Genomic DNA, 57,671 nt, shown 5'->3' with positions numbered 1-57,671 from the left:
ATCCTGCGGCATCAGCATCGACACCCTGACAATGGGCTCGCGGATTTCTTCCGTGGCCGCCACTTCCGGCATCTGCGACGGGCTTTCCACGTACAGAGTCCTGTTATCGCTGGTCAGGACTTCATAGACCACAGACGGCGCCGTGGTGATGATGTCCATGTCGAATTCGCGCTCAAGCCGCTCCTGCACAATTTCCATGTGCAGCAGCCCCAAGAAACCGCAGCGGAACCCAAAGCCCAGTGCTTGCGAGACTTCCGGCTCGAACATGAGCGAAGCATCGTTAAGCTTGAGCTTTTCCAGCGCATCGCGCAGTTGGTCGTATTCGCTGCTTTCTACCGGATACACCCCGGCAAACACCTGCGGCTTCACTTCTTTGAAGCCAGGCAGTGCTTTTTCGGCCTTGCGCCCCGCCAGTGTGATGGTGTCGCCCACCTTGGCGTCTTCCAATTCTTTGATGCCGGCGATAACGAAACCGACCTCGCCTGCCGACAAGGCTTCGCGCGGTACCGATTTGGGCGTAAACACGCCGATGTGTTCGCACAAGTGAGTGGCACCCGTTGCCATGAGCTGGATTTTGTCCTTAGGACGCAGCACACCGTTGACGATGCGCACCAGCATCACCACGCCTACATAGTTATCGAACCAGGAGTCGATGATCAACGCCTGCAAAGGCGCTTCAGGGTCACCTTCGGGAGCCGGCACGTTGGCGATGATACTTTCGAGAATATCGTCGATGCCCTCACCGGTTTTGGCGCTGGCACGAATGGCGTCAGTGGCGTCGATGCCAATGACATCCTCGATTTCCTGCGCGGCAGCATCGGGGTCGGCGGAAGGCAAGTCCATTTTGTTAAGGACGGGAATCACTTCAACGCCAAGGTCGATGGCGGTATAACAGTTGGCAACCGTCTGGGCTTCCACGCCCTGCGAGGCGTCAACAACCAGCAAAGCGCCTTCACAGGCGGAAAGCGAACGGCTCACTTCATAAGAGAAATCGACGTGGCCGGGCGTATCGATAAGGTTGAGCGCGTAGATCTTGCCATCGCGCGCTTTGTAGCTGAGCGACGCAGTCTGGGCCTTGATCGTAATGCCGCGTTCCTTTTCGATATCCATGGAATCCAGCACCTGAGAAGACATTTCACGGTCTTCCAAGCCGCCGCAGCGTTGAATCAGGCGGTCAGCCAGGGTGGACTTGCCATGGTCGATATGAGCAATGATGGAAAAATTACGGATGTGATCCATATACCCGGGAACGTGGGGCCCGCACATCACGTGCGAACCGGATGAAGCAGAAAGCCAGAACAAGCGCTTTCTGCGAAAAAAAAGGGAGGTCGCCCAGGGCGCCCCCCTTCGCAACACGGCATTTTAGCCGCTTAGCATTTTAACCGTTTATTTACGTGGAGTTATGGTAACCCACTGGGACTGATCGCCCCGCATGACCAGCACGGCAGCCGGGCGGGATTTATCCAGCTTGCTTACGACAGACGCGTATTGCGCCGGGCTGGAGATATCGGTGTCGTTAATGGTGAGCACGATATCGCCTCGGGACAAGCCTGCTTCCGCAGCCGGGCCTTCCACCTCGGTTACTTCCACACCGCCTTCAAACTGATACTGAGCGCGCGCCGCAGCCGATACCTCACCCACCGTCAGGCCCAGGGCGTCGGCGGGAACAGCTTCCTGCTTGTCGCTGGGGCGGGCTTGGTCTTCATCGGTGCTGGGCATTTCACCCACCATCACTTTAACCGTAACCGTTTTACCTTTGCGCCATAACTCCATGGAAGCACGCGTACCCGGCTTGGTATCGCCCACCAAGCGTGGAAGGTCGGACATGTGGTTAATGTCGCGGCCATCGAAACGCGTGATGACGTCGCCGGAACGCACACCCGCCTTATCGGCCGGGCCGCCCCGCTCGACATTGCTCACCATGGCGCCCATGGCCTTGGGCAGCCCGATCGCTTTGGCAACCTCTTCGGAAACCGTGCCGATCTGTACACCAATGCGACCACGCGTCACCTTGCCGTGATCCTTCAGCTGCTCGACCACACGCATGGCTTCGTCAATGGGGATGGCCAGTGAAATACCCATGAAGCCACCGCTGCGGGATACGATCTGGGAATTCACGCCAACCACACGGCCGGAAAGATCGATCAGCGGGCCGCCGGAGTTACCGGGGTTGACTGCCACATCGGTCTGAATAAAGGGCAAATAGTCGCCGGTTTCACGATTCAGCGCGCTGACAATACCCGCAGTCACTGTGGACTCCAGGCCAAAAGGAGAGCCGATAGCCAACACCCACTGCCCTTTGCGCAGTGAACTGGACTCACCAATGGGCAGGGGCTTCAGCCCCTTGGCGTCGATTTTGAGCAAGGCCAGATCAGTGCGGGCATCGGTTCCGACCACTTTGGCGCGGTGCTCTTTGCCATCGGTCAGGGTGACGAAAATATCGCTGGACCCTGAAATAACGTGGTTATTGGTAAGAATAAAGCCGTCTGCACTAATGATGAAGCCTGAACCCACACCACGCGGCACAGTGCGTTCCTGCTCAGCGGGCTGGCTATCACGCTCGCTGCGCGGATGACCCGGCAGATTGGGCATGAAATCAGGGCCGAAGAACCACCGGAACATTTCGTAAGGGTCATTGCCGCTGGGGCCCATGCGGTTACGCACGCGCACGGTTTCAGTGGTACGGATATTCACCACCGACGCTTCGGTTTGTTCCACCACCTGGGTGAAATCGGGCATGCTGCGCTCAAGCGAGGTGCCCGACTGCGCGAGTGCCGCCCCGCCGATGGGGGCGAAGGCCAGCACAGCCGCTGTTGTCACCCCGGCCATCATCCGCGCAAAACGGTGACTGCCTAGCTGGTTAAATTGCATCTAAGTCTCCAGTCAGAAATTAATGAAGAACAAGTCTGTTGAGAAATCTTGTACTCAAGGTACGCCCAGCGGCACGTATTCAGTGCGCTGTGCGAGTTCTCGCACCGTATCAGCAGGAACTTCGCCCAACACAGTGAGCCAGTGATCACCGATACGTTTGCGATAAACATTCAGTGCGCCTTTGCGCAATAGGCCGAATTCATGAGACGGACTGCCTTTCTCGGCGTACGCCTCGATAAAAACAGAAATACTGGACAAGCCATCAGAAGCGACCAGCTGTTTGAAATGACGCCCCCGCTGCAGCTTTCGTTCCACTTGCGTCAGCGGCTGATAGCCTGGCGGCAGCGGAATTCGCCAGCCTTCAGAGGCAAGATCCACTTCTTTCACTGGTACTTCGACAACTTCCCAGTCCTTAATGTTCCATGCCGGGCTGAGCGCTTCGGAGGTGACATCAGCACCCACTTCCAAGGTATTGAAAACGATCTGGATCAGCACCCCTTCAGAGCCGACCGTCTGGACTCGCAGCGGCAGGCCGGTTTCTTTATCGGCGCAAAAGCGGTAGCCGTAGCGCTGCGAATCACGCGGTTTCAGCTTGAGGACTTGGCAGACCCGGCCCGCCACACGTTCAGGTTCTTCACCGACCTGAAAATCGTAGTGCCCCGGCAAGCGTTCCCCTTCGTCAAGCAGCACGGCAGGAAAACGTTCGGATTCACGTTGCTCCACCAGCACGACTTTGCTATCGGGCAACAGGCATTGAGTGGTTTCATTGTGCCGGATATATTCGCGCGGCTGGCCATCGAGCAGGGACACGCGTTCGCGTTCCCCCGTGCCGTCGACCACATGCACAATGCGGGTGGACAGCACAACATTACCTTGCTGATAGGTATACACCCCGGCGTAATCCAGGCTGCGCGCAGCCTGCTGCATTTTCTGCAGAAGCGCTAAGCCCGGAGATTCTTGTGTTTCCGCCGCATTGACTACCTGCCCGCCTGACATGCCCACTGCTGCAGCCAGAGCTAACCAAGCCAGAAGCCTGAACGTCGCCCCGGAGCCTGGCAGACCTACCGCCCGAGGCAGTGCGCGCATTGCACGACTCATCGTTCGCCTCCAGAGCCATAAGACACTTGCCGGACGGAACCAATACCGGTGATATCACGATGCGCTGCGACGTAGTCAACCAGCGCTTCAGGCTCGGATGCCGCCAGCACCGGCGTTTCGGGTACTGCCGGGCCGCTAGCGGTGAAATACGGCAGCGCCACCCATGCTACAGCGGCTACCGCAGCAGCCACGGCCATGCTGGACAGCCCTGCACGCATGTAGCGGCGCAGCGGCTGCGTGTGAGGCGCAACGATGGGGGGCTCTTCGTCTATGGCGCGACTGATGCGGGCGTAGAGAAAATCGCTGGGCTTAATGGCCAGTTCCTCGCTGCGCAACACATCGCCAATCATGTGATAGGTGTCCCAGACTCGGCGCCCATACGGAGTGTCGAGGTCTTCCGGCCTGATATCGGCCTCTGCGTCGATCCAGGCAGAAATGGACGCCTCGAGGGAAGCTTGAGGTTCCTGCTGTTTAGCTTGCATCTCGCATAACTCCTTACCAACGACGATCAGGGTCGTGATCGTCCCCCAATACCGGTTTCAACTGCGAAGCAATGGCTTCGCGAGCCCTGAAAATTCTTGAACGTACTGTTCCGATCGGACACCCCATGCTTTCAGCGATGTCCTCGTAACTCATGCCTTCGATTTCACGCAAGAGGATGGCTGTGCGGAGATCCTCGGGAAGCGACTGCATGGCAGCATTGACCGTTTCGGCGATCTGGCGGCTGGCCAGCACCGATTCTGGTGTGCTGATATCTGTTAGGTTGTCAATTTCGTCAAAAGTTTCACCCTCACCTGTTTCAATGATGGATGAAGTGACCGGGCGCCTGTTATTTGCTGCTTGCCAGTTGCGCGCTGTATTGATGGCGATGCGATACAGCCAGGTATAAAACGCGCTGTCGCCACGAAATTGCGGCAATGCCCGGTAGGCCTTGATGAAAGCCTCTTGAGTGACATCCTCGATGTCGCCCGGGTCACGAATCATCCGCGACAGCAGCCTCATGATCTTGCGCTGATACTTCAGCACAAGCAGGTCGAATGCGCGTTTATCGCCACGCTGCACTCGAGCCACGAGCGCGGCGTCAACATCACGCTGGTTCATGGGTTTTCCTTATTCTGATGGCTGTTCTCCTGAAGCGGACCTGCCTCGATGCACAAGGCGAGCTCACTCCATAATGGGGCTGGAATAGCAGATTTCCAGATAACCAGACGCAAAACTCTGTGTGGTGGCGCCTGGTAGCGTAAGCCCAGAGTAACCCAGCCCGGCCCCTGCCACACGTAGGCAAGCTCCAGGCGTTCGGCTACGCCTTGAACAAAAAAACCTGTGCCGCCGGGACAGCGGGACAGGTTATAAGCCTTGTGGTGATACGCGCGGTGCAGCCGCAAGGCGACCCACACCGCAGTGAGCGCCAAACAGGCATAAGCGGAAAAGCTCCACGGCGCACCGCCCAAGGCAAGGGTGAGCGCCGCGAATACTATGCTGAATGCTCCAAGGGTGAGCACCACGGCCCCCGCAACGCTGGCCAAAGGCGTCGCTTGCGTAGACCAGGTGGCTGTCTCGCTCACCCCGGCGTACCGGTCAGACCTTACGCACGACCATGGAACCGTTGGTGCCGCCAAAGCCGAACGAGTTCGACAAGGCCACATCAATCTTCAGATCACGCGCAGTATTCGCGCAGTAATCGAGGTCGCATTCAGGGTCTTGATTGAAGATATTGATGGTGGGAGGCGATACCTGCTTATGCACCGCCAATGTGGTGAACACCGCCTCAATGCCTCCTGCCGCGCCCAAGAGATGGCCCGTCATGGATTTAGTGGAATTCACCACCAGCTTGTGGGCGTGGTCTCCCAAAGCCAGCTTAAGCGCCACAGTTTCGTTACGATCGCCCAACGGAGTGGAAGTGCCGTGCGCGTTCACGTAATCGACTTCATCCCCAGCTACGCCGGCATTGCGCAAGGCATTCAGCATGCCGCGGCGCGGGCCGTCGCTATCGGGAGAAGTGATGTGGTGAGCATCGGAACTCATGCCGTAACCGGCAAACTCACCATAAATGCGTGCGCCACGCTTACGGGCATGTTCGTATTCTTCGAGCACCAGCACGCCGGCGCCTTCACCCAGCACGAAACCATCGCGATCCGTGTCCCAAGGCCGTGAAGCCGTGGTGGGATCATCATTGCGCGTGGACAGAGCGCGCATGGCGGCAAAGCCACCAATGCCCAGCGGTGAGACGGTGGATTCCGTACCGCCGGCGATCATGACGTCGGCATCGCCGTATTCGATCAGACGGGCGGCATCGCCGATGGAATGCAGACCGGTTGTGCAGGCGGATACTACGGCGTATGTAGGACCTTTCAGGCCCAGCATGATGGACAACTGGCCCGATACCATGTTGATGAGCGAGGCAGGCACGAAAAAGGGAGAAATACGCCGCGCGCCGCGCTGCATGTATTCAACCTGTTGTTCTTCGATGCGTGGCAGGCCACCAATACCCGACCCGATGATGGAACCGATGCGATCGGCGTTGGACTCGTTGATCTCCAGACCCGAATCGCGCCAGGCCTGCACGCCTGCGGCAATACCGTAATGGATGAAAGTATCCATCGTCTTGGCTTCTTTAGCCGAGATGTATTGCGTAACGTCGAAATCCTTGACCTCACCCGCGATCTGGGCGTTGAACGGCGATGGGTCGAAACGCGTAATGCGGCCGATCCCGGAGCGCCCATTGACGAGATTGTCCCACGCGGTGTCTATATCGTTGCCGACCGGCGAAACAATACCTAGACCGGTTATGACGACACGTCGTTTCACGGATGACTCCTAAATAAAAAAGCGGTTCGAAGCGGCAGACTTACCAGGTTGCCGACCCGATAAGGGGTGGGCTATGGGGACTGCCTCTTGGAAACCGCCTTGAGTTAGCGCCGCGCACAGCAAGCGTGCGCTACCCTGGAAAATGATTACTGCTTGCTGTGCGAGTTGATGTAATCGACAGCCTGTTGAACCGTCGTGATCTTCTCGGCTTCCTCGTCAGGAATCTCGGTTTCAAACTCATCTTCGAGTGCCATCACGAGCTCGACCATGTCGAGCGAATCGGCACCGAGGTCGTCAAGAAAAGAAGACTCGTTCTTGATCTCGGCTTCGTTGACGCCAAGTTGTTCAGCGACGATCTTCTTGACGCGCTGTTCGATGCTTTCCATGCAGATCTCCAAGTTGGGAAAATTCCCGCGAATTATAGCCAAACAACTCTAATCAATGGGTGCTGGCTGTGACAAAAAACAGTTGGAAGCGATTCTAACCCACTCCAACCACTGATTACATATACATGCCGCCGTTCACGTGCAAAGTCGTGCCGGTGACGTAAGCTGCCTGTGGACCGGCCAAAAAGGCCACCGCATTCGCGATATCCGCCGGCGCGCCCATTCTGCCCAGAGGAATCTGCGACAAAATAGCGGAAGTCTGATTTTCGTCGAGTGCGCGAGTCATGTCGGTTTCAATGAAACCGGGCGCCACGCAGTTGACAGTAATACCCCGGCTGCCGAGCTCGCGCGCCAGCGAACGGCTCATGCCCGCCACGCCTGCTTTGGCTGCTGCGTAGTTCGACTGCCCCGGATTACCGCTGGAGCCGATCACCGAAGTAATGTTAATGATACGCCCCCAACGCGCTTTCATCATAGGCCTGATGACAGCGCGAGACAGCCTGAAAACGGCGGAAAGATTGGTTTCGAGAACGGTTTCCCAGTCTTCGTCTTTCAGACGCATGGCGAGGTTGTCGCGCGTGATGCCGGCGTTGTTCACCAGAATATGCGGGCCGCCATCTTCTTTGCTCAACTCTGCCACCAGCGCTTCACACGCAGCGGCATCATTGACGTTCAGGACAACGCCTCGGCCACCCATGGGATCCAATTGTTCCTGTATCGTAGCTGCGCCGCTTTCAGAGGTGGCTGTACCCACCACAACCGCGCCGCGCACCGCCAATTCGTGCGCAATCGCCTTGCCGATACCGCGCGTCGCGCCAGTCACCAGCGCAAGCTTTCCCTGCAATTCTTTTTCTTGCATGAAATTCACCCTTGAACAAGATCGAGAGCCGCCTGCATGGACGCAGGATCGGTAATGGCAAGACCGACAAGATCCTTGTCGATGCGTTTGGTCAGGCCGTTAAGCACTTTACCAGGGCCACATTCGATGACATGAGTCACACCCTGGGCCTTCATAGCCTGGATGGTCTCTACCCAGCGAACGGGGTGCCACGCCTGGCGCACCAGAGCGTCGCGAATGGCCGCCGCATCGCTTTGCGATGCCACGTCCACGTTATTAATGACAGGCACAGCCGGAGCATTAAGCGTGATGCCGCTGAGCGCACCTTGCAGCACTTCAGCTGCCGGCTTGAGCAGGCTGGAGTGGAATGGCGCCGATACTGGAAGCAGCAAAGCGCGTTTAGCGCCTTTGGCCTTAGCCAGTTCACAGGCCCGCTCGACTGCCGCCTTATGCCCGGCGATAACCACCTGAGCAGGCGCATTGAAGTTAACGGCTTCCACAACCTCGGATTCCGCCGCTTGAGCGCACACATCGCGAACGTCGTCGTCAGACAGGCCCAATACGGCAGCCATGGCGCCAGTGCCTACCGGCACGGCAGCCTGCATGGCATCGGCGCGCACGCGCACGATTCGCACGGCGTCTTCGAGGTTGAGCACGCTGGCAGCCGTCAGCGCCGAGTATTCGCCCAAGCTATGACCCGCCATAACAGCCGGCACAGGGCCACCTGCATCACGCCAGGCGGCATACATGGCTACGGCAGAAGCCAGCATGACGGGTTGGGTATTTGTAGTGAGGTTAAGGTCTTCAACAGGCCCTTGCGCAATCAAAGCGGCCAGGTCTTGGCCCAGCGCCTGGGATGCCTGCTGCAGCGTATCGCGTACGGCGCTGTTTTCCGCCCATGCGTCAAGCATGCCGACCGACTGGGAACCCTGCCCGGGAAACACGAATGCAATTTTCATGGTTTATTCTTGAATGCTTTGGAACATAAGCCGCATGCGGCACAATTGCTGTGGCGGGCTACATGCGAGCCAGCACCGAGCCCCAAGTGAAGCCGCCGCCCACCCCCTGCATCAGCACCAGGTCGCCCTGCTTGATGCGCCCATCGCGTCGCGCGGCGTCAAAGGCAAGCGGCACGCTGGCAGCGGAGGTGTTGGCATGCTGGTCAACGGTAATGACGACTTTGTCGTCCGACAGTTTCAGCTTACGGCCCAGAAAATTAATAATGCGGACATTCGCTTGGTGAGGGACCATCCAGTCGATTTCTTCCAAGCTGACCCCGGCCTTGTCGCACACGCTTTGCGCCGAAGCCGCCAAAGCTGTTACGGCCTGTTTGAAAACCGCCTGCCCGTCCATGCGCAGGAAGGGGTCACCCGTGACCTTGCCGTCCACGACGTTACCTGCCACATGCAAGATATTCGCCAGGCTGCCGTCGGCATTGAGTTCCGCTTCGAGAATGCCAGGCTCTTCAGAAGCCTTGAGCACCACCGCCCCGGCGCCGTCGCCGAACAGTACGCAAGTGCCCCGGTCATTCCAATCGAGGATGCTGGAAAACACTTCAGCGCCAATCACCAGCGCATGCTTGGCCCGACCGGAACGAATAAAGGAGTCGGCAGTTGTGAGTGCGTAGACAAAGCCGCTGCACACCGCCTGCACGTCAAACGCGGCAGCGCCTTTGTTGCCCAGCTCAGCCTGCACCAGACACGCAGTGCTGGGGAAGATGAAGTCGGGTGTGGAGGTGGCGACGATAATGAGATCGAGCTCTTCGGCGCTGACGCCGGCATCTGCAAGCGCGTGCTGCGCCGCCTTGACGGCAAGCTGGCTGCTGGTAACACCGGGATCGGCAATATGGCGCTGGCGAATACCTGTGCGCTCAGTGATCCAGGCATCGGAGGTTTCGATCTGCCTGGTCGCCAGTTCGGCCGCCAACTCGTCATTAGAGACCACGCGAGGCGGCAAATAGCCACCCGAACCGATTATCTTGGCATAAGGCATAGTGTGCTTCCTGGCTCCGTTCGTACCGCTGTCGCGCGTCAGGCGGGAGTTTCGTCCGATGTGTCTACGACGGTTGCCTGCATGCGCTCGCGCAAACGCGCGATGGCTTCGGTAGTGCCGGCAAGCAAGCCGTTGTGAACTGCTTCTCGAGTACGCTGCAGCGCGTGACCGAACGCATAAGCGTCGGCGGAGCCGTGACTTTTAATAACAATGCCACGCAACCCCAGCAGCGCCGCGCCATTATAGCGACGATTGTCCACCTTATCGCGCAGACGGTTCAGAACAGGGCGTGCAATAACACCCGCACCCATAGAAAGAACGTTGCGGGTGAACTCGGCGCGCATCATGGATGCAACCATACGCGCCACACCTTCTATCGATTTCAGCACCACATTGCCGACAAAGCCATCACAGACGATGACATCAACCGTGCCCTTGCAAATGTCGTCGCCTTCCACGTTGCCATGGAAGTTCAAACCGCTTTTGCGCAAGAGCTCGGCCGCCTGCTTGACGACCTCATTGCCCTTGATGACTTCTTCGCCAATGTTGAGCAGGCCAACCGTGGGCTGCTTGCGCTGATCCAACGCACCGACCAAGGCCGTTCCCATAATGGCGAACTGCAGCAGATGTTCTGCCGAACAATCAACATTGGCGCCAAGATCGAGCACTGTGGTGGCTCCGCCCTTGACGTTGGGAATAGACGTAGCGATCGCCGGGCGATCAATACCGTCGAGCGTTTTGAGCAGATAACGTGAAACCGCCATCAGCGCACCCGTATTCCCAGCAGAAACGCAGGCGCCGGCCCGGCCGTCTTTGACAGCCTGGATGGCGACACGCATAGAAGAATCTTTTTTTCGCCGCAAAGCGGTTTCCACTGTGTCATCCATGAGAATGACTTCGGAAGCGGGCAGGATTTCATACCAGCCCGCGCTTTGCACGCCTTCTTTTTCCAGCGCACGCCCTATCATTTCAGCATTCCCGGACAGCAGAAAGTGCGTGTCAGGATGCTGCTTAGCGAATTGCACAACAGCGGGTATGGTGACCGACAGACCGTGGTCACCACCCATGCAATCCACCGCCAGGCGTATGGGTGTCGCAGACATCTAGAATAGGTTTCCAGCCGCTTTCGTAATAAGGGCGAGAATTACTCGTCGTTCTTGGTCTTGAGGACCTTGCGACCGCGGTAGAAACCGTTGGGGCTGATGTGGTGACGCAGATGCAATTCGCCGGTAGTCGGCTCAATTGCTGTGGGGGGCGTGGTCAAAGCGTCGTGCGAACGACGCATGCCGCGCCTTGAAGGACTTTTCTTGTTTTGCTGAACGGCCATGGTGGACTCCTGTTAAATCAATCTTTCTTTAGTTTCGCTAGCACCGCAAATGGCGATGGGCGACCAGTATCGCTGCCCTCGGGAGTTTCAAGTTCCTGAGGCAACGACGGACAAACCTCGTGCTTGGGCACATAGGGCAAAGCCAGGATGAGCTCGTCCTCGACAAGCTCCAGAACATCAAAAAACGACGACCCCAGCAGATGATCCGGGATATCGGGATCATCCACCCCTGCTTCTTCGGCTTCGATTTCCGCCTCGGTTTCGACCAGCCGCAGACGGTTTTCCATCTGCAGGGAGTAATCGAACATCGAAAGGCAGCGTTGGCATTCCAGCGTAACGTCGACCCGGGCCCGCAGCGTCATAAAGCACTGCCCCAAGGTGTTCGTTTCGCCGCTAACCGACCAGCTTACAACACGGCCAGTTTGCTCAGGCAGACCCTCAAGCAATCGGGAAAAGCCTGCCAGCGGTGCTTCGCCATGCTGCTCCTGCACCAAACGGGCAAGTTCCCAAGTATCAACCGTTAAAGCTGCCTTGCGCATTACAATTTACCTGAAACCCAAGGCATCAAGTACGAAGAAAACGTAGAATAATAGCTGTTTGGCGGCCTGCCAGTCAATTCATTTAGCCACAACCCTGCCACCATGCGTCTCATTCTAGCCTCAAGTTCGCCTTACCGCCACGACATGCTCAAGCGTCTTGGCCTGCCTTTCACCGCCATTTCCCCAGAAATCGACGAAAGCCCGCAGCCCGGAGAAAGCCCGGTAACCCTGGCTGTACGCCTGTCCCGCGCCAAAGCCGATGCAATTACCGCCCGGCACCCAGAAGCGCTGGTGATCGGCTCCGATCAGGTCGCAAGCTTTGACGGCCAGTGCATCGGCAAGCCCGGCAGCCACGACAACGCCGTAGCGCAACTGCGTATGTTAAGCGGGCGCAGCGTGGAATTCCATAGCGCCCTGTGCTTAAGCAATGGTCATAAAGCCATCACCGAGAACGTTATCACCACCTGCCGCTTTCGCACGCTGGACGATTTAGAAATCCAGAATTACCTGGAACGTGAACGCCCCTATGACACCGCCGGCAGCGCCAAGGCAGAAAGCCTGGGCATTGCCCTGATGGAATCCATGAGCTCCGACGACCCCACTGCCATTATCGGGCTGCCGCTTATTGCCCTTTCTCGCATGTTGCGTAAGTTCGGCATCAACCCGCTGCTAGCCTCTACAGGAGCCTGCTCATGAACCCCGGCACACTGCATTTGATTCCGGTTGGCCTGGGCGACGCCCCGCCTTCTTCCTGGCTGCCCGAAGACGTGCGCCTGCTGGCCGGGCGGCTCGATACCTATATTGCCGAAAACGCCAAAACAGCACGCGCCTTTCTGAAACTCATTGGCACGGCACGCCCCTTGCAGGAAATCACGATTCACACTCTGAGCAAGGATGTCGATGCGCGGCAAATCCGCCAATGGCTGGAACCCCTGCGCCAGGGAGGAGAAATCGGCTTGGTTTCCGAAGCAGGTTGCCCAGCCGTGGCCGACCCCGGAGCACGAGTGGCAGCCATGGCGCACACGTTAGGCCTGCGCGTCGCGCCGTGGGTGGGGCCGTCTTCGCTGTTGCTCGGCCTGATGGCCAGCGGCCTGGACGGGCAGCGCTTCACGTTCCATGGTTACGCCCCGGTCAAGCCCGATGAACGCGCTCAAAGCCTTAAAGCCTGGGAAGCCGCCTCACGGAAACACTCACAAACCCAGCTTTTTATTGAAACGCCTTATCGCAACGACGCCATGTTTCAGAGCCTGCTGCAAACGCTCAAGGGCGACACTCAACTCTGCGTGGCCAGATCCCTGACCACAACAGACGAATGGATACGCACCCACAGCATTGCCGAATGGAAACAAAAGCCCCAACCCGATCTGGCCAAGAAACCCACTTTATTCCTGTTTCTGGCCGCCCGCTGAAGCGGAAACGCCCACGTTGGTGCGCCACCACAACTAGCTGGCTCAGTGGCGCAAGGCTGCCACGTCTGGCTGGCAGCGCAATACTGGCTTGTATCGCCCTGCTGGCCGGCTGTGCGGCGCCCGACGGCAGCACGGCACTGCGCGTTGACCGCAGCATACAAGCCATCAGCCAGAGCAGCCGCGTCTCGTTCGTCGTGCTGCACTATACGGTTGCCAATACACCCCGCTCTCTGGATATTCTGTCGAAGCGCAATGTCAGCAGCCACTACCTGATTACCGACGAAGACCCCCCGCGCATATATCAACTCGTTGATGAAAGCCGCCGCGCCTGGCATGCGGGCCAGAGCGAATGGTATGGCCGCAGCGACTTGAACGCCTCATCCATTGGTGTGGAAATCGTCAACAAGGGCCCGGTGGACGGCGGCTGGCAACCTTATACAGAGAACCAGATTTCAGCGCTGATCACACTGCTGCAAGACATTGTTGCCCGCCACCAGATCCATGCGCGCAACGTGGTCGGCCATAGCGACATTGCTCCACAACGCAAACAAGACCCCGGGCCCGCCTTCCCCTGGAAGCGACTGGCCGACGCCGGCCTGGGCCGCTGGTACGATGAAGCCAAGGCCGCCCGACTGGCAGATCAATATCGGGCGAAAGGCTTGCCGCCGGCGGCGGCCATTCAGGAAAAATTGCGCCATGCGGGCTATGCGGCGCCACATAGCGGAACCCTGGATGCCGAAACACGCCGCGTACTGCGCGCCTTCCAAATGCATTTCCGCCCGGCCCGCCACGACGGTGAGCCCGACGCGGAAACCCTGGCTATTCTTGACGCCCTGCCCTAACCAAGCGCTATCAGCGGCCCGTGTTCAGCCCCTGCTCGCCCGCCATAATATATAGCGGGCTATAAAAAGCGCGGCCAGTACCAGCCCATACAGTACGGGCTCCAGGTAATCGACCTTGCCGCTACGCACCAGCCAGAAGTGCCAGACCGACAACACGGCAATGCCATACACGCTGTAGTGCAGCCGCTGCCAGTTGCGGCCCAAACGCCGCATCCAGCCCCGGGTGGAAGTCACCGCCAGCAGCATCATGGGTATGAAGGCCAGCACCCCCACCCACACAAAAGTACGTTGCAGGATGTCGGCCCACATTTCCGCCAACACGCCGCCGCGTTCCCAGTACGCCCAGCCCAGCACATGAAGGACAGCGTAAAAGAAGCTGAACAGCCCCAGCATGCGCCGCACCGTGACCAAAGCGGGCTGCCCCAGCAACCGCCGCACAGGTGTCACACAAAGCGTGGCCCACAACAGCACCAGCGACCACACACCGGTTGAGCGGATCAGAAACTCCGGCGGATTCACCCCCAGACCATTCGCTCCCAGGGCCAGCCACACCCAGCGGAACACCGGATACAGGCAAAGTAGAAATAACAGCGGCTTAAAACGCCCCACTGTGCGCGCAGACCACTGACGCTGCTTAGAAGTCACGAGCGAGATCCATGCCCGTGTAAAGCGAAGCCACCTGTTCGCCATAACCATTGAACATGCGCGTTTTCACCCGGGGCGCCAGTATATGGTCGCCAATACGCCGTTCCGTGGCCTGACTCCAGCGTGGGTGCCGCACATCGGGGTTTACATTGGCGTAGAAACCATATTCTGTCGGTGCAGCCACCATCCAGCTGCTGCGCGGTTGTTGTTCCACGCAACGGATACGCACAATGGATTTGGCCGATTTGAAGCCATATTTCCAGGGCACGGCCAGGCGCAGAGGCGCGCCGTTCTGGTTGGGCAGCGCCTTGCCGTACAGGCCAAAGACCAACAAGGTGAGCGGATGCATGGCTTCATCCATACGCAGCGCCTCAACATAAGGCCAGTCGATAATCCCGCGTTTCACGCCAGGCATGGCATCGGGTTGCAAGGCCGTTTCAAACGTAATGTATTTGGCATTGCCAGTGGGCTGGACCTGCTTGAGTACTTCCGCCAGCGGATACCCCACCCAGGGGATCACCATGGACCACGCCTCTACACAGCGCAGGCGGTAAACACGTTCTTCCATTGGCGCCAGCCGCCGCAATTGGTCTATATCGAAGGTGCGTGGTTTAAGCACTTCGCCACCCACCTCGACAGTCCAGGGCTCAGTCACCATACGGCCCGCATAACGAAGCGGGTCTTCTTTATCGGTGCCGAACTCGTAGAAATTGTTGTAGCCGGTGATCTCACGCCATGCGTTAGGTTTGTCGACAACGGAAAACGCGCCATTTGGCTGCCCCGGCAATTCGGGTAGATCATCTCCGCCTGTGGCACGAGCCGCCAGCGCGGCAGGCCCCGCTCCTGCCAACACCCCTAAAGCGGCTGCCTGCCCCAACCAGCGACGGCGCGACTGCCAGACCTCGGGCGGGGTAATTTCAGAAGCGGGAATCAGGGGCACACGGAATCTGGACATGCCTGCTCCTTAAAAACAATGCTGCACCGCGCCCGATGTGCGAGCGCGCTACGAACTTAGAGACGCGCCGACAACCAGTTGTGCATTTCCCGGACACTGGACACCATGACAGTGGGTTCGGACATCAACAGTGTACGCTTGCTATGTGCGCCATAGGTGACCGCCATGCTGTCCACCCCTGCGCTGGCCGCCATCTGCACGTCGTGCGTGGTATCACCCACCATCAGCATCTCTTCGGGCTTAAGGTCCAGCCGCTGCATGATGTCGAACAACATGGCCGGATGCGGCTTACCCTTTGACTCGTCAGCACAGCGCGTGCAATCAAAGCGGCTTGTCAGTTGATGCGCTTGCAATACGCGATCCAACCCATGACGCGACTTGCCTGTCGCCACTCCGAGGCGGATATTCTGCTCTTGCAGGTGATCGAACAAGGGCAGAATGCCGTCAAACAAAGCCAATTGCTGATCGAACAGAAAAAAATGATGCCGATAACGTTCGATAAAGAGTGGAATCTGCTCTGGTTGTAAGCCCGGCGCACAACGCTGCAAAGCCTGATCCAACGACAAGCCTATCACCCAGCTGGCCTCTTCTACAGAAGGAACGGGCTGCTCAAGATCGACACAAGCTGCCTGGATGGCCCCCGCAATAGAGGCCGTAGAATCCATCACCGTTCCATCCCAATCGAAAATAACCGCCTTGTACCGCTTCACTTGTTTCGCTCCAGATGATGCAGAATATCAACGCACGCGGGCGGCAACGGTGCTTCCAGCAACAGGTTCTCACCTGTTAGCGGGTGGGGAATTTCCAGTTGCGCCGCGTGCAGGAACATGCGCTTGAACCCCAAGCGCGTGAAATGCTCGCGCACTTCGTCGGAACCGTATTTGTCGTCTCCCACAATGGGAAAACCGCTGGACGCCAAGTGCACCCTGATTTGATGGGTGCGACCGGTACGAAGTTCCGCTTCGACCAGAGTGTAGCGGCCAAAACGCTTCAAGCACGTGACAATGGTGTGGGCAGACTTGCCTTCGGCATCCACCTTGACGCGCCGCTCGCCACCCGCCGTCAGCCATTTGAGCAAAGGCTTGCGAATATGCTGCCTATCGTTCACCCAGTCACCGACAACCAGCGCTTGGTAAATTTTCCGCCCGGCACTTTGCCGGAACATATTGTGCAAGGCCAATAACGCTTTGCGCTGCTTGGCCACAATCAGCAAGCCGGATGTTTCGCGGTCAAGCCGGTGGGCGAGTTCCAGAAAGCGCGCCTGCGGGCGCGCCGCGCGCAGCTGCTCAATCACGCCGAAGGAAACGCCGCTGCCGCCGTGCACCGCCACACCCGCAGGTTTGTCGATCACCACCATGGCGTCGTCTTCGTAGACCACTGGAAAGGCAAAGGGCGGCACTTTACGGGGCTCATCGGCCGCAGGCAGACGCAGAGGCGGAATCCGCAGCATATCGCCTTCAGCCAGGCGATGATCGGCCTGAACCCGCCCTTTATTCACACGTACCTCACCACTGCGGATGGCCTTGTAAATGTGACTTTTTGGAACACCTTTGCAGACTTTGACGAGAAAATTGTCAACTCGCTGACCGGCCGAGTCCGGCCCGATGCTCAACATGCGCACCGACGGGCGCTCTGATTGTGAAGAAGATGTTTTACGCTTGGGGAAAACAGGCATATAATCGCGTCAGCCTATAGAAGCTGAAAAAACGCCGACGTAGAGATGCAAGGGTGCGTCTCCGTTGGGCGAACGGGCTCCATTGTACTGCCACACTTTCAGCTTCTGGGTCATTAGGTCGCCGGGCAGGCCCGTCACATGAAAAGCGGAAGAAAAAGATTCCCGCTACATGGCGAAGAGCTGGTTTCCGCGTGCGGCATTGAATTTCAGCAGGTTTTGTCATCGTATTTTTGCACCAGTCGTACTACCGTACGGCTGCGTTTCCAGTCATTTTTTTTATCGTCAACCACTACAGTGAAATTGACCCCAGTGCTGACTGAACCGCGCATCCGCAACCGGCGGCGCGTCGTGCCATCCTGACAAATCGGGGGGGCGTTGTTCAATCACGTCAAGCCGCCCCCTCCTCCCTCTGAGCATTCAACGCCCCACACCGAGTGACCCGCGGTCGTGCGCCGATTAACGGTGCGCCATGACTACGGAGAATCACCCTCATGAAACGGATGTTGTTCAATGCAACGCATCAAGAAGAACTACGCGTTGCCATTGTCGATGGTCAGAAACTGATCGACCTCGACATAGAATCCGCCGGGCGTGAACAACGCAAAGGCAATATCTACAAAGGCGTCATTACTCGTATCGAACCAGGTCTCGAAGCCTGCTTCGTCAACTACGGTGAAGAACGCCACGGCTTTCTCCCCTTTAAGGAGATCGCCCGCACTTACTTCAAGGAAGGCGTAGATGTCCGCACAGCGCGCATCCAGGACGCCCTCCACGAAGGCCAGGAACTCATCATCCAGGTCGAAAAAGAAGAGCGTGGTAACAAGGGCGCCGCCCTGACCACCTTTATCTCGCTGGCCGGTCGCTATCTGGTGCTGATGCCCAACAACCCGCGCGGCGGTGGTGTATCGCGCCGTGTGGAAGGCGAAGACCGCCAAGAACTGCGTGAGGCCATGGAGCAGCTCAATACCCCCCAGGGAATGAGCATCATTGCCCGCACCGCAGGCATCGGCCGCAGCGTCGAAGAACTGCAATGGGATCTTTCCTACCTGTTGCAACTCTGGAACGCCATTGACGGCGCTGCCCGCGAAAACAAGGCTCCCATTCTTATTTATTTGGAGTCCAGCCTGGTCATCCGGGCCATCCGCGATTACTACTCGCCCGAAATCGGTGAAATCCTCATCGACACCAGCGACATCTTCGAGCAGGCCACCGCCTTTATGAGCGTAGTCATGCCCGACAATGTCCAGCGGGTGAAGTTCTATCACGACGACATCCCGCTGTTCTCGCGCTTCCAGATCGAGCACCAAATCGAAACCGCCTATTCACGCACGGTGCAACTGCCCTCGGGCGGCTCGGTGGTGATCGACCATACCGAAGCGCTGGTGGCCATCGACGTCAACTCGGCTCGTGCCACACGCGGCTCCGATATCGAAGAAACCGCCCTGCGCACCAACCTGGAAGCCGCCGATGAAGTGGCGCGCCAGCTACGCCTGCGAGATCTCGGCGGTCTGATCGTGATCGATTTCATCGATATGGAGGACAACAAGAACCAACGCGCGGTGGAACAGCGCGTTCGCGATGCCCTCCACTTTGACCGCGCTCGCGTCCAGATGGGCAAGATCTCGCGCTTCGGGCTCATGGAACTGTCCCGCCAGCGCCTGCGTCCGGCCCTTAACGAAGGCTCCCACGTCACGTGCCCGCGCTGTACCGGCACGGGTGTGATCCGCGACGCCGAATCCAGTGCTCTGCACGTCCTGCGCCTGCTGCAGGAAGAAGCCATGAAAGAAGGCACCGCCGCCCTGCACGCTCAGGTGCCGGTCGATGTCGCCACTTTCCTGTTGAACGAAAAGCGCAACGACATCTCCAAAATCGAGTCGCGCCTCAAGGTCAACCTGGTGCTCATCCCCAACAAAGCGCTGGAAACTCCGCATCACCACATTGAGCGCCTGCGCCACGATGACCCGCGCCTGGATGACAGCAAATCCAGCTTTGATCTGGTCAGCGAAGCTGAACAGCCCTCTACGTGGGCGCCCGCTCGCGCCCAAGATGCCAAGCCACGCCCAGAAGCATTGGTCAAGAGCATTACTCATGCGCAGCCTGCTCCCGTTCACCAACCTAAAGTTGAAGCACCGCAAGCTGGCACTGCCCAACCCAGCCTGTTCAAGCGTCTGATTGGTTGGTTGACTGGTGGCGACAAACCCGCTCCCGTGGCCGAACCCGTCACCACGCCCCAGGCCGATAGCGCTACCAAGCGCGGCCGTGGAGGCGAACGCGGTCACGGCCAACGCGGCGACCGCAACCGCCGCCGCGAACGCCGTCCTGATGGCGAAGTACGCAAGGAAAGCAATCGCAGCCGCCCGCAGCAGGCTGGCACTGACACCGCTCAGGCAGCTCAGCCCGTAGCGCCGCAGGCACCACAACTCCTGGCTGAAACGGCCGACACAACCACCAGCAATCGTGGTGGCCGCGGGCGCCGTGGCCGGGGTCGCGGGCGTCGCACCGACGAGCACGGCAAGCAACAGCTCGAAAACGACGCTATCGCTCAGAACGAACAGGCTGTCAGCCCACGGGCGGACGCCGACCGTGATGTGGTTTCCACCTCTGCCGCCGCCGGCGTTGTGGTCGCCGACGCAGCCGCAACCACCCGCTCTGGGGCACGCAACGACACCGCCTCCGCAGCACCTGCCGCCCACACAGACGCCTCCATGCAACAGGCGGATGTCAACGCGGCAGACGCCACGGAGTCGCGCCACCCACAAGCCGAAGGCGAGGATGCGGATCAGGCCGAACCCGAACGCAAGCGCCGCCGCCGCCGCAGCCGTCGTGGCCGCCGCAGCGGGGAAAACACCGAAGGCCTGGCGCTAGACGGTAACGCAACACACGAAGATAGCGGCGATATTCCCGCCAGCGAAACGCCTGTTCGTGCCGCACAGGCCGACAGCAACGTGCCCGCGCAAGTCGAAACCCGCGCAAGCTCCGACGCAAGCACTCAGACTGCTCCGGCTGCCGAGGCTGTCAACGACCCAGTGCCCGCCGAGCAACCGGCTCAGGTCGCCACTGCGGCACCCGCCGAAGCTGTTTCTAGCCGCGTTGCCGCTCCTGCCGCAGCTGCTTCCACCAATGCTCATGCTCAGGCCGTCGAGACCGCCGTTGCAACGCCTGCGGCAGAGCCTGTAGAACCCGTTGCAAGCGAACCTGTCGCTGAGCTGCCGGTAACAACCGACACTCCGGCCACAACACAAGTGGAAACCACTGCTCCCGCCGAGGACAGGCGTCCTGCAGAAGCCCCCCAGGCCGTGATCCCCCAGGAACCGGAAGCCCCTGTGGCAAGCCCGGAAGCAGCCGCTCCTGCTGCAGAACCTGTAGCGGAGCCTGTGGAAACGGCTGCAACTGAGCCCGATGCAGAACCTGTCGTGGAATTGGCTGAACAACCTGTAGCTGAATCGGCTGAAGAGCCCATCATCGAGGCGGCTGTAGAGCCAGTCGTTGAAACTACTGCAGAAGCTGCCGTTGAACCCGTAGCTGAACCAGTCGGCCAGGCTACGGTCGCCAAAGCAGAAGTTCTGCCGGAAACAACCGTTGATGAGAAACAGGAACTTGCGGCGGCAGACACAGCCGTCACGCCTGAGTCTTTGAATGGCGTAGCGCCTGCTTCGCAAATAAAAGACAATCTGGAATCGGCGGGTTTGCAGCTCATCGAAACGCGCAATGTTAGCCAGCCCGTTGTTGCAGAAGAGCCGCCGGTTCGTCTGGGCCGCCCGCGCAAACCCCGCGCAGCCGTGGCTAGCGAGCCATTGCAGTTAGTGGAAACTCAGCAGGACTAAACCGCTGATCGGGCAGGCTAGGGAAACCACCCGCCTGCCCGTTTCAATTTTCCGCTTTTTCATATTCAGCACTTCAGTACACAGGCAGAGCGCGGCAACCTGCGCTCTGCCTGCCTAGGCCTGCTGATCTGTCAGGCCCGAAAAGCGCATCAACGTATGTTCGCGTGCCCGAGCATGGTCCACCACCGGCAATGGGTAATCGACCCCCAGGCGCAAGCCACACGCAGCCAGTACCGCAGGCTTCACGGCCGCAGGGAAGTGGATGTGTGCAGTCGGCACCCGCGCCAACTCAGGTAGGTACCGGCGGATAAACTTCCCCTCTGGGTCGAACCGCTCAGATTGTTTAACCGGATTGAAAATACGAAACCAGGGCTGCGCATCACACCCTGTGGACGCCGCCCACTGCCAGCCACCGTTGTTGGCCGCCAGGTCGTAATCGTTCAAATGGCGAGCGAAGAACCGCTCACCACGACGCCAGTCAATACCAAGATCTTTGGTGAGAAAACTCGCCACCACCATGCGCAACCGGTTATGCATGTAGCCAGTCTGCAGAAGCTGCCGCATGGCTGCATCAACAAGCGGGTAACCGGTACGCCCTTCACACCAGGCTTGCCAGAGCTCTGGCGCTTCATCCCAAAGAATCTGATCGTATTCCGGCTTGAATGACTGCTCCACCACTCGCGGGTGATGCCAGAGAATCATAAAGTAGAAGTCCCGCCACGCCAGCTCGGACAGCCATGTTTGAGCGCCGGCGCAGCCTTGGCCCGCCTGCCTTGCGGCTAATGCAGCCACCTCGCGAATGGAAACGGTGCCAAAGCGTAGATGTACCGATAAATACGACACCCCTTTCACGCCGGGGTAATCGCGCGTTTCGTGGTACTTCGCCATGCGGGGCAGAAATTCCTGCAGTAGCAGCCGCCCACCCTGCATACCCGTGGGCAAGCGCAAATCCCGCAGATTGCTGGGTGAAAAACCGATATCAGCCAAGGAGGGCAAACGTTCGCCCGCTGGCGGTGCAGCCAAATGGTGGGCGTAACGCTCCACGAGGTAGGGTTTGAGCTGGAAGGCGTCCAGCTTTTGCAACCACGCTTTCTTATAGGGAGTGAACACACTGTAGGGCTTGCGCTGCTGGGTGAGAACCTCATCGCGCTCCAACAGCACCTGATCCTTGTAATCGCTAAAGCCAATGCCAACCGCTTTCAATGCCTGAGCTACGCCCTGATCGCGTGCAATAGCCTGAGGTTCGTAATCACGGTTGGTTAGCACCTCTTGCACCCCGAGTTCCTGCGCCAGCTGCACAATGCAAGGTTTTGCAGGGCCATGGCGAACGATGAGCCCGCCACCCGCAGCGCCACTAGAGGCCGCCAGCTGCTGCAAACATTGATGCAGTTCCAACACACTGAGGTGGATGAATTCCACTCGCCGATCAGTACGGTCGGGCAAACCATCCAAAATATCGGTGTCGAACACGAACACGCAATAGACGTGCTCGAAGTGGCGCAGCGCATGATAGAGCGCAGCATGGTCGTAACAGCGCAAGTCGCGACGCATCCATACAAGGGCTTTTTTTCTCATAAGAGCGGCATCCTCATCACACACACACCTGGCACGCCACACAAAAAGGGCGGGGTTTGATCAACAATACCCCGCCCTTCAATGCTTTACACGCCTGTAGGCAGCAAGCCCTCTATTAGGCAAAAACCAGGAAGCGTTCGTCGTCGTTCATAAACGCTTTCTCGCCAAACGGCGCCTCGTTCGAGCCGAAGGGCATTTGCGCCCGCAGCGTCCAGCTGGGTGAAATCCCCCACTCTGCAGCAGCTGCGGCATCGGGCAGCGGGTTGTAATGCTGCAGGCTGGCGCCAATATCGGCGTTGGCCAGTGCAGTCCAGACGGCAAACTGAGCGATGCCGGAAGCTTGTTCTGACCAGACCGGGAAGTTCTCTGCATAAGCAGGGAATTTTTCCTGCAAACCTTTAACGACGTTCTGATCTTCATAGAACAGCACGGTGCCTGCTCCGGCGGCAAAGCCGTCGATCTTTTTGCTGGTCGGCTCAAAATTCTCGGCAGGAACAATTTTTCTCAATTCAGCCTTCACGATCTCCCAGAATTTTTCGCTCTGTGCGCCCCACAGAATCACAGCGCGTGAACTCTGCGAGTTAAACGAGGAGGGACTGATCTTCACGGCCTGCTGAATCAGGGCAGTGACCTCATCTCGACTTAGAGACAAGTTCTTGCCCAAAGCGTATTGAGTGCGGCGCTTGGAAGCGGCTTCGAGAAATGCATTACTGCTCACTGCATCATCCTTCTTTAAGAAATGGGTTAATAGGGTCGAAAGCGGGTGAAGGTCGCCCACGAACCATCCTGGGAAAAGCATCCCATCAGGCAGGTTAGCGAGTAAATGTGACGATTCACATACCGACAACTGGGCCGGATGCTCAACCGCCTTCAGACAAAGCAGCAATGCCCGCCGACAGCGCAGCGGGCATTGCGGGGAAAAGCCTCAGGCCTTAACTAAGCTTGTACGACTTCGTCGGGCTGACGCATCAGCAAGGCAAGCAACTGGGCCAGTTCGCGACGCATTTCACGGCGGTCCACCACCATGTCTACAGCGCCTTTTTCCAGCAGGAACTCAGCCCGCTGGAAACCTTCCGGGAGTTTCTCACGCACGGTTTGTTCAATCACGCGCGGCCCTGCAAAGCCGATCAAGGCCTTGGGTTCGGCAATGACGACATCACCCATGAAGGCGAAACTGGCCGACACACCGCCCATGGTCGGGTCGGTGAGTATGCTGATAAACGGTAGGCGTTCAGCAGACAAGCGGGTCAGCATGGCATTGGTCTTGGCCATCTGCATCAGGGAAAACAGGCTTTCCTGCATGCGGGCGCCGCCCGAAGCCGCCACACAGACAAAAGGCGTGCGGTTATCAATGGCCGCCTGCACACCCCGACAGAAACGTTCGCCAACTACAGAGCCCATGGAGCCGCCCATGAACTCGAACTCAAAACATGCCAGCACCACCGGCACCGCATGAACCGCTCCGCTCATTACAACCATGGCTTCGCTTTCGCCCGTCAGCTTCACGGCTTCGGTGACGCGGTCGGGGTATTTGCGACTGTCACGGAACTTGAGGGGGTCCATGGCGCGCGTGTTCTGGCCGATCTCGACACGGCCTTCGGCGTCCAGCAACGCATCAATTCGTGCGCGGGCATTGATGCGCATATGATGGCTGCAATTAGGGCAGACATTCAGTGTCGCCTTCAGATCTTCTTTGTAGAGGACGGATTCGCACTCCCGGCACTTGACCCAGAGACCTTCCGGCACTCGTTTATTGGCCCCGCTTTCAGCACCGTTATTACGGTTGATCCGTGGGGGCAGGATCTTGTCTATCCAACTCATTGTTCTTTCCCGAATATTCCCGGCTGTGCCGGATAGTTTGCAGCACCAGCGCGGGCGTTAGCCCAGCACCGCCCGGATTCCAGCGAGCCAATCAGCCGCCGCCTTGATGGCGCGAGCGTCGCTTTCCTGAGCAGACAGCCCTTCAGCCTGTGCAGCCTGCACCGCCTCTTCCATGGTTTCGATGATTTTGCTGCCGATGACTACCGCATCGGCGCATTCCGACACCTTTTTAGCGCTTTCCGGATCGCGAATGCCAAACCCCACCCCAACGGGTATCTTCACATGTTGACGAATGATACTCAGCCTGCGAGCGACATCGTCGGTATCCAGATTTCCTGCGCCCGTCACGCCCTTGAGCGACACATAATACACATAGCCGCGAGCCACTTTGGCCACGGCCTGCATGCGCGCGTCGGTAGAGGTCGGCGCCAGCAAGAATATGGGATCAATGCTGGCTTCATCCAGCATGGCGGCGAATTCAGCGATTTCCTCGGGCGGATAATCCACCACCAGAATACCGTCCAGGCCGACTTCCTTAGCGGCATCGACAAAAGCCTGCTGCCCCATGCGCTCAATGGGGTTGGCATAACCCATAAACACGACCGGCGTGGTGGTGTCGTTGCGGCGGAACTCAGCCACCATTTCCAAAACATGACGCAGCGTAGTGCCCCGGGCAATCGCCCTTTCGGCAGCACGCTGAATCACAGGGCCGTCGGCCATTGGGTCGGAAAACGGTATGCCAAGTTCGATGATATCGGCACCCGCCTTGACCAGCTCGTGCATCAGCTTGGGCGTGGCATCGAGGGAAGGATCGCCGGCAGTCACATAGGGAACCAGGGCCGTGCGGCCCGCCAAACGGGTGAAGGCGGCCTGCAGGCGCTCATTAGAAGCATTCATTGCGTTAGACCTTCCTTTACAACTGGATGCCGCCGTACTCGGCGACGGTGTGCATGTCCTTGTCGCCACGCCCGGACAGATTAACCAGAATGATTTTGTCACGCCCCAGCGACGGCGCCATCTTTACCGCCTGCGCAATAGCATGAGCGGATTCCAGCGCCGGCATAATGCCTTCAAAGCGGCAGCAATCGTGGAAAGCCTGGATGGCTTCTTCGTCGGTAATACCGGCGTAAGTAGCACGGCCGCAATCTTTCAACCAGGCGTGCTCGGGCCCCACGCCCGGGTAGTCCAGCCCGGCTGAGACGGAATGCGTTTCGATGATCTGGCCGTCTTCGTTCTGCATGACGTAAGTGCGATTACCATGCAACACCCCCACGGCGCCGGCATTCAAGGGTGCGGCATGCGCGCCTGAGTCCAGCCCACGGCCCGCCGCCTCGACCCCAACCAACTGCACATTGGGATGATCGATATAGGGGTAGAAGATACCCATGGCGTTCGAGCCGCCACCCACTGCCGCCACGATGTAATCCGGCTGGCCGCCGGCATCCGCCGGCATTTGTTCGAGGCATTCTGTACCAATGATGGACTGAAAATCTCGGACCATCATGGGATAAGGGTGCGGCCCTGCCACCGTGCCAATGATGTAAAACGTGTTTTCTACGTTGGTAACCCAATCGCGCATAGCTTCGTTGAGGGCGTCTTTCAGGGTGCGGGAACCAGATTCCACCGGCACAACCGTCGCGCCCAGCAGCTTCATGCGATAAACGTTGGAGGCTTGGCGGCGAACATCTTCGCTGCCCATGTAAACCACGCATTCCAGGCCGTAGCGGGCCGCCACGGTGGCGGTAGCCACACCATGCTGACCGGCGCCGGTTTCAGCAATAATGCGCTGTTTGCCCAAGCGCTTTGCCAGCAGAATCTGCCCAATGCAGTTGTTGACCTTGTGTGCGCCTGTGTGATTGAGATCTTCACGCTTGAACCAGATTTGCGCACCGCCGAGTTGTTCCGACCAGCGCTTGGCGTGGTAAACCGGGCTGGGGCGACCCACGAAGTGCTTGAGCTCGTAGTGAAATTCTTTGAGGAATTCGGGGTCGTTGCGATAACGCTCGTAGGCGTCCTTAAGTTCATCAAGCGCATGGACCAGCGTTTCGGCGACAAAAGACCCGCCGAAACGGCCGAAGTGCCCGTCGCTATCTGGTAGGGTGTAGGGTTCCAATTTTGTACTCTCTCGTTGCACGGCGCAAACCGCCGCGTATCACGGCACGCACGATAATCCGCCATTTTAACAGCCTCGGTGAATCTCTGAGCAAGCGGCAGGCGCGCGCCACGGCCAGCCGGCCCGGCTGCTGCAAATGAAGGCCCGTTGGCGCACCCGCCACTTTATATGCGAACCGCCTCCACACCAGTCAGCTCATTCAGAGCGGTCAGAATGCGTGAGATCTGCGCACCGCTTTGCACCTCGATGGTAAACACCATGTGAGCCAGAGAGCGTCTGCTCTGGGTATTGACGCTCACCACATTCAGGCGCAACTTGGCGAAAACCTCGGAAAGGTCGCGCAGCAGGTTGGGCCGTTCCTGCGCATGAATGCTGATATCGACCGGATACAGAGCATCTCCCGTGTCGCCCCACTCAACCTCAATGATGCGCTCCGGCTGGCGCTGTACCAGAGCAGCATAGGAGGGGCAATCGCTGCGGTGAATGGACACGCCGCGACCACGCGTCACAAACCCGCCGATGGAATCGGGCGGAGCGGGCCGGCAGCAGCGGGCCAATTGCGTGAGCAAGGCATCCACCCCGACTACCAGCACGCCACTTTTATTGCTGGCCGACGCGCTGCGGGCACCCTGAAGCTGAATCCGGCCCGCGTCCTCTTGCTCTTGCTGCTCGTCGCGCTCTTTTTGCCCGCTGAGCAGGTAATCAATTTGGCGCAGGCTGAACTCTTCCTTGGCCACTGCCACGTAAAGGTCGTCGGTACGGCTGAAACCCAGTTGCTGGGCCAACTGTTCCATGCTGACGGCGGTACGCCCCAAGCGCTGCAACTCTTTTTCAACCAGAGCTTGGCCCTGCCCGATACGTTGCTGCAATTCAATGGCGTTGAACCAGGCCCGCACCTTGGAGCGTGCACGCGGGCTAGCCAGAAAACCCAGTTGGGTGTTCAGCCAATCGCGCGATGGCCCGCCTGATTTGGTGGTGATAATTTCAACAATCTGACCCGTTTGCAACGGCGTGGAAAGCGGCACCATTTGGCCATCGACCTTGGCACCCCGGCAACGGTGGCCGAGGTCGGTATGCAAGTGATACGCGAAATCCACCGGCGTAGCGCCCACAGGCAGCTCAATAACGCGCGCCTGCGGCGTCATCACATAAATGCGCCCATCGTCCGGCGCAGCCTGCGACGGTTCGCTCTGGCCCTCGGGCGGCTCTCCGTCCCAGGCGAGCAACTGCCGCATCCAGCCCAGTTTTTGGTCATACCCAGATGTCGCGGCAGCCTGCCCTCCTTTGGTTCCGGCTTCTTTGTAAAGCCAGTGCGCCGCCATGCCGTACTCGGCAAAGCGATGCATTTCCTCGGTGCGAATCTGAATCTCGAATGCACGCCCTTCTTCATCAAGCACGACAGTGTGCAAAGAACGATAGCCGTTGGGCTTGGGCCGGGAAATATAATCGTCGAACTCATCAGCTACCGGCACCCAAATGGAATGCACCAAAGCCAGAGTGCCGTAGCAACTGCGTTCATCGGCCACGATGACACGCAAAGCCCGTAGATCGAAAAGCTCGTGGAACTCCAGACGCTTCATGCGCATTTTGTTCCAGATGCTGTAAATATGCTTGGGCCGCCCATAGACCTTGGCTTCGATTCCGGCTTCCGCCAGCACCTGCTGCAGGCGCTTGACGGCGGTTTCTATCAATTCTTCGCGCTCAACGCGCTTGGCCTCAAGCTGTTTGGCGATTGAACGATAGGTGTCAGGCTGGGTGAAACGAAAGGCAAGGTCTTCCATTTCCCACTTCAGCTGCCAGATGCCCAGCCGGTTGGCCAACGGCGTGTAAAGCTCCATGGTTTCACGCGCCAGTTCTACGGGATAAGGCGTTTTACTGGCGGCATGCCAGCGCAGCGACTGCAGCCGTGAAGCCAGGCGCATCACCACAATACGCAAATCGGCCGCCATGGCCAGCAACATCTTGCGCCGCATTTCCTTTTGGTCCTGGCCATGCGGGCCTTGTTCCGGCGCGGCGGTGCCGGCGAAATACCCCAGCCGCAGTAAACTGCGTGCGCCTTGCAGCAAGGTAACGACTGAAGGGCCGAACAACTTGCGTACACGCTCGATATCCGCCTGTGCCTGACTGCCTTCGCCGGCAGGCAGCATGGTCAGGATGGCGGCCGCCCGAGCCTGTGCATCGGCGCCGATCTCAGCCAGAATGGCCGCCACACCCGCAGCATGAACCGCCAATGGCTCGCCGGTATCGGCATAACGACCGCTAAGGCCTTCCTCGCCCCACTGTGCCGCATCGCTCACAAGCTTGCGGCCTGCGTCGTCCAGGTTTTTCTCGACGCGTTGGCGCCAAGCCGCGTCGAAAGGCGATGCTTCGGTAAGAGGAATGGATTGCTTCATTGTGGCTGCGGGAACGGACCTGAAAAAACACTGCCCAGCGGGCAAGCCCCTATACTAACGTTACCTTTGCCTCATTGGGGAGCATAACCTTATTCCCATGACAAATACGAACCCTGAACAACATCTGCTGATAGTCTGGCATTCTCGCACCGGTGCCGCGCGACAACTGGCCCAAGCAGCCTTAGAAGGCGCTCAGGCAGTATTGCAGGAGCTGGAAGCCTCTGATCGTGTGGGAATCGTCCTGCGCACAGCCCAGGACACCACAGAAGACGATCTTCTGAACGCCGCCGCCTATCTATTCTGCGCCCCAGAGAATCTTGCGTCACTAAGCGGCGCCATGAAAGAATGCTTTGACAGGAATTATTACGGCGTGCTTGACCGCATTAGCGGCCGCCCTTACGCATTGGCTATCTCAGCGGGCAGCGATGGCAGCGGCGCGGTGCGCCAAGCCGAGCGCATCTGCACGGGGTGGCGTTTGCGTGCTGTAGCGCCCGCCTATATCGCCAACACCGATGCCCAAACGCCCGAGGCCATCCTGGCGGAGAAAAAGCTGACCGACAGCCAGCTTGAACCCGCCCGTACTCTGGGCGGAACGTTGGCGGCCTTGATAGCCTGAAGCGCCCCCACAGCCGCCCAGCGAAAGCGAATAAGATCAAGCCGCCAAAATCAGACTGGCGGCAATTGGAACACTTGGCGCAGATAAGCTAGGTAGGCCGGGTCTTCGCACATGGTCTTTTCCGGTGTGTCAGACACTTTCGCCACCGGCTGGCCATTGCACCGTATCATTTTCATGACGATTTGCAGGGGCTCATGCCCCAGGTCATTAGTAAGATTTGTGCCAATGCCAAATGAAATACGGCAGCGCCCGGCGAAATAACGCGCCAATTCAATAGCCCGCGGTATGGTCAGGGCATCGGAAAACACCAAGGTCTTGGTACGCGGGTCAGTGCGGTTGGCGGCAAAGTGCGCCAGCACACGGTCGCCCCAGACGAACGGGTCGCCGGAATCGTGGCGCGCGCCATCGAACAATTTGCAGAAATACATATCGAAGTCGCGCAGAAAGGCATCAAGCCCATAGGTATCGGATAGTGCAATACCGAGGTCTCCCCGGTATTCGCGTGCCCAGACTTCCAAGCCATACACCTGAGAGTCACGCAGGCGGGGGCCCAGCGCCTGACAAGCCTGCAAGTATTCGTGAGCCATGGTGCCCAAAGGGGTCACCCCGTGCTGCATCGCCATCCACACATTGCTGGTGCCGGCGAAATGCTCACCCATTTGCGCCTTCATGGTGCGCACCACTTCGTCGTGCCAGCGCTTCGAAAAACGCCTGCGGGTGCCGTATTCGGCCACCCGAAAATCGGCCAGCGTCGGGTCGCTGGTAACCAAGGCCATTTTCTCTTGCAAACGCCGCCGCCCTTCCTCCCAGTTCGGATCTTTTTTTACGTTGCGGAAATAGACCTCATTGACAATCGCCAGCACAGGGATCTCGAACAATATCGTATGCAGCCAAGGCCCTTTCACTGAAATGGCAATCTCGCCTTCCTTTTCGCCCTCCGACACATGGATGGAGCGTTCGGGCAGATGAAACAGTTCGAGGAAATCGACGAAATCGCTCTTAATGAAACGCAGGCTGCGCAAATACGCCAGCTCTTCATCGGTGAAACGCAAGCTGCACAAATGGCGGATTTCCTCGCGGATTTCATCCAGATAGGGCCGCAGATTCACATTCGGCGTACGACACTTGTAGCGGTATTCCACCTGCGCCGCTGGAAAATGGTGCAGCACCACCTGCATCATGGTGAATTTGTAGAGATCGGTGTCCAGCAGGGAAGTGATGACCATTGATTTCGGCGAGTATGAATATACGGAAGCGCCCGCGGCGCCCGTAGCGGCGGGCTCTTATTAAAAAGGCAAAAAAGTACCATAGCACAGACCCCGGACAGTCGCCGCCCAGCTATTTTTCCAAGGCGGCCACGCCGCAGATGAACGCATAAAAACAGGGAACCAGACTGCTTATATGGTTGTTCCAGGGCAACATTTCAGGATTAGGTAAAATCCCGTAATTGATCTTGGAGCACCACAATGACTCATGTCGTTACTGAAAACTGTATTAAGTGCAAATACACGGACTGCGTAGACGTCTGTCCGGTGGACTGTTTCCGGGAAGGCCCCAACTTCCTGGTCATCGACCCTGACGAATGCATTGATTGCGCGGTCTGTGTTCCCGAATGCCCCGCCAACGCCATTTTCGCTGAAGAAGATGTACCAAAGGATCAGGTTCCGTATATCGAACTGAACGCTGAACTGTCCCCCGTGTTCGAGATGATCAACCGGTCTAAAGGCCCCTTGCCCGATGCCGACGAATGGAACGGCAAGCCGAATAAACGTCAATATTTGGAAACTTGAAGCGCATCAGCCCTTGAAACACAGGAAAACCCCTATTCCTGTCATCCCTTGTTAAGTTCACGCTGGCAGCATGTCGCTATCAAAGCTGTACTTTATTGACTGCGCGTACGTCTGGCTCGCAACTACACAGGACGGGAATAACAAAAAATGCTGTATGACCTTCACGAGCTCCAACGAGCCTTTTTGAACCCGCTTTCGCGGTTCACCGATTCCAGTTCGCTGGTGTTTTCACATCCTTACAGCCCTTTGGCCTACACGCCGGTGTCGCGGCATATTGCCGCCACCTATGAGCTGGTGCACCGGCTGGGCAAGGTTTACGAAAAACCGGCGTGGCAACTTGAGCACACCCTCATTGACGGCCAAAAGGCCGCCGTGACGGTAAACAACGTTTACTCAAAGCCTTTCTGTAACCTCGTTCATTTCCAGCGTGAGCTGCCGCCCTCTCGGCCATCCGACCCGCGTGTGCTGCTCGTCGCACCCATGTCCGGCCACCATGCCACGCTGCTGCGCGATACGGTGCGCGCCCTGCTCCCCAATCACGACATCTATGTCACCGATTGGGTCGACGCCCGCATGGTTCCGCAGTCTGAAGGGCCGTTCCATCTGAACGATTACGTTCATTACGTGCAGGATTTCCTGCGCTGGCTGGGCCCGGAAACGCATGTCATTTCCGTCTGTCAGCCCACTGTGCCCGTTATGGCGGCCATTTCTCTTATGGCCGCCGACAACGAGCCCTGTCAGCCCCTGAGCATGGTAATGATGGGCGGGCCGCTTGATACCCGAGAATCCCCCACCCAGGTCAACCGGCTGGCCACTACCAAACCGTATTCCTGGTTTGAAGACACCGTCATCCATCGTGTTCCGCCCCGCTATCCGGGCGCGGGGCGACGTGTCTACCCCGGCTTTCTGCAGCATGCGGGTTTTGTCGCCATGAACCCCGACCGGCACATGAAGTCGCATTACGACTTCTACCTCGACCTGCTGCAAGGCAGCGATAACGATGCCGAAGCTCATCGCCGTTTCTACGACGAATACAATGCAGTGGTCGATTTGCCCGCAGAGTTCTATCTGGATACCATCGTCACCGTATTCCAGGAATACCGACTGCCGCTTAAAACATGGGAAATCGATGGTCGCATCGTCGACCCGGCAGCCATATCCAAGCCAGCCCTTTTCACCATCGAAGGCGAGCTCGACGATATTTCCGGCCCCGGCCAGACTCGCGCCGCGCTTGATATGTGCAGCAATATTCCCGCCGCACGCAAGCAGCATTACACTGCCAAGGGCGCAGGCCATTACGGTATTTTTTCAGGGCGTCGCTGGCGCCAGACCATTTGCCCGAAAATCGCCGAATTCATCCGCCAGGCGCAGGTGTCCAGTTCGTAATGCGAAACGCAGGTCGCAAGCAACACAAAACGGGGGCATGCCCCCGTTTTTTTAAGCAGGCTCTGATCTTATCGGGCGGGAATCGGGCACAGCAATGATTTATTCCGAGATTTTTTGATGTCCGCTTCTTCACCTCTTGCCGACCGTATTGACGCCCTGCTGCCGCAAACTCAATGCACCAAGTGCGGCTACGAAGGCTGCCGCCCTTACGCCCAAGCCATGGCTGATGGCAAGGCACCCATCAACCGCTGCCCGCCGGGGGGTGTCGCGGGAATGCAAGCCTTGGCCGACCTGCTGGGGCAAGCGCCCCAGGCGCTGGACCCTACCTGTGGGCATTCACCCGATGCCTTGCACGTGGCAGTCATCGACGAAGCGCATTGCATTGGTTGCACGCTGTGCATTCAGGCCTGCCCGGTTGACGCCATTGTGGGCGCTAACAAGCTCATGCACACCGTCGTACCCGACCTGTGCACCGGCTGTGAACTATGCGTGGCCCCTTGCCCAGTCGATTGCATTGAAATGGTACCCGCAGGGCGAGATTGGACACGCACCGATGCCAATGCCGCGCGCCTGCGCCATCAAGGCCGGCGGCGCCGCCTGGAAAGCCAGCACAATGAACCCGCCGGGCCGACAGCCCGCACCTTGTCAAACAAGGCGCCCCTGGCTTCTCTGCCCGCCAATGAACCCGACAAAAAGAAACTGATTGCCGACGTGCTGGCCAAAGCACGTGCGCGCCGACACACCTCATGAACGCCGCCAAACGCACTGAAATTTTCCAACGCCTGCAAGCCGCCAACCCCAATCCCACCACAGAACTGGAATACGAAACCACCTTCCAGTTGTTAATTGCGGTGATTCTCTCTGCCCAGGCGACCGACGTATCCGTGAACCTGGCGACACGCAAGTTCTTTCCGCAACACGGCACCCCGGAAGGCATACTGTCGTTGGGCGAGGAAGGCCTGACGGAATACATCAAGACCATCGGCCTGTTTCGTACCAAGGCGCGCAATGTCATCGCCACCTGCCGCATGCTGCTGGAACTGCATGGCGGTGAAGTGCCTAACGACCGCGCCGCCCTTGAAGCCCTCCCCGGCGTGGGGCGTAAAACCGCCAATGTGGTACTGAATACCGCTTTCGGCCAACCCACTATTGCCGTGGATACCCATATATTTCGCGTCGCCAACCGCACCGGAATCGCCAAAGGGAAAAACGTGCTGGAAGTTGAGCGGCGGCTGGAGCGCCTGATTCCCAAACCTTTCCTGCAGGATGCCCATCACTGGCTGATTCTGCATGGCCGCTATGTATGTGTCGCACGCAAGCCAAAGTGCCCGCAATGCGGCATTTCCGACCTCTGCGAGTACAAATCCAAGACCCCCGCCACAAGCTAGGAATTTCCCTGAGGGGGTTTACCAGAAACCTATGAAAAACCCGCATAGCGGCGGCTTTCGTCTCCTTTCATACTGCACATAACTTGAAGATGTAACCACAATGCGTCCATGAGGCAGTGAATGGCTGATCACATACTCGAGACAAGAAATCTCGTGAAGGAATTCCGCGGCTTTGTCGCCGTGAACGATGTCAATTTGAAAGTCTGCCGCGGCACCATCCATGCCCTCATCGGACCAAACGGTGCAGGCAAAACCACCTGCTTCAATCTGCTCACCAAATTTCTCACCCCCACTGCCGGCAGCATATTCTTCAATGGCGTTGAGATAACCCACGAAGCCCCCGCCGATATCGCGCGGCGCGGCATAATCCGCTCTTTCCAAATCTCGGCCGTCTTTCCACAACTGACCGTTCTGGAAAACGTACGTATCGGCCTGCAGCGTGGCACTGGCATCTCCTTTCATTTCTGGCGCAGCGACAAAATCCTCAACCAGTTAAATGACCGTGCCATGGAATTGCTCGAAGAAGTCGATCTCGAAGACTTCGCCGACGAAACCACCATCAATCTTCCGTATGGCCGTAAGCGAGCCTTGGAAATCGCCACGACACTGGCGATGGAACCTGAACTCATGCTGCTGGACGAACCCACTCAAGGCATGGGGCACGAAGATGTCAGCCGAGTCACGCAATTGATCAAGAAAGTCAGCGAAGGCCGCACGATTCTCATGGTCGAACACAATATGAACGTGGTTTCGCAGATCGCCGACACTATCACCGTGCTCTCGCGCGGCGCCATTCTCGCGGAAGGCAGCTACGCGGAGGTGTCCAGCAACCCAGCCGTCATGGAAGCCTATATGGGCACAACCAGCGGCGAACTCCAAGGAGCCCACCAATGAGCACTCCCGCACTGGAAGTCCGTGATCTTCACGCTTGGTACGGAGAGTCGCATGTCCTGCATGGCATGAACTTCAGCGTCAACCAGGGCGAGGTTGTCACTTTGCTGGGCCGCAACGGTTCGGGCCGTACCACCACATTACGGGCCATACTGGGCCTGACCGGCTCACGCAAAGGTTCGGTGCGCATTCAAGGCACCGAGGCCATCGGCTTGGCCACCCACCGTATCGCCCATTTGGGCGTGGGTTATTGCCCGGAGGAACGCGGCATCTTCGCCAGCCTTTCTTGCGAAGAAAACCTGTTGCTGCCACCGTCAATCGGCACACTGGGCGGCGGCATGTCGCTGGCTGAAATCTACGACATGTTCCCCAACCTGTACGAACGCCGCCACTCGCCGGGAACCCGTCTTTCAGGGGGCGAGCAGCAGATGCTGGCCGTCGCCCGCATTCTGCGCACAGGTGCCAATCTGCTGCTGTTAGACGAAATCTCCGAAGGTCTTGCGCCGGTTATCGTCCAGGCGCTGGCCCGAATGATCACCATGCTCAAAGCTAAGGGCTATACCATCGTGATGGTCGAACAAAACTTCCGTTTCGCTGCACCACTGGCCGATCGCTTCTATGTGGTCGAACACGGCCAGATCGTCGAACAGTTGGAAGCCTCCGAACTTGAAGAAAAGCAAGAGAAGCTCAATACCTTGCTCGGGGTCTGATCGCCCGGGCTTACATAAAGAACAACCAACAACGATTTGAAGTCACGCCGGCGATCCCGGTATCACCAAGGAGACAGATCGATGAAGCTTCGCACCCTCCCCGCCATCTTGGCCGTGGCCGGTTTCGGCGCCATGGCCCCTCTACATGCAGCAGGTATTTCCGATGACGTCATTCGTATCGGTTTCATTACCGATATGTCGGGCGTTTATTCCGACCTCGATGGTCCGGCAGGTGGCGAGTCCATCAGAATGGCCATTGAAGACATGGGAGGAGAAATCAACGGCAAGAAAATCGAGTTATTGGTTGCCGACCACCAGAACAAGGCCGACATCGCCTCGGCGCGCGCACGCGAATGGTTCGACGAACAAAAGCTGGATCTCCTGATTGGTGGCACCAACTCTAGCACCTCGCTAGCCATGGCCGGTGTCGCGGCAGAAAAACAAAAGCCCTTTATCGCCATTGGTGCGGGCGCATCCGACCTCACCAACGCCCACTGTACGCCTTACACCATTCACTATGCCTACGACACGACTGCACTGGCTCGCGGCACAGGTTCAGCCGTGGTCAATGCGGGAGGCAAGGATTGGTTCTTCCTGACCGCCGACTACGCCTTCGGCCATGCGCTTGAGCGCGACACCGCAGCCGTCGTCAAGGCTTCCGGTGGCAAGGTACTGGGCAATGTACGTGCGCCGCTGAGTACCACCGACTTCTCTTCCTTCATGCTACAGGCGCAATCATCGGGCGCCAAAATTCTTGGGCTAGCCAACGCAGGCGGCGACTTCATCAACTCGGTAAAGGCTGCCAAGGAATTCGGCGTTACACCCAACATCAACCTGGCTGGCATGCTGGTGTTCATTAACGACGTCCACGCGCTGGGCCTGGATGCCACCCAGGGCATGTATCTGACATCCGGCTGGTACTGGGATCTCGACGACGACTCCCGCAAATGGGCCGAACGCTTCTACGAGAAACATAAACGCATGCCTTCCTTCGTTCAGGCAGCCGACTACTCTTCGGCTCTGTTCTACCTGAAGGGCGTGAAGGAAACCGGCACCGACGACGGCACCGAAATGATGAAGTGGATGAAGTCCAACAAGATCGACGACTTCTTCGGTAAAGGCGGTTATGTACGGGAAGACGGGCGCATGATTCACGAAATGTATCTCATGCAAGTCAAGAAACCCTCAGAATCCACACGCGACTGGGATTACTACAACGTTGTCGAGCGCCTGCCTGGCGAGAAAGTCTACGGCACCCTTGAAGAGTCCACCTGCAAGCTGGTGAAGAAGTAAACGCCTGAGCAAACACGCGCCCCACATTACTTTTTTGCGCACGGGGCGCGTGTTTTTGCACATGCCATCCGCATCATCATGGATCACCAACTGATATGACTGACCTCTTCGGCATTCCCATCCAGGCACTGCTCGGCCAAGTGCTGCTAGGCCTGGTCAACGGCTCGTTTTACGCAGTGCTGTCTTTGGGCCTGGCGGTAATCTTCGGCCTGTTGAACATCATTAATTTCGCCCATGGCGCCCTCTATATGTTGGGGGCATTTGTCGCCTGGATGGGCCTGGCCTACTTGGGCCTGAATTACTGGGTGATGCTGATCGTCGCACCCCTGGTAGTCGGCGCATTCGGCATCCTTCTTGAAAGAACGCTGATCCGCCATCTTTATAAGCTCGACCATCTCTACGGCTTGCTGCTGACTTTCGGCATCACCCTGCTGCTTGAGGGCATCTTTCGCAGCTTCTACGGCGTATCGGGCCAACCCTACAGCACACCTGCCGTGTTACAGGGCGGCGTAAACCTGGGTTTCATGTATCTGCCGATTTACCGTGCCTGGGTGGTGGTGGCCTCCATCGTCGTGTGCTTGGCAACTTGGTTCATCATAGAAAAAACCCGTCTTGGCGCCTTGCTGCGAGCCGGCACCGAAAACCCCAAGCTGGTGGAAGCCTTCGGTGTCAACGTCCCGCTAATGGTGACGCTCACCTACGGCTTTGGCGTCGCACTGGCTGGTTTTGCGGGCGTTCTTGCCGCCCCCATCATGCAGGTTTCGCCTCTTATGGGCTCCAACCTCATTATCGTGGTGTTTGCTGTGGTTGTTATCGGCGGCATGGGTTCCATCATGGGCTCCATTGTCACCGGTCTGGGCCTGGGCATTATCGAAGGGCTCACCAAGGTTTTCTGGCCTGAAGCCTCGAACACCGTGGTCTTCATCATCATGGTCATCGTCCTTCTGCTGCGCCCCGCAGGCCTTTTCGGGAAAGAAAAATGAACCGTCAGTTGGCAAGCTATCTTGTTCTGGTCATCATCATCGCGCTGCTGCCGGCCATGGGCGCCTACCCGATCTTCATCATGAAGATCATGTGTTATGCCCTATTCGCCTGCGCCTTCAACCTGCTGCTGGCCTATACAGGCCTGCTGTCCTTCGGCCATGCAGCATTCCTGGGCGGAGCGGCCTACGCTACCGGCCATGCGCTAACCGTTTGGGGTTTTCCCACGCTGCTGGGCCTGTTGTTCGGCACCGCAGTGGCCGCCGTGCTAGGCCTTATCATGGGCGCCCTGGCTATCCGCCGCAGCGGCATCTATTTCGCCATGATCACACTGGCCATGGCGCAGATGATTTTCTTCTACTTTCTACAAGCGCCTTTTACATTTGGCGAAGACGGCTTGCAAGGCATTCCGCGCGGCAGCATCTTCGGCATCGACCTGCGCGACGACCTCAACCTTTACTACCTGGTCTTGGTCATCTTCATCCTAGGCTTCCTAGTGTGCTGGCGTACGGTGAACTCGCCGTTCGGGCAGGTGCTCAAGGCCCTGCGCGAAAACGAAGCCCGCACCATCTCGCTGGGCTATGACGTCGCCCGCTTCAAGCTGTTAGTGTTCGTACTTTCGGCCACGCTGGCGGGTCTGGCAGGCGCCACAAAATCGCTGGTCTTTGTATCCGCCACACTATCTGACGCCACTTGGCAGATGTCCGGCTTGGTCATACTCATGACGCTTATCGGCGGCCTGGGTACCTTTCTCGGCCCGGTACTGGGTGCGCTCATCGTGGTCGTACTAGAAAACAAGGTGGGCGAATTCGGCCGGGCCCTGGCTCAATGGACAGGCATCGAATGGTTCCAGGTACTTGGGGAATCCGTCACCATGGTGATCGGCCTGATCTTCATTGTCTGCGTCATGGCCTTCCGCCGTGGCATCATCGGCGAAATTCTGCACCGCTGGGGTGGGCGCAAAGCCTCAGCCTGAAACGCCGGTCATGAAACACCGGACATAAAAAAAGCCATCGCATTAGTCTAGAAATGCGATGGCTTTTTTGCTGGGTATAGAGCCCTGGCCTTACGGGCCAGGCGTTACTTCAGCCTATTGCGCAGGTTCAGTTCATTATGTGGGAATCGCAGCAGCCCCGCATCACGCTTTCTTCTTACCCAACCCCAGGTAACTTTCAATCACTCGCGGGTTATCGGCCAGTTCACTCGCTGGCCCTTCCAGAACAACCTCTCCGGTTTCCAGCACATAGCCGTAATCAGCCACCTGCAATGCAGCGCGAGCGTTCTGTTCTACCAGCAAAATGGCCACCCCGGTACTGCGCAAGCGGCCAATGATGTGAAAAATCTCGCGCACGATACGCGGTGCCAAGCCAAGGCTGGGCTCGTCAAGCATGAGTAGGCGCGGCTGGGCCATCAGAGCGCGCCCGACCGCCAGCATCTGCCGTTCGCCGCCGGACAGCGTGCCGGCGTACTGGGTACGACGTTCCTTCAGACGCGGGAACAGCTCATAGACTTCGTCGATGGTATCTCTCCACCCCTTTTGGCCTGCCTTGTGCAAACGAAAACCGCCCAGTAGCAGGTTGTCTTCCACCGTCATGCTGCCAAACAGTTCGCGGCGTTCGGGCACCAACGATATGCCCTCGTCCACCCGCCGCTCAACCTGCCAGCCGCTAATCTCTGCGCCCAAGTATTCAATGGAACCGTTGCTGCTGCCTGAAAGGGGTAATGAGCCCATTAGGGAGTTCAGCAAAGTCGACTTGCCTGCCCCATTGGCGCCGATCACGGTAACAATGCTGCTGCTTTTCACCGCCACATCAACATCGCTGACCGCCGTCACCTTACCGTAACGCGCAGACAGCCCCGTAACCTTCAGAACCGGATCGTGAAAGGTATTTTTGTTTCTCATGCTGAACTCCCTGCCGCCGTAGCAGCAGCGCCCACCCCTTGGGGCGCAGAAGGCTGTTGCGACGCCGCGGCTTCGGGCAAAACATCGAGGTCTTCGTCGATGCCGCCCAAGTAGGCTTCCAGCACTGCGGGATGCACTTGTATTTCTTCAGGCGTGCCTTCGGCGATCTTGGTGCCGAAATCCATCACGACGATGTGGTCGGTCAGGCTCATGACAAAATCCATGTCGTGTTCAACCAGCAGAATGCTCATGTTTTCCTTGCGCAGTTGATCAAGCACTGCGGCAAGTTCCTGTTTCTCCTTGTAGCGCAGCCCGGCCGCCGGCTCATCCAGCAATAGCAGAACCGGGTCGGCCGCCAGTGCGCGGGCGATTTCCAGAATGCGCTGCTGGCCCAGAGCCAGGTTGCCGGCCTCTTCGTAGAGCACATCACCCAGGCCCACGCGCTCAAGCTGAACCGCTGCTTCATGCAGGATTTCCGCTTCGATGGCGCGTTCGGCATGTAAAGCCGCTGCCACAACCCCCACATTACGGCGCAGATGCGCCCCCAGCGCCACGTTTTCCAGCACAGTCATGGTGGGTAGAAGTTGCACGTGCTGAAACGTGCGCCCCACACCCAGCCGGGAAATCTCACGGGCAGGCAGCGTGTCCAGACGTTCATTCATAAAGCGCACGCTGCCGCGGGTAGGTTTGTACACCCCTGTAATCAGGTTAAAGGTCGTGCTCTTACCGGCGCCGTTAGGGCCGATCAGGCCCATGATTTCGCCACCGCGCAACTTGAAGCTGACGTCGTTCACCGCTACCAGACCGCCGAACTCCTTACGCAGTTCTTCAACTTCTAGCACCACTGCGCCCGGCTCTGGACGAGGCCGCTGCGCCAGCGCCGGCGCGACGGGAGGCGCTTCACGTTGCTGGGCGTGAGCCCCACCGCGAATCCTTTGCCAGCCATGCGCCAGAATTGGAAACACGCCGCCTCGCGCATACTGCAAGACCAATATCATCAGCACGCCAAAAACAATTAGCTCGAAATTGGTGTTGCTGCCAAAGATCACAGGCAGGACATTCTGCAACTGGTCTTTCAGAGTCAGGATGAGGGCTGCCCCTACCACGGCGCCCCAGACACTGCTGGCGCCGCCCACCACTGCCATGAAAAGGTATTCAATGCCGTAGTTCAAGCCAAAAGGGCTGGGGCTGACGGCCCTTTGCATGTGGGCGTAGAGCCAGCCCGACAGGCAGGCCAGCAAGGCGGCATAAACAAACACAATGGTCTTGTAGCGCGCCGTATCCACACCGAAGGACTCGGCCATATCCTGCCCACTTCTGAGCGCACGAATCGCCCGGCCTGGCCGCGAGTCCAGCAGATTACGTGTGCCCCACAGGCCCAGCAGTACGCAGGCCCAGATCAGGTAATAAATATTGCGCCCATCCGCCAGCGAGATGCCAAAAAATTCCAGAGGTTGAATCCCTGCAATCCCATCGTGTTGGCCCAGGAAGGACAAATTACCAAACACGTAATACAGGGACAGACCCCAGGCCAACGTGCCCAGCGACAAGAAATGGCCCGACAACCGCAAGGTAATAGCGCCCAGCGCGTAAGCGGCGATGAAGGTCACGCCCAATGCGACAGGCAATGCCAGCCAGGGCGACCAGCTCAGGGCCGTTGTCAGCCACGCGGTGGTGTAGGCTCCCATGCCCACAAACGCCGCTTGGCCAAAAGATGTCAAGCCGCTCACCCCTGTCATGAGCACCAGGCCCAATACCACCAGGCTGGCCAGACCGACATAATTCAGATGAGTGATCCAGAACGCCGGCGTCACCGGCAATATAGGTAGCAGGGCTATCGCCGCAACGACAATGAATAACAATCTGCGGTTCATGGCTCAGGCCTCGTCATCAATATGTTTGGAACCAAAGGAACGCCACAGCAATACCGGAATGATCAGTGTGAACACAATGACTTCCTTCCAGGCGCTGGCCCAGAATGACGAGAACGATTCCAGCACGCCTACCCCCATCGCGCCTATGGCGGCAATGGGATAGCTGAGCAGCCCGCCGAAAATGCCCGCTACAAAGCCTTTCAAGCCGATCAAAAAGCCAGTGTCGTAATAAATGGTGGTCACCGGCGCGATCAGCATGCCAGACAGCGCGCCAATCGCTGCGGCCAGCGTGAATGTCAGGCTGCCCGACATATTTGTGCTAATGCCCATTAAGCGGGCGCCACGCCGGTTGACGGCAGTGGCGCGCAACGCCTTGCCATGCAGGGTGCGGCCAAAAAACAGCCACAAAGCCGTAATCAGCACTACACACGTGCCCAGCACAAAAAAGGTCTGTGCCGACCAGCTCACCGGCCCCATATCCACCTGCCCTTCAACAAAAGGCGGTGTGCGCCAGCCCTCAGCGCCGAAAAACGCCAGGGCCAGGCCTGTCATGGCAAAGTGCAGCGCCACTGAAATAATGAGCAGAACCAGCACACTGGCTTCCGCCACCGGCTGATAAACCAGGCGGTACAACATGGGTCCCATGGGCACAACCAGTGCCAGGGAGAACAATACGTTCAGCCATAAAGGTGTGTCCTTGGCCACCACGTAGGGCGCCAGCGCATACAAGGCCAGCGGCAACCCAAGCGTCCAAACGGCGGTGCGGCCTAGCCCCTGCCATTGTCGGGTACGCCCGGCGGCAATCAGCTCACTCAGAAACACCAGGGCGCCAAGAATGAGCAACATGGCCACAGTGCCCGGCGTCTGGCCATCAACCATAAACGCCAGGGTCAGTGCGCCAAAGGCAACGAACTCACCTTGGGGAATAAAAATAATGCGTGTAACGAGAAAGACCAGCACCAGCGCCAGCCCGAGCAGCGCGTAGATGGCCCCGTTCATCACGCCATCCTGTAGAAGGATAAGAATGATTGTTGTATCCATTGCGGATGACACCTGGATAGCGGGCGGCGGCATGCGCCCCGCTTGGCATTGAAATCAGACGGACGGCGTCTGTATAAGAACAGAGGCCGTCCGCCATGGAATACTGGGAAGAAAACCGGCCCATTCGCAAAGGAGGGCCGGTATCAGGCGATTACTGCAGATCAGGCTGGTATGTCCATTTGCCATCCACAACCTTCACCATGACACGCGCGCGTTCGTCAAGACCTGCGTGATCGTCAGCCGACATATTGAATACGCCTTGTGACGCGGCGAGATCTTTAGTTTGCTCAATGGCATCGCGCAATGCCTTACGGAATTCCACCGTACCGGGCTTGGCGCCAGTTTCGAGCGCCACAGGAATAGCGGCTTCAATCACCATGCCGGCATCCCACAAGTGGCCGCCGAACGTGCTGATGCTGCCTGGGCCGTACTTGGCTTCATATTTATTCTTGTAATCGAGGGCGGTTTGTTTGACTGGATTGTCGTCCGGCAGTTGCTCAGCCACCAGCAACGGACCCGCAGGCAGGTACATGTCGTTGCAATCCTTGCCACAGACGCGCAGGACATCGTTGTTGGCCGCACCGTGAGTCTGGTACATGATGCCCTTGTAGCCGCGGTTCTTGAGCTCACTTTGTGGCAAGGCCACGGGTGTACCCGAACCGGCTACCAGAATGCCGTCGGGCTTGGCGGCGATAAGCTTAAGCACTTGGCCCGTTACGCTGGTATCGGGGCGGGCATAGCGTTCTACCGCCACGATTTTGATCCCTTGCGCTTCGGCAGCGGCTGTCATTTCTTCCAGCCAACCTTCGCCGTAGGCATCGTTATAGCCAATGAAACCCAAGGTTTTGACGCCATGCTTGACCATGCTCTTGGCCAGGGCATCCGCCATAAGGCGGTCGTTTTGGGGTGTTTTGAACGCCCAGATGCGCGGGCCTTCGACAGGCTCGACAATGCGGGCATTGGCCGCAACGCTGATCATAGGAGTCTGGGTTTCGGCGGCGACATCCACCATGGCGATGGAACCCGGGCTGGCCGTTGTACCAATGACCACGTCGACGTTGTCGTCCGTGACAAGCTTGCGCATATTACGCACAGCGATAGTCGGGTCAGTGGCGTCGTCCAGAACGATGTATTCGACCTTCTGCCCCGCAATTTCTGTGGGAAGCAGTGAGACCGTATTGCGTTCGGGAATGCCCAGCGAAGCGGCGGGCCCCGTGCTGGAAACCGTCACGCCGACCTTGACCTGCGCAAAGGCCGCCAGCGGCAGGGTTAGCGCCAGTGCGCCGGCCAATATCGAAAATCGGTTGAACTGCTTACGTTTCATTGGTTTTTATCTATAAGGAAAAGATGTTATACAAAAAATTACCCACAACGCGGCAGCTTAGCATAGGAGCCAAGGCCTCTTGCATAGGTGTTTTCCAGTGAAGCCGTGGTGTTTACACAGCTAAAACCGTCAGGTTTTTCCTCTAACATCAATTAGGTTCCCACCAATTTGATTCCAGGTTTTACCGTCGGGAACCATTGGAAGAGATAGAAGTCGATTAACATGTACCTCTTTCCTTCCTGATACGGAGACACCTTCAACGTGAAGAAGCTCACACGGTCTGAAGAAGAGTGGCAGGCGCTCCTGTCACCTGAAGAATATTACGTCGCCCGGCGCAAGGGTACGGAACGCCCGTTCACGGGCCGCTACTGGGACACTTTCACCCCCGGCATTTATCGCTGCGTTGGCTGCGGCACCCCCTTGTTCGCATCCGATACCAAATTCGATGCCGGTTGCGGCTGGCCCAGCTATTTCGAGGCGCTCAACCCCGAAAACATCCGCGAGGAAGCCGACACCAGTCACGGCATGGTGCGCACAGAAGTCCTGTGTAATGTCTGCGACTCTCATCTTGGCCATGTGTTTCCGGATGGCCCGCCACCTACCGGCCTGCGCTATTGCATCAACTCGCTTGCGCTGAATTTCGAGCCTGAAGAAGAATGAAGAAATTCCTATTCGACCTGTTCCCGCTTATCCTGTTTTTCATCGCATTCCGGGTGGCCGACATTTACACGGCCACCGCGGTAGCGATCGCAGCCGGGGTGTTGCAATTCGCCTGGCTGAAGCTGCGTGGAAAAACCATCGAAACCATGCACTGGATCAACCTCGGTGTGATTGTCGTTTTTGGCGGCGCCACCCTGTTTTTCCACAACGACGCTTTCATCAAATGGAAGCCCACCGTGCTTTATTGGATTTTCGGCGCTGCGCTGCTGGGCGGAAAATGGCTGTTCAAACGCAACTTCCTGCAAAAATTGATGGGCGGGCAGATTGAACTGCCCCCGGTCGCCTGGGACAGGCTCAATTTCAGTTGGGCGGGCTTCTTCCTGGTTTGCGGCGCTCTCAATCTGTATGTCGCCTTCTCCGGCCGGTTCACAGAATCTCAATGGGTGAACTTCAAGGTCTTCGGCCTGATGATACTCATGATCGTCTTCGTGATCGGCCAGTCCCTCTGGATGGCCCGTTACATGAAAGATGATTCTGAAGCCCCCCGCCTGCCCCAGGAACCCAAGCAATAACCATGACTACTGATCGTATTCAACTTCTGCGCGAGCGCCTGTCGGCGCTCGACCCCGTCGAACTGGAAATCATCGACGAATCCCATCTGCACATCGGCCATGCCGGTAGTCGCGATGGCGCCGGCCATTACCGCGTCAAAATTGTGTCACCCCGTTTTGAAGGGCTGCGTGCTGTCGCCAGCCACCGGCTTGTGTATGATCTCGTCCACGATTTAATGCCACATCCCATTCACGCTCTGGCCATAGACGCCAAGGCAACAACCTGAGGACTACATGAAGAGACTCGCCGTACTCGCCGCTGCCTGCGCACTGGCTTTTCCGCTCCATGCCAAGCAAATCGCTTCCGTTAACGGGCAGACCATCACTGACGAACAACTGAATCAGTTTGTCTCGCTGCTGGTCGATCAAGGTGCACAGGATTCTCCTGAACTGCGCGAACAAGTCAAACAAGAGATGATCCACCGTCTGGTGGCTGTGCAAGCCGCTGAAAAGGCCGGCATCGACAAGCGCGCCAACGTCGCCCAGGAAATTGAACTGGCTCGCCAGGGTATTCTGGTGCGTGCGCTGATCTCCGACCACCTTGAGAAGAACCCGATTGACGACAAAAAGCTCAAGACGGAATACGACAAAATTAAAGCGGCGCAACCCGAGCGCAAGGAATACAAGGTGCGCCACATTCTGGTGGAAGACCAGAAACAGGCGGAAGACCTGCTTGCTCAGATCAAAGCCAAAAAGGTCAAGTTTGATGAGGCTGCCAAAGAACACTCCATCGACCCGGGCAGTGGCAAAAACGGCGGCGATCTCGGCTGGGCCCCGCCTTCCAATTACGTGCCGGAATTCGCTCAGACAGTTGAAAGCCTGAAGAAAGGTGCGACAGCCGAACAGCCCGTCAAGAGCCAGTTTGGTTGGCATATCATCCAGGTGGAAGACGAGCGCGCAGTAGAGTTTCCCGCTCTCGACAGCATCAAGCCGCAACTGGAAGAAATGCTGCGCCAGCAGCAAGTCGTAGAATTCCAGCAGCAGCTGGTGAAAGACGCCAAAATCAAACAGGACTAAACCCGCTGAAACTCGCCCACGCCTCTTATTGAGGCTTGGGCATTCAACGGCTTTCTACTCCTGGCGGGCAGGCGCTTAGCGCCTTCTGCGATGCACCCCAAAAGTCGGGCAATCAGCCCACCCTTTTGGGGTTTTTTTATTCCTGAGCTAAAAGCGCTTTCAGGCCATCTTCATCCAGTATGGTTACCCCTAAAGTGCGCGCTTTCTCAAGCTTGCTGCCTGCTTCTTCACCCGCCACCACATAAGCGGTTTTGCGCGATACGGAACCGCTGACCTTGCCGCCTGCTGCCATGATATGGCGGGTGGCTTCATCGCGGCTCCAATTGGGCAGTGTGCCTGTGAGCACCAGGGTTTTACCCGCCAGCGGCAGAGCGCCGCCCTGAGGCGCGGCCTCGGCAACAGGTTCGACCCCGGCCTGCTGCAAAGCCTGGATGATTTCCCGATTATGGGGTTCACCAAAAAAGCGCACCACAGAACCCGCCACTACCGGCCCGACATCGCGCACCGCCAGCAAGGCCTCTTCATCCGCTTGCATAATGGCTTCGATCGAACCAAAGTGCAGTGCCAGATCGCGAGCGGTGGTTTCGCCCACATGGCGAATACCCAAGGCGAATAACAAACGACCCAGCTCCGGCTTGCGGGCTTTGTCGATGGCTTTCACCAAATTCTCAGCCGATTTTTGCCCCATACGCTCGTAGGCGGCGAGTTCCAGCACATTAAGCGTGAAGAGGTCGGCCAGTGATTTCACCCGCCCGCTCTCTACCAGCTGATCGACCAGTTTTTCGCCCAGCCCTTCGATATCCAGCGCCTTACGACCTGCCGCATGAGTCAGGCTTTGCTTGCGTTGCGCGGCGCAGAACAGCCCGCCAGTACAGCGCGTAGCGGCCTCGTCTTCCAGGCGTTCCACAGCCGAACCACAGACAGGGCAGCTCTGGGGCATATGGAAGGGGCGTGCGTCGGCCGGGCGCAGCTCGGCAATCGAAGCCACAATTTCCGGTATGACGTCCCCCGCCCGGCGCACCACGACCGTATCTCCAATATAGATACCTTTGCGGCGGATTTCATCTTCATTGTGCAAGGTCGCGTTGGTGACGGTCACCCCGCCCACAAAGACCGGCTTCAAGCGCGCCACGGGGGTCAATGCGCCCGTGCGGCCCACCTGTACGTCGATATCCAGCACAACCGTGTTTTCTTCTTGGGCCGGAAACTTGTGAGCCACGGCATAGCGCGGTGCGCGCGCCACATAGCCCAACACGCTTTGCGCCTCAAGCGAATCCACCTTGTAAACCAGGCCGTCAATCTCAAACTGCAGCGTCGCGCGCTGAGCGCTGATCTCTTCGTAGTAAGCCAGCAAGCCTTCCACGCCACGCACACGACGACGCAAATCATTCACTGGCAAGCCCAGGCTGGCAAACCAGTCCAACATGCCGGCATGCGTATCACGCGGCATGGCGGCGTCGCCGGCTTCCTGATTGAACAGATCCAGTTCACCACTGGCTTGGCGTAAGCGGATCTCGCCCCAGCCATAAGCGAAGAAACGCAAGGGGCGGGTGGCGGTAATGCGGGGGTCTAGCTGGCGCAGGCTGCCGGCAGCGGCATTGCGCGGGTTGACGAACACCTTTTCGCGGCGCTGGCGCTGCTGTTCGTTGAGCCGTTCAAAATCCTGATGCGTCATCAGCATTTCGCCCCGGACTTCCAGCACTTCAGGAATGTCGTCTCCTTGCAGGCGCAAGGGCACGGAACGCACGGTGCGCACATTGGCGGTGATATCTTCCCCGGTCTGACCATCGCCGCGCGTAGCGGCCTGCACCAGCAAGCCGCGCTCGTAACGCAAGCTGACCGCCAACCCGTCAAACTTGAGTTCAGCCATGTACTCGACCTGGCCGCCCGGCGGCATTAGCCCGGCAGCCTGCAAGGCTTCAGAATTGCGGCGGTCAAACGCCGCCACATCGTCCGCCTCGAAGGCATTACCCAAAGAACGCATGACCACTGCATGACGCACGCTGCCAAACGCCGACAAGGGCGCGGCACCGACTCTCTGGGTGGGCGAATACGGTGTGATGAGATCCGGGTGCGCGTCTTCCAGCGCCGCCAGCTCGTTCATCATGCGGTCGTACTCGGCATCGGATACCAGCGGAGCGTTCAGCACATAGTACTGATGGTTATGCCGGTCTATTTCGCGACGCAGAGCCTCTATTTTCTGCGTCACGGATTGCACTTCATTTTGCTTCACGAGAACAGCCTTGCCGTGCGGAATTCACCCGGTATAAAGCCGGACTCTACTAATTGTTGGTAGCGCGCCTGCAGTTGTTCGTCAATGGCCTGGTCGGCGCCGTCGGCCACCGGGCGGCCTTGGTCGTCAAGCAGTTGGCCATCGAGATTGGCTGCCAAATGCCGGCCTACGCTGGCCATGCGGCTAAAGGCTTGGTCGTCGGCGGGGCTGTTGGGCAGATCAAGCAGCAGTTCAACACGATCTACTCCCGCAGACTGCACTTCTCCCGGCAAACGGCCGTTAAACAAGGCGGTAAAACGCGGAATACCCTGTTCGGCCATCCACGCCAACTGCTGCCCGTGCCGCAGAAAACCGGCTTCTTCGAGGGCACGGCTGACATCCGCCACCGATAATGCGCCGGGCAGTTGCAGGGCCAAGCCCACCATGGCGTCCAATTCGGCGCATACGGCGTCCAGACGACGGGCCCGCTCAACGACCTCATTCTGCTCCGGGCCTTCCGTTGAGCCGTCGAAGCGCTCTGCTAGACCCTGGGCAATCGTCCATAACTCCGACCACTCTATTTCAGACAGCGGGCCGCTACGGTTGGCAAGCAACACAGCCAGTTGCATGGAAACGTAGTTTTCCTTAGGCCGCAAGCTGGCGCGATGCCCACCGCCTTCTTTTTCGGCAAATATCCGCACAGGCTTAGTACCCACCTTCCGAATCGCGTGGATGGCGGCATGCAGCTGCTCACTCGGAACCGGCTGAGCAAAGCTGATATCAATGACCACTTCGGTCGTTGGGTCAACCTCGGCAGGGTCATCATCGCTTTCGGTCACTACGCCAGGGGCTTCTGTAGCGCCCAAACCCGGCTCGCGGCGCGTTCGAGCCATCACCGGCGCCTCCGTGCCAAGCAGCGGGTCGCTTTCGCGCTCTGGGAACTGTTCCTGCATTTGTTTACGTATGCGCCAATCCTGCCACCAGTTAAACAGCAGCACCAGCAAGATGAGCACTACGCCCAGCAGAATCAAACCGATTTGTAGATCACTCATTTTCAGCCCCGTGAAGAACTCTGGCCCGGCAGCCTTATTGCCTTTATTTTTGAGAATGCGCTTGGCAGCGCATGCGAAAGTTCACGATATTGCTTCATACAGGCATTCCGTTCAAGCCTCAGCCAACTGCAGGGCCGACTCGATATCGACCGCAACAATGCGCGACACGCCCTGCTCCTGCATCGTAACGCCTATCAGTTGCTTCGCCATCTGCATGGCGATCTTATTGTGTGAAATGAAAAGAAACTGAGTGTGTTCACTCATGCTGCTGACCAAATTGGCATAGCGCTCGGTATTGGCATCGTCAAGCGGCGCGTCGACTTCGTCAAGCAGGCAGAACGGCGCCGGGTTCAGTTTGAACAACGCGAATACCAGCGCTGTGGCCGTTAGCGCTTTTTCGCCGCCGGACAGCAGGTGAATGGTGCTGTTGCGCTTGCCCGGCGGCTGGGCCATCACCTGCACCCCCGCATCGAGCAGATCCTCGCCGGTGATGATGAGTTTGGCTTCGCCACCCCCAAACAAGCGCGGAAACAGTTCGCCAAAATGCGCGTTCACGGCGTTGAACGTGTCTTGCAACAACTGGCGGGATTCCCGGTCGATTTTGCGAATGGCATCTTCAAGGGTTTCAATCGCCAGCATCAGGTCGGCATGCTGGCTATCCAGAAAGCCTTTGCGTTCCTTGGCTGCGGTCAGCTCATCAAGCGCGGCCAGGTTGACAGGCCCAAGGGCGTCTACCGCCCGAGAAACGCGCTGTACTTCGGATTGCAGCCAGCTCACACGCTGCCACTCCTCGGGCTGCTCGGCCAGCATCCGCCGCAATTCGGCCCGGTCAACCTGAGCGGCGTCCAGCTGTTCAGCAAATTGTTCGACCGACAGCCGGGCTGCCTGCTCCTGAAGCTGAAGTTCGGTAATGCGGGCCCGTAAAGGCTCCAGAGACTGTTCGATCTTCAGCCTTTCCTCATCGGCGCCACGCAAAGTGGCGGCAATATTGTCGAGCTCAATACGCGCTTGGCCCAACGCCTCTTCACACGCAGCGCGTTGTTCCAAGGCGTCCTGCAAACCCGCCTGCGCGGCTTCGGCATCCAGCTCGAACAGCTCGCCCTGCAAGCCTTCCAAGTCGGCGCTCGCTCGGCGCTCCTGCTCTTCGGCCAACTGGCGGGTGCGCTGCAAATCGTCATGACGGGCCTGCAGAGCACGTTCCGCGTATTCAGCTTCCTGGGCCTGACGTTCGAGGTCGCGTAGGCGCTGACGTGCGGCTTCGGCCTGTTCGTGCAGCGTCTCGCCGGAGATTTCTGCTTCGGAAAACTGCGCCTGCCACTCAGCCAATTGCTCATCCAGCGACTCAAAGCGCTCTTCCGCCTCAGCCCGTTGGGCGGCCAATTCTTCCATCTGCATGCGGATCTCATCGAGATCGGCACGCAAGCGGGCCTGGCGTTCGCCGGTTTGTTCAGCCAGTTGGCGCAGGCGTGAGTGCTCAAGCTGGACGTCGTGCAGACGCCGGGTGATTTCCGACACCCGCTGCCGCATCGGCCCCATGGCTTGCGACACCTGCTGCCAGGCAGTTTCCGCCCGTGTCACAGCCGATACGGCTTGATCGGCAATCAGTTGCTGAGCTTTGATATCGCGTTGCAGGTGTTCGATTTCCTGCTGCCGCGCCAACAGACCGGCCTGTTCAGAATCGGCTGCGTAGAACCGAATGCCATGGCGGTCGACCAAATGACCTTCCGCCACCACCAGAGCCTGGCCCGGCGCCAAGTCGGCACGCATAGACATAGCCTGAGCAAGGTCGGCGCATATATACACGCCTTGCAGCCATTCATTCAACAAGGTGCGCAGCTCGGCATCGCTGACCCGCAACAACCCGGCCAGTGGTTTGAGCGGCAGTTCGGGCGCCGGTGCGGGCGCAGCCAGAGGCAACTGATAAAGCGCCAGCCGTGCAGGCGGGGCGTCACTGCTTAAAGCAGTGGCCTGATCCAGCTGGCGCAACTCAATGCCGGACATTCGTTCACGCAACACGGATTCCAGAGCGGTTTCCCAGCCTGATTCCACGTGCAAACGCTGCCACAAGCGGCTCAGGCCCGCCAGGCCATGACGTTCCAGCCAGGGCTCCAGGGCGCCTTGCTTCTGCACATCTTCCTGCAAACGACTCAACGCGACCAGCCGGGCCTCTAGCCCCGCCAGCTTGCGAGCTTCTTCTTGTGAAGCCGCCTGCGCCTCACGACGCGCTTCATCCAGAGCGGGCAAGCGGTCTTCGAGTTCGGCCTGCGCAGCCTGCGCTTCCTCAAGCTGATCTTGCATGGCGGAACAATCGCCGGCCAGCCGTTCCAGCAACTGCAAATCGGGCGCGTCCAGGCTGCGCTGTTCTTGCTCCAGCCTTTCACGCCGCAGCTCAAGCGCCTGAATCTGGCGGTCGGCATCGCGTTGCGCCTGCGCCGCCAAGGCGAGGGATTGTTCCACCTTGGCCAGTTCAACCCGCAAGCTGTCGCGCTGCACGGCAGCCTGACGCAGCGATTGCTCAATACCGGGCATGTGTTCGCGCGCATCGTCAACCTGGGCGCGTAACTCTTCGGTGCGGGCGGCGGCGGTTTCTCGTTCTACCTCAAGATCTTCAAGCTGCTGGAGGCAGTGCTGTTGCTGTTGACGCCATTCTTCTTGCTGCGCCGTCAGTTGCTGACGCCGCGCATGCAAGCGGTTGCGCGATTCGCTGACATGCTTGATCTCGGCTTCCAGGCGGCTGACCAGCGCCGAAGCTTCGTACAGTTTGCCCTGTGCCGTGTGCACCGCATCGCTGGCCGCGTAATGCGCCTGCCGCCGCGATTCGAGCGCGCTTTCTCCGGCCCGCATGGCGGCGATGGCAGATTCAAGTTGGGCCTGTGCTTGCTCAATGGCGACTGCCTTGCGCTGGCGTTCCTCACGGGCGGTTTGCTCACGCAGCAGCCACAGCAGGCGCTGCTTGAGCTCGCCTTCTTGCTGCAAGCTGTGATAGCGCTGCGCCACTTCAGCCTGTGCTTCCAGCTTATCCAGATTGGCACCCAATTCGCGCAGGATATCTTCCACCCGAACCAGGTTTTCCCGCGTATCGGCCAAACGATTCGAGGTTTCGCGGCGCCGTTCCTTGTAACGCGACACGCCGGCGGCTTCTTCCAGAAAGATGCGCAGCTCTTCGGGCTTGGCCTCGATCAGCCGGTTAATCATGCCCTGGCCGATAATTGCATAGCCCCGCGCCCCCAGACCGGTGCCCAGGAAAATATCGTGGATGTCGCGCCGCCTGACTTGCTGGCCATTAATGTAATAACTGCTATTGCCGTCTCGTGTCAGCACTCGCCGCACGGATAGCTCCGCATACACGCCCCATTGCCCGGGCACCCGGCCTTCGCTGTTATCGAACACCAGTTCAACGGACGCCCGCCCAGCCGGTTTGCGATTCACCGAACCATTGAAGATGACGTCTTGCATGGATTCGCCGCGCAGTTCCGAAGCCCGAGTTTCGCCCAGAACCCAGCGCACGGCGTCGATGATGTTGGATTTTCCGCAACCATTGGGGCCCACGACTCCAACCAGTTGACTGGGCGTGGGAATGCTCGTCGGATCGACGAAAGACTTGAAGCCCGCGAGTTTGATCTGCGTAAGTCGCACAGTGTTGGAAAGACGGAAAATAATGAGCGGCTGAGACGGTGACTATGATAACCCAGCGCCGCAGCGCCATCGCACCGGAAACACCTGTGACGACGGGTGGATCAGCAAAGCTTCCCGCTTTCCTGCCGCCTCGTCCGACTCCCCTTCAAAAAAACGTTATCATTTTCAGTTGAGAGCCGCCCTGGGCCGCTATACTCAGTAACCTTTGAAACCTTGAGCCACAAATCTGCAGGAAGGCATGCTTCGCTAGTAGTAGGCTGAAGAAACACCTGGATCAGCATTGAACCGAGGATTTTATCTTGTCATGACCGCTCAGGGCTTGTCGTCTCTCGCCGACAATGCCCTGCTAATTGCGGCCATTGCTCTCATCGCTGACCTTCACGGCCCCGACTGGATGGCCCCCATGATGAAATGGTGGTTTGCCCTGGCCTATGTCGCGCTGGCCGCCTTTGTGGGCGCTTTCGCGGATTCTCTCCCCAAGGGCAAGGTGATGTTCATCACTAATGCCATAAAAATGTCGGGCTGTGCCCTTATGTTTGGCTGTCAGAGCCTGGGGCTGACCGAGCAATCACAGTTAGCAGCCGTCTTTGTCGCCTACACACTGGTAGGCATCGGCGCAGCCGCATACTCTCCGGCCAAGTACGGCATTGTTACTGAAATGCTGCCGCCCGACGACTTGGTAAAGGGCAATAGCTGGATAGAAGGCCTGACGGTGCTGTCCATCATTATGGGCACCGTAGTCGGCGGCCTGCTCATCAACCCTACAGTTTCTGAAATGCTGCTGAATGAAACCTGGGTCGGTTCGCTGGTTGATACCCGCAGTGAAGGCGCCATTCTGCTGATTGGCATCGTCTACCTGGCCGCAGCCCTCACCAACCTGGCCATTCCTCGTACCAATGTCACTTACCCACGCCAAGAACGCCATCCAGTTAAGCTGATTGTCGTGTTCTCCGGCTATGTGCGAGTGCTCTGGAAGGACAAACTGGGGCAGATTTCCCTGGCCGTTACCACGCTGTTCTGGGGGGCGGGCGCCACCTTACAGTTCATCGTCATTGAATGGGGCTCACAGCATCTAGGCTACCGGCTCGACCAGTCCTCCATTCTGATGGGCATAGCGGCCGTCGGCACCGTGGTGGGCGCCATGCTGGCAGGCCGGGTGCCCCTGCGCCGCGCGCTTTCCGTGCTGCCCATTGGCGTACTCATGGGCTTGGCCGTCATGTTGATGCCCATCGTCCATGAAAAATGGGCGGTGTATTCGCTGCTCATGCTGGTGGGCGGGTTGTCCGGGTATTTTGTGGTGCCAATGAACGCCCTGCTGCAACACCGTGGTCATGTGCTGCTGTCAGCCGGACATTCGATTGCAGTGCAAAATTTCAATGAGCAATTGAACATTCTGCTCATGCTGGCGCTCTACAGCCTGATGCTGTGGCTGCAATTACCGATCAACGTCATTATCGTGATCTTCGGCACCATGGTCGCTACGCTGATGCTGGTCATCATGCGATGGAACCAGCATCATTTGCGTCAGAACCCAGAACTCTTAAAAAGCATCGGCCAGCACGGCCATGGCCAGGCGCTAAAGCCCTAAGGCCGGGAAGCGGCCGGCCTGGCGCCTCACAGGCGCTCAGCGAGGCAGGTCAACCAACAGGTTGAGGTCGCGCCAGGCTTCAGCCTTCAACTGCCCGTGCAGTAACAAAGCGGCTGGGTGGTGTGTTACCACCAAGGGGATTTCTCGGCCGTCTTCATCGACATAGCGATGAACCTGCTCACGCAAATCATCCAGGTCGGCATCGTGCCCCAACAAGGTGCCGGCTGACACCCTCCCCAGAGCCACCAGACAAGCCGGCTGCAAAAGCCGGATCTGCTGTCTCAGAACAGGCAGACACGCTTCGACCTCAGACGCCTGCGGGCTGCGGTTCCCCATGGGGCGGCATTTCAGCACGTTGGTGAAGTAGGCCGAAGCCTCATCGGCAATACCCACGGATGCCAACATTTCCCGTAGCAGATCGCCGGCACGGCCCTGAAAAGGCCGACCCATGGTGTCGTCATATTCTCCAGGCGCCTCACCGATAAACAGCCACCGGGGCGCTGTTTCAACCCCTTCGCCAAAGACCACCCGCCCCCTGACTTCGTGCAAACCACAGGCCTGACACTGTTCCGCCTGCAGCCGTAGCTCGGGGAGTGTCTCGCCCTGCACAGCGCCAGCCCCAGCGGCTGCCGGTTGCTGTGGTACAGACCCAGGCGCTGCCGCAGGGCGCGAAACGGGCGCGCGCTTCAGCAGCTCTGAAATCAGAGCAGGGTCGCCGCTATGGCGCTGGTCTCTAGGTGTCTCGGAGCGGGGAACGGCAGGCTGATGGAGGCCAGACTGTTCACTAGCAGGCGCGTGCACAGCAGGCGCCTCTGCCGCCTCATGAGCTACCGTCTTTGGGGCGGGCTGCGCAAACGGTTCTGCGCTGAAATGCGCCAGCATCCGCACATCCATGCCAATTTCTAGCAACCAGGCACGCTGGACCGGGCTCAACACAGGTTTTTCCATGAGTACCCGCCCTTCAAGAACCGGAAACCAGCGTCTTGCACATCACCCAACCATCTTCCCGAGTACCTTCCGGGGCGGGGTAATAATCTTTACGTATGCCGATACGCTCAAAACCGTGGCGGCGATAAAACGCCAGCGCCTGCAGGTTAGAGGGCCTGACTTCCAACAGTAGATCTGACAGGCCGCGGGCAAGCGCTTCTTTTTCACAATGGCGGATCAAAGCGGTACCCACCCCTTCGCGCTGGGCGTCGGGCGCAACCGCCAACACCAGCAAATGAGCCATATCAGGCGCATACAATGTCATGCTGAAGCCGAGAATGCGCCCATGCTGATGGGCTACCCAGCCCCCATAACCCGCCTTCAGCCCATCGGAAAAATTACCGGCCGTCCAAGGGAAAGCTTGCACCGAGGCCTCGATAGCGGCCACCGCCGGCACATCACCCGGGCCCATTGGCCGCAACGCCACACCCAGCCCAGGTGCTTTGGGGTTGCCGCCCTGCCCCTGCTGCCGTTCGCGGGTCGTGAAAGCGACTTTGTCTCGCACATACAAAGGAGCGGCATGCTCGGGTGTCACATGCTTGCCTTGCAAGAACATGGCCAAACCAAGCTTGCCCACCGTAGCGGCGTCAGGCCGCAAACCCGGCCCTTGTTCGACCAACCAGCCCTGCCCCAGGCGAACGCCGTCTATTTCCGGGCACAAGGCCACACCATCGCCCACCAGCCGCAAGGTGCTCGACGGCGGCAGGCCATGAGGCACTTCTGATACCTGAGCCAGCCACAAGGGCAGATCAGCCGCCGCCAGCAGCATGGGAGCTTGCAGAATGCTCCAGCCCCCTTCTTCGTCGGGGACGTACGCCGCCAGATAAACTTCCCCCATGCGGGCGTCCTGAACGACTACCCGCACCGCCTTCGAATGATCGGGGTGTGCATCGGCATCGCGCTGCGCCACCGCCATCAGGCTGCCGACCGGCACAACAGGAATCTGCAGTGCGAAGCCCATGCCCTGGGCAACACCGCACGCCACGCGCAAACCGGTGAACCCACCCGGCCCCTGACCAAACGCCACGGCTGATAAATCCCGGCGCCCCAGACCGCGCGCGGCCAGCAGGTCATCCACCATGGGCAAAAGCCTTTCGGCATGCTCACCGGTCGCGTCGTGTTCCTGTTTGGAAACGGTGGTTTTCCCATCGGCGCGGCGGGAAATCAAGGCGACCCCGCAAACACTGCCGGAGGTTTCGAGAGCTAGGAGATGAACTGTCATGGTTGGCGATTTTAATACGCAGCGCGCTCTGGCGCCTGACCTGCTCTGATTAAAAAATCAATCAGCACTCGAATAGTCCTGATATATTCAGCCATATTGCTGATACGCTGGCTTGAAATTCTGCAATGATTAGGCTCTATAGCCGATTCCTACCGGATGCATAATATGTAATATCTTGCTACGCCCACTTCACTGGCTCACTTGACCCTGTTACATTTTCCCCATGAACACACAGAACCAATCCCTATCCCGCAAAATTCTCATCGTCGATGACGATCCCCGCTTGCGTGATCTCCTGCGTCGGTATCTGTCCGAGCAGGGCTTCAACGTCTTCGTAGCTGAAGATGCCAAGGAAATGGGCAAGCTGTGGCAACGAGA

The 57,671-nt window shown here is 58.4% G+C and carries 54 protein-coding genes (2 of these 54 cut by a window edge); 20 read left to right on the top strand and 34 right to left on the bottom strand.

Features of this window, described 5'->3' with window-relative positions:
- The 14 genes from lepA to VRY85_RS07885 all read right to left on the bottom strand — a co-directional run.
- Window positions 1-1,239 carry the 5' portion of a translation elongation factor 4 gene (lepA, locus tag VRY85_RS07950; RefSeq protein WP_414598047.1) on the bottom strand. It extends 555 nt beyond the left edge of the window, so 1,239 of the gene's 1,794 nt are visible here — the first part of the coding sequence; its start codon is at window positions 1,237-1,239; its stop codon lies beyond the left edge, outside the window.
- 147 nt (window positions 1,240-1,386) lie between these two features.
- The gene (locus VRY85_RS07945; RefSeq protein WP_414598046.1) at window positions 1,387-2,871 is read right to left on the bottom strand and encodes a DegQ family serine endoprotease; all 1,485 of its coding nucleotides are present in this window, start codon (window positions 2,869-2,871) and stop codon (window positions 1,387-1,389) included.
- Between the two features lie 54 nt (window positions 2,872-2,925).
- Window positions 2,926-3,969, bottom strand: a complete 1,044-nt coding sequence (locus VRY85_RS07940; RefSeq protein ID WP_414598045.1) for a MucB/RseB C-terminal domain-containing protein — start codon at window positions 3,967-3,969, stop codon at window positions 2,926-2,928.
- Window positions 3,966-4,451: a sigma-E factor negative regulatory protein gene (locus VRY85_RS07935; RefSeq protein ID WP_414598044.1), complete on the bottom strand. Its 486-nt coding sequence runs from the start codon at window positions 4,449-4,451 to the stop codon at window positions 3,966-3,968. Before VRY85_RS07935 ends, VRY85_RS07940 begins: the two co-directional genes overlap by 4 nt.
- A 13-nt stretch (window positions 4,452-4,464) precedes the next feature.
- Window positions 4,465-5,070, bottom strand: a complete 606-nt coding sequence (rpoE, locus tag VRY85_RS07930; protein ID WP_414598043.1) for an RNA polymerase sigma factor RpoE — start codon at window positions 5,068-5,070, stop codon at window positions 4,465-4,467.
- Window positions 5,067-5,534, bottom strand: a complete 468-nt coding sequence (locus tag VRY85_RS07925) for a hypothetical protein (RefSeq protein ID WP_414598042.1) — start codon at window positions 5,532-5,534, stop codon at window positions 5,067-5,069. The genes rpoE and VRY85_RS07925 overlap by 4 nt, the downstream gene beginning before the upstream one ends.
- Window positions 5,535-5,547: 13 nt before the next feature.
- Window positions 5,548-6,777, bottom strand: coding sequence for a beta-ketoacyl-ACP synthase II (gene fabF / locus VRY85_RS07920; RefSeq protein ID WP_414598041.1), 1,230 nt, complete (start codon window positions 6,775-6,777; stop codon window positions 5,548-5,550).
- 146 nt (window positions 6,778-6,923) lie between these two features.
- Window positions 6,924-7,163, bottom strand: coding sequence for an acyl carrier protein (gene acpP / locus VRY85_RS07915; RefSeq protein ID WP_003800961.1), 240 nt, complete (start codon window positions 7,161-7,163; stop codon window positions 6,924-6,926).
- A 115-nt stretch (window positions 7,164-7,278) separates the two neighbouring features.
- Complete coding sequence (fabG, locus tag VRY85_RS07910) at window positions 7,279-8,022, bottom strand: 3-oxoacyl-ACP reductase FabG (RefSeq protein WP_414598040.1); 744 nt, start codon at window positions 8,020-8,022, stop codon at window positions 7,279-7,281.
- A 5-nt stretch (window positions 8,023-8,027) separates the two neighbouring features.
- Window positions 8,028-8,960, bottom strand: a complete 933-nt coding sequence (gene fabD / locus VRY85_RS07905) for an ACP S-malonyltransferase (RefSeq protein WP_414598039.1) — start codon at window positions 8,958-8,960, stop codon at window positions 8,028-8,030.
- 58 nt (window positions 8,961-9,018) lie between these two features.
- Window positions 9,019-9,993: a beta-ketoacyl-ACP synthase III gene (locus VRY85_RS07900; RefSeq protein ID WP_414598038.1), complete on the bottom strand. Its 975-nt coding sequence runs from the start codon at window positions 9,991-9,993 to the stop codon at window positions 9,019-9,021.
- 38 nt (window positions 9,994-10,031) lie between these two features.
- Window positions 10,032-11,096 (bottom strand): phosphate acyltransferase PlsX, encoded by a 1,065-nt coding sequence (plsX, locus tag VRY85_RS07895; protein ID WP_414598037.1) that lies wholly within the window; start codon window positions 11,094-11,096, stop codon window positions 10,032-10,034.
- 41 nt (window positions 11,097-11,137) lie between these two features.
- On the bottom strand, window positions 11,138-11,320 hold the full coding sequence (rpmF, locus tag VRY85_RS07890; RefSeq protein ID WP_414598036.1) for a 50S ribosomal protein L32: 183 nt from the start codon (window positions 11,318-11,320) through the stop codon (window positions 11,138-11,140).
- 17 nt (window positions 11,321-11,337) lie between these two features.
- Window positions 11,338-11,859 (bottom strand): YceD family protein, encoded by a 522-nt coding sequence (locus VRY85_RS07885; RefSeq protein ID WP_414598035.1) that lies wholly within the window; start codon window positions 11,857-11,859, stop codon window positions 11,338-11,340.
- Window positions 11,860-11,961: 102 nt separating this feature from the next.
- Here VRY85_RS07885 and VRY85_RS07880 point away from each other — a divergent pair, with 102 nt between their 5' ends.
- From VRY85_RS07880 to VRY85_RS07870, 3 genes are read left to right on the top strand one after another with little or no spacing between them, the layout of a single operon-like run.
- Entirely contained in the window at window positions 11,962-12,555 is a 594-nt protein-coding gene (locus tag VRY85_RS07880; protein WP_414598034.1) for a Maf family nucleotide pyrophosphatase, read from the top strand.
- Entirely contained in the window at window positions 12,552-13,268 is a 717-nt protein-coding gene (locus VRY85_RS07875; protein WP_414598033.1) for an SAM-dependent methyltransferase, read from the top strand. Before VRY85_RS07880 ends, VRY85_RS07875 begins: the two co-directional genes overlap by 4 nt.
- Window positions 13,269-13,324: 56 nt before the next feature.
- Window positions 13,325-14,110: an N-acetylmuramoyl-L-alanine amidase gene (locus VRY85_RS07870; protein WP_414598086.1), complete on the top strand. Its 786-nt coding sequence runs from the start codon at window positions 13,325-13,327 to the stop codon at window positions 14,108-14,110.
- A gap of 24 nt (window positions 14,111-14,134) precedes the next feature.
- On the opposite strand, the gene VRY85_RS07865 is transcribed toward VRY85_RS07870, so the two are convergent.
- Genes VRY85_RS07865 through VRY85_RS07850 form a run of 4 tightly spaced genes read right to left on the bottom strand, consistent with a single transcriptional unit; the run spans window position 14,135 to window position 17,385 of the window.
- Entirely contained in the window at window positions 14,135-14,755 is a 621-nt protein-coding gene (locus tag VRY85_RS07865) for a sulfite oxidase heme-binding subunit YedZ (protein ID WP_414598032.1), read from the bottom strand.
- Entirely contained in the window at window positions 14,745-15,710 is a 966-nt protein-coding gene (gene msrP, locus VRY85_RS07860) for a protein-methionine-sulfoxide reductase catalytic subunit MsrP (RefSeq protein ID WP_414598031.1), read from the bottom strand. Before msrP ends, VRY85_RS07865 begins: the two co-directional genes overlap by 11 nt.
- A gap of 56 nt (window positions 15,711-15,766) precedes the next feature.
- Entirely contained in the window at window positions 15,767-16,420 is a 654-nt protein-coding gene (locus tag VRY85_RS07855; protein ID WP_414598030.1) for an HAD family hydrolase, read from the bottom strand.
- Window positions 16,417-17,385, bottom strand: a complete 969-nt coding sequence (locus VRY85_RS07850) for an RluA family pseudouridine synthase (RefSeq protein WP_414598029.1) — start codon at window positions 17,383-17,385, stop codon at window positions 16,417-16,419. The genes VRY85_RS07855 and VRY85_RS07850 overlap by 4 nt, the downstream gene beginning before the upstream one ends.
- A gap of 491 nt (window positions 17,386-17,876) precedes the next feature.
- On the opposite strand from VRY85_RS07850, the gene VRY85_RS07845 reads away from it, so the two are divergent.
- Complete coding sequence (locus tag VRY85_RS07845; protein ID WP_414598028.1) at window positions 17,877-21,209, top strand: Rne/Rng family ribonuclease; 3,333 nt, start codon at window positions 17,877-17,879, stop codon at window positions 21,207-21,209.
- A 114-nt stretch (window positions 21,210-21,323) separates the two neighbouring features.
- Here VRY85_RS07845 and VRY85_RS07840 read toward each other — a convergent pair whose 3' ends face one another.
- From VRY85_RS07840 to VRY85_RS07815, 6 genes are all read right to left on the bottom strand, one after another.
- Window positions 21,324-22,784: a cryptochrome/photolyase family protein gene (locus tag VRY85_RS07840; protein ID WP_414598027.1), complete on the bottom strand. Its 1,461-nt coding sequence runs from the start codon at window positions 22,782-22,784 to the stop codon at window positions 21,324-21,326.
- Between the two features lie 115 nt (window positions 22,785-22,899).
- The gene (locus VRY85_RS07835; RefSeq protein ID WP_414598085.1) at window positions 22,900-23,502 is read right to left on the bottom strand and encodes a nitroreductase family protein; all 603 of its coding nucleotides are present in this window, start codon (window positions 23,500-23,502) and stop codon (window positions 22,900-22,902) included.
- A 218-nt stretch (window positions 23,503-23,720) separates the two neighbouring features.
- Complete coding sequence (gene accD, locus VRY85_RS07830; RefSeq protein WP_414598026.1) at window positions 23,721-24,605, bottom strand: acetyl-CoA carboxylase, carboxyltransferase subunit beta; 885 nt, start codon at window positions 24,603-24,605, stop codon at window positions 23,721-23,723.
- A 57-nt stretch (window positions 24,606-24,662) separates the two neighbouring features.
- A complete protein-coding gene (trpA, locus tag VRY85_RS07825; protein ID WP_414598025.1) occupies window positions 24,663-25,502 on the bottom strand; it encodes a tryptophan synthase subunit alpha in 840 nt (279 codons plus the stop codon).
- A 16-nt stretch (window positions 25,503-25,518) separates the two neighbouring features.
- Window positions 25,519-26,718 carry a tryptophan synthase subunit beta gene (trpB, locus tag VRY85_RS07820; RefSeq protein ID WP_414598024.1) on the bottom strand — a complete coding sequence of 400 codons (1,200 nt, stop codon included), beginning with the start codon at window positions 26,716-26,718 and terminating at the stop codon, window positions 25,519-25,521.
- 164 nt (window positions 26,719-26,882) lie between these two features.
- A complete protein-coding gene (locus VRY85_RS07815) occupies window positions 26,883-29,111 on the bottom strand; it encodes a RelA/SpoT family protein (RefSeq protein ID WP_414598023.1) in 2,229 nt (742 codons plus the stop codon).
- Window positions 29,112-29,208: 97 nt separating this feature from the next.
- Here VRY85_RS07815 and VRY85_RS07810 point away from each other — a divergent pair, with 97 nt between their 5' ends.
- Window positions 29,209-29,727, top strand: coding sequence for a flavodoxin family protein (locus tag VRY85_RS07810; RefSeq protein ID WP_414598022.1), 519 nt, complete (start codon window positions 29,209-29,211; stop codon window positions 29,725-29,727).
- Window positions 29,728-29,777: 50 nt separating this feature from the next.
- On the opposite strand, the gene pncB is transcribed toward VRY85_RS07810, so the two are convergent.
- Entirely contained in the window at window positions 29,778-30,953 is a 1,176-nt protein-coding gene (pncB, locus tag VRY85_RS07805; protein WP_414598021.1) for a nicotinate phosphoribosyltransferase, read from the bottom strand.
- Between the two features lie 240 nt (window positions 30,954-31,193).
- Here pncB and fdxA point away from each other — a divergent pair, with 240 nt between their 5' ends.
- The 9 genes from fdxA to VRY85_RS07760 all read left to right on the top strand — a co-directional run bounded on the left by fdxA (window position 31,194) and on the right by VRY85_RS07760 (window position 39,142).
- Window positions 31,194-31,517 carry a ferredoxin FdxA gene (gene fdxA, locus VRY85_RS07800; RefSeq protein WP_414598020.1) on the top strand — a complete coding sequence of 108 codons (324 nt, stop codon included), beginning with the start codon at window positions 31,194-31,196 and terminating at the stop codon, window positions 31,515-31,517.
- Window positions 31,518-31,664: 147 nt separating this feature from the next.
- Window positions 31,665-32,903: a polyhydroxyalkanoate depolymerase gene (locus VRY85_RS07795; protein ID WP_414598019.1), complete on the top strand. Its 1,239-nt coding sequence runs from the start codon at window positions 31,665-31,667 to the stop codon at window positions 32,901-32,903.
- Window positions 32,904-33,020: 117 nt separating this feature from the next.
- The gene (gene rsxB, locus VRY85_RS07790; protein WP_414598018.1) at window positions 33,021-33,653 is read left to right on the top strand and encodes an electron transport complex subunit RsxB; all 633 of its coding nucleotides are present in this window, start codon (window positions 33,021-33,023) and stop codon (window positions 33,651-33,653) included.
- On the top strand, window positions 33,650-34,291 hold the full coding sequence (gene nth, locus VRY85_RS07785; RefSeq protein ID WP_414598017.1) for an endonuclease III: 642 nt from the start codon (window positions 33,650-33,652) through the stop codon (window positions 34,289-34,291). The genes rsxB and nth overlap by 4 nt, the downstream gene beginning before the upstream one ends.
- 120 nt (window positions 34,292-34,411) lie before the next feature.
- Entirely contained in the window at window positions 34,412-35,185 is a 774-nt protein-coding gene (locus VRY85_RS07780; RefSeq protein WP_414598016.1) for an ABC transporter ATP-binding protein, read from the top strand.
- On the top strand, window positions 35,182-35,892 hold the full coding sequence (locus tag VRY85_RS07775; RefSeq protein ID WP_414598015.1) for an ABC transporter ATP-binding protein: 711 nt from the start codon (window positions 35,182-35,184) through the stop codon (window positions 35,890-35,892). The genes VRY85_RS07780 and VRY85_RS07775 overlap by 4 nt, the downstream gene beginning before the upstream one ends.
- 81 nt (window positions 35,893-35,973) lie before the next feature.
- Window positions 35,974-37,185: an ABC transporter substrate-binding protein gene (locus tag VRY85_RS07770; protein WP_414598014.1), complete on the top strand. Its 1,212-nt coding sequence runs from the start codon at window positions 35,974-35,976 to the stop codon at window positions 37,183-37,185.
- A gap of 95 nt (window positions 37,186-37,280) precedes the next feature.
- A complete protein-coding gene (locus VRY85_RS07765) occupies window positions 37,281-38,168 on the top strand; it encodes a branched-chain amino acid ABC transporter permease (RefSeq protein WP_414598013.1) in 888 nt (295 codons plus the stop codon).
- Complete coding sequence (locus VRY85_RS07760) at window positions 38,165-39,142, top strand: branched-chain amino acid ABC transporter permease (RefSeq protein ID WP_414598012.1); 978 nt, start codon at window positions 38,165-38,167, stop codon at window positions 39,140-39,142. Before VRY85_RS07765 ends, VRY85_RS07760 begins: the two co-directional genes overlap by 4 nt.
- 162 nt (window positions 39,143-39,304) lie before the next feature.
- On the opposite strand, the gene VRY85_RS07755 is transcribed toward VRY85_RS07760, so the two are convergent.
- From VRY85_RS07755 to VRY85_RS07740, 4 genes are all read right to left on the bottom strand, one after another.
- Window positions 39,305-40,069 (bottom strand): ABC transporter ATP-binding protein, encoded by a 765-nt coding sequence (locus VRY85_RS07755; protein ID WP_414598011.1) that lies wholly within the window; start codon window positions 40,067-40,069, stop codon window positions 39,305-39,307.
- Window positions 40,066-41,943 (bottom strand): ABC transporter permease subunit, encoded by a 1,878-nt coding sequence (locus VRY85_RS07750; protein WP_414598010.1) that lies wholly within the window; start codon window positions 41,941-41,943, stop codon window positions 40,066-40,068. The genes VRY85_RS07755 and VRY85_RS07750 overlap by 4 nt, the downstream gene beginning before the upstream one ends.
- A 3-nt stretch (window positions 41,944-41,946) precedes the next feature.
- Window positions 41,947-42,984, bottom strand: a complete 1,038-nt coding sequence (locus VRY85_RS07745; protein WP_414598009.1) for a branched-chain amino acid ABC transporter permease — start codon at window positions 42,982-42,984, stop codon at window positions 41,947-41,949.
- Between the two features lie 151 nt (window positions 42,985-43,135).
- Entirely contained in the window at window positions 43,136-44,308 is a 1,173-nt protein-coding gene (locus VRY85_RS07740; protein ID WP_414598008.1) for an ABC transporter substrate-binding protein, read from the bottom strand.
- Window positions 44,309-44,569: 261 nt separating this feature from the next.
- On the opposite strand from VRY85_RS07740, the gene msrB reads away from it, so the two are divergent.
- From msrB to VRY85_RS07720, 4 genes are read left to right on the top strand one after another with little or no spacing between them, the layout of a single operon-like run.
- Window positions 44,570-44,968, top strand: coding sequence for a peptide-methionine (R)-S-oxide reductase MsrB (msrB, locus tag VRY85_RS07735; protein WP_414598007.1), 399 nt, complete (start codon window positions 44,570-44,572; stop codon window positions 44,966-44,968).
- Window positions 44,965-45,540: a septation protein A gene (locus VRY85_RS07730; protein WP_414598006.1), complete on the top strand. Its 576-nt coding sequence runs from the start codon at window positions 44,965-44,967 to the stop codon at window positions 45,538-45,540. The genes msrB and VRY85_RS07730 overlap by 4 nt, the downstream gene beginning before the upstream one ends.
- 2 nt (window positions 45,541-45,542) lie before the next feature.
- The gene (locus tag VRY85_RS07725) at window positions 45,543-45,806 is read left to right on the top strand and encodes a BolA family protein (protein WP_414598005.1); all 264 of its coding nucleotides are present in this window, start codon (window positions 45,543-45,545) and stop codon (window positions 45,804-45,806) included.
- Between the two features lie 7 nt (window positions 45,807-45,813).
- Window positions 45,814-46,596: a peptidylprolyl isomerase gene (locus VRY85_RS07720; RefSeq protein WP_414598004.1), complete on the top strand. Its 783-nt coding sequence runs from the start codon at window positions 45,814-45,816 to the stop codon at window positions 46,594-46,596.
- 136 nt (window positions 46,597-46,732) lie between these two features.
- On the opposite strand, the gene ligA is transcribed toward VRY85_RS07720, so the two are convergent.
- The 3 genes from ligA to smc all read right to left on the bottom strand — a co-directional run bounded on the left by ligA (window position 46,733) and on the right by smc (window position 53,496).
- Window positions 46,733-48,829 (bottom strand): NAD-dependent DNA ligase LigA, encoded by a 2,097-nt coding sequence (ligA, locus tag VRY85_RS07715; protein ID WP_414598003.1) that lies wholly within the window; start codon window positions 48,827-48,829, stop codon window positions 46,733-46,735.
- Window positions 48,826-49,860 carry a cell division protein ZipA C-terminal FtsZ-binding domain-containing protein gene (locus VRY85_RS07710; protein WP_414598002.1) on the bottom strand — a complete coding sequence of 345 codons (1,035 nt, stop codon included), beginning with the start codon at window positions 49,858-49,860 and terminating at the stop codon, window positions 48,826-48,828. Before VRY85_RS07710 ends, ligA begins: the two co-directional genes overlap by 4 nt.
- Before the next feature lie 111 nt (window positions 49,861-49,971).
- Window positions 49,972-53,496: a chromosome segregation protein SMC gene (gene smc, locus VRY85_RS07705; RefSeq protein WP_414598001.1), complete on the bottom strand. Its 3,525-nt coding sequence runs from the start codon at window positions 53,494-53,496 to the stop codon at window positions 49,972-49,974.
- Window positions 53,497-53,776: 280 nt separating this feature from the next.
- On the opposite strand from smc, the gene lplT reads away from it, so the two are divergent.
- Window positions 53,777-55,084, top strand: coding sequence for a lysophospholipid transporter LplT (gene lplT, locus VRY85_RS07700; protein ID WP_414598000.1), 1,308 nt, complete (start codon window positions 53,777-53,779; stop codon window positions 55,082-55,084).
- A 36-nt stretch (window positions 55,085-55,120) separates the two neighbouring features.
- Here the strand turns inward: lplT and VRY85_RS07695 are convergent, their stop codons facing one another.
- Window positions 55,121-56,032 carry a uracil-DNA glycosylase gene (locus VRY85_RS07695; RefSeq protein ID WP_414597999.1) on the bottom strand — a complete coding sequence of 304 codons (912 nt, stop codon included), beginning with the start codon at window positions 56,030-56,032 and terminating at the stop codon, window positions 55,121-55,123.
- Between the two features lie 13 nt (window positions 56,033-56,045).
- Window positions 56,046-57,293: a tRNA (adenosine(37)-N6)-threonylcarbamoyltransferase complex dimerization subunit type 1 TsaB gene (tsaB, locus tag VRY85_RS07690; protein ID WP_414597998.1), complete on the bottom strand. Its 1,248-nt coding sequence runs from the start codon at window positions 57,291-57,293 to the stop codon at window positions 56,046-56,048.
- A gap of 223 nt (window positions 57,294-57,516) precedes the next feature.
- Here tsaB and ompR point away from each other — a divergent pair, with 223 nt between their 5' ends.
- On the top strand, window positions 57,517-57,671 hold the 5' portion of the coding sequence (gene ompR / locus VRY85_RS07685; protein WP_414597997.1) for a two-component system response regulator OmpR. The gene runs 580 nt beyond the window's last position; the window shows 155 of its 735 coding nt (coding positions 1-155); its start codon is at window positions 57,517-57,519; its stop codon lies off the right edge, out of view.

Origin of the sequence: Achromobacter sp. F4_2707, assembly GCF_047501535.1 — a bacterium.
Classification (GTDB): Bacteria; Pseudomonadota; Gammaproteobacteria; order Burkholderiales; family Burkholderiaceae_B; genus Yanghanlia.
Note: the sequence above shows the minus strand (reverse complement) of the source record. Positions and strands in the feature narration are given on the sequence as shown.

Coding starts and splice junctions, on each gene's coding strand:
- VRY85_RS07720 (WP_414598004.1), top strand. CDS start 45,814: ATGAAGAGACTCGCCGTACTCGCCGCTGCCTGCGCACTGGCTTTTCCG.
- VRY85_RS07710 (WP_414598002.1), bottom strand. CDS start 49,860: ATGAGTGATCTACAAATCGGTTTGATTCTGCTGGGCGTAGTGCTCATC.
- plsX (WP_414598037.1), bottom strand. CDS start 11,096: ATGTCTGCGACACCCATACGCCTGGCGGTGGATTGCATGGGTGGTGAC.
- VRY85_RS07725 (WP_414598005.1), top strand. CDS start 45,543: ATGACTACTGATCGTATTCAACTTCTGCGCGAGCGCCTGTCGGCGCTC.
- VRY85_RS07900 (WP_414598038.1), bottom strand. CDS start 9,993: ATGCCTTATGCCAAGATAATCGGTTCGGGTGGCTATTTGCCGCCTCGC.
- VRY85_RS07780 (WP_414598016.1), top strand. CDS start 34,412: ATGGCTGATCACATACTCGAGACAAGAAATCTCGTGAAGGAATTCCGC.
- VRY85_RS07810 (WP_414598022.1), top strand. CDS start 29,209: ATGACAAATACGAACCCTGAACAACATCTGCTGATAGTCTGGCATTCT.
- VRY85_RS07740 (WP_414598008.1), bottom strand. CDS start 44,308: ATGAAACGTAAGCAGTTCAACCGATTTTCGATATTGGCCGGCGCACTG.
- accD (WP_414598026.1), bottom strand. CDS start 24,605: ATGAGTTGGATAGACAAGATCCTGCCCCCACGGATCAACCGTAATAAC.
- VRY85_RS07730 (WP_414598006.1), top strand. CDS start 44,965: ATGAAGAAATTCCTATTCGACCTGTTCCCGCTTATCCTGTTTTTCATC.
- VRY85_RS07745 (WP_414598009.1), bottom strand. CDS start 42,984: ATGGATACAACAATCATTCTTATCCTTCTACAGGATGGCGTGATGAAC.
- fabD (WP_414598039.1), bottom strand. CDS start 8,960: ATGAAAATTGCATTCGTGTTTCCCGGGCAGGGTTCCCAGTCGGTCGGC.
- VRY85_RS07760 (WP_414598012.1), top strand. CDS start 38,165: ATGAACCGTCAGTTGGCAAGCTATCTTGTTCTGGTCATCATCATCGCG.
- acpP (WP_003800961.1), bottom strand. CDS start 7,163: ATGGAAAGCATCGAACAGCGCGTCAAGAAGATCGTCGCTGAACAACTT.
- VRY85_RS07885 (WP_414598035.1), bottom strand. CDS start 11,859: ATGCGCAAGGCAGCTTTAACGGTTGATACTTGGGAACTTGCCCGTTTG.
- VRY85_RS07935 (WP_414598044.1), bottom strand. CDS start 4,451: ATGCAAGCTAAACAGCAGGAACCTCAAGCTTCCCTCGAGGCGTCCATT.
- VRY85_RS07795 (WP_414598019.1), top strand. CDS start 31,665: ATGCTGTATGACCTTCACGAGCTCCAACGAGCCTTTTTGAACCCGCTT.
- rsxB (WP_414598018.1), top strand. CDS start 33,021: ATGTCCGCTTCTTCACCTCTTGCCGACCGTATTGACGCCCTGCTGCCG.
- rpoE (WP_414598043.1), bottom strand. CDS start 5,070: ATGAACCAGCGTGATGTTGACGCCGCGCTCGTGGCTCGAGTGCAGCGT.
- VRY85_RS07815 (WP_414598023.1), bottom strand. CDS start 29,111: ATGAAGCAATCCATTCCTCTTACCGAAGCATCGCCTTTCGACGCGGCT.
- nth (WP_414598017.1), top strand. CDS start 33,650: ATGAACGCCGCCAAACGCACTGAAATTTTCCAACGCCTGCAAGCCGCC.
- VRY85_RS07695 (WP_414597999.1), bottom strand. CDS start 56,032: ATGGAAAAACCTGTGTTGAGCCCGGTCCAGCGTGCCTGGTTGCTAGAA.
- VRY85_RS07850 (WP_414598029.1), bottom strand. CDS start 17,385: ATGCCTGTTTTCCCCAAGCGTAAAACATCTTCTTCACAATCAGAGCGC.
- msrP (WP_414598031.1), bottom strand. CDS start 15,710: ATGTCCAGATTCCGTGTGCCCCTGATTCCCGCTTCTGAAATTACCCCG.
- VRY85_RS07945 (WP_414598046.1), bottom strand. CDS start 2,871: ATGCAATTTAACCAGCTAGGCAGTCACCGTTTTGCGCGGATGATGGCC.
- pncB (WP_414598021.1), bottom strand. CDS start 30,953: ATGGTCATCACTTCCCTGCTGGACACCGATCTCTACAAATTCACCATG.
- fdxA (WP_414598020.1), top strand. CDS start 31,194: ATGACTCATGTCGTTACTGAAAACTGTATTAAGTGCAAATACACGGAC.
- VRY85_RS07880 (WP_414598034.1), top strand. CDS start 11,962: ATGCGTCTCATTCTAGCCTCAAGTTCGCCTTACCGCCACGACATGCTC.
- trpA (WP_414598025.1), bottom strand. CDS start 25,502: ATGAATGCTTCTAATGAGCGCCTGCAGGCCGCCTTCACCCGTTTGGCG.
- VRY85_RS07750 (WP_414598010.1), bottom strand. CDS start 41,943: ATGAACCGCAGATTGTTATTCATTGTCGTTGCGGCGATAGCCCTGCTA.
- VRY85_RS07755 (WP_414598011.1), bottom strand. CDS start 40,069: ATGAGAAACAAAAATACCTTTCACGATCCGGTTCTGAAGGTTACGGGG.
- fabG (WP_414598040.1), bottom strand. CDS start 8,022: ATGCAAGAAAAAGAATTGCAGGGAAAGCTTGCGCTGGTGACTGGCGCG.
- VRY85_RS07770 (WP_414598014.1), top strand. CDS start 35,974: ATGAAGCTTCGCACCCTCCCCGCCATCTTGGCCGTGGCCGGTTTCGGC.
- VRY85_RS07875 (WP_414598033.1), top strand. CDS start 12,552: ATGAACCCCGGCACACTGCATTTGATTCCGGTTGGCCTGGGCGACGCC.
- VRY85_RS07845 (WP_414598028.1), top strand. CDS start 17,877: ATGAAACGGATGTTGTTCAATGCAACGCATCAAGAAGAACTACGCGTT.
- VRY85_RS07940 (WP_414598045.1), bottom strand. CDS start 3,969: ATGAGTCGTGCAATGCGCGCACTGCCTCGGGCGGTAGGTCTGCCAGGC.
- VRY85_RS07840 (WP_414598027.1), bottom strand. CDS start 22,784: ATGAGAAAAAAAGCCCTTGTATGGATGCGTCGCGACTTGCGCTGTTAC.
- VRY85_RS07775 (WP_414598015.1), top strand. CDS start 35,182: ATGAGCACTCCCGCACTGGAAGTCCGTGATCTTCACGCTTGGTACGGA.
- rpmF (WP_414598036.1), bottom strand. CDS start 11,320: ATGGCCGTTCAGCAAAACAAGAAAAGTCCTTCAAGGCGCGGCATGCGT.
- VRY85_RS07765 (WP_414598013.1), top strand. CDS start 37,281: ATGACTGACCTCTTCGGCATTCCCATCCAGGCACTGCTCGGCCAAGTG.
- tsaB (WP_414597998.1), bottom strand. CDS start 57,293: ATGACAGTTCATCTCCTAGCTCTCGAAACCTCCGGCAGTGTTTGCGGG.